Source organism: Flavobacterium sp. KY-23415, from assembly GCF_055384985.1.
Map to the genome: position 1 here is coordinate 1557132 of NZ_AP044001.1, position 57671 is coordinate 1614802.

The window sequence follows — 57671 nt, forward strand, 5'->3', positions numbered from 1 at the left end:
GTAGGACAAATATCGGTTAATATTAAGTTTTTTTCTTTAAGAAACTTTCCAAATAGGACAATTGAACTCGTGTAGCCATTAATATAATTGAACTTTGAACTTTTAAATTTTTTTAATATTCCTTCGAGTATTTTATCAGATAAATCAAAAATAGGAAAACGAAAACGTCTACTAAGATAATCTTTTAGACGTTCTTTTTTATTACCAATAAAATCTAACGGAATTCCATAAAAACGTGCTTGATATGATGAATTAAAATCAATGTCATACCAACCAAATCTATAGATTATCGATGCCCAAGTCAAAGCATGGGCTTTTTTGTCTTTGGCAAAAACAAATGGATCTCCACTAGAACCAGATGTTTTGTTTACAAAAACTGTTTTTTCAGTATATCCTTTAGATAATCTTTCTAATAAAGGTTTTTGTAGATCTTTTTTTGTCAAAACAGGTAAATCATTCCAATCTCTAAAAGAATCAGAGCCAACTAAATTCTGATAAAAAGAGTTGTTTTCTAAGTGAAAAGTAGCAATTTCTTTTTTTTTAATCTCAATATAATCGTGGTATTGTTCTTCTGGAATTTTTAAAATTGTATCCAATTCAACTATAGCTTTTTCAATTGGAAAGCCATTCAGTTTTAAGGTAAAATTAAATAAGTTGAACATGAAATAAATTTAATATTCAAAAATATAAAAAGGAGAAATGATAAACTATTCTGTTGAAACTTTTTTTTCTATTGAAAACAAAGTATTTTTGCGAAATACTAAATAGAATCCAGTTTTGGATATAACAACACACACAATGAAAATTTTATTATTAGGTTCTGGTGGACGCGAACATGCATTAGCATGGAAAATGCTTCAAAGTTCTAAATGTTCTTCTCTATTTGTTGCACCTGGAAATGCAGGAACAGCAGCAATTGCAGAAAATGTAGCTATTAATCCAAATGATTTTAAAGAGATAAAGAATTTTGTTTTAACTGAAAAAATAGAAATGGTTGTTGTTGGACCAGAAGATCCATTAGTAAATGGTATTTATGATTTTTTCAAAAAAGACGCATTAATAAATACTATTCCAGTAATTGGACCTTCTAAACTAGGTGCTCAACTAGAAGGGAGTAAAGAATTTGCAAAGGAGTTTTTGGTTAAACATAATATTCCAACGGCAAAATATGAAAGTTTTACAGCGGAAACGGTTGAAAAAGGTTGTCAATTTTTAGAGACATTAGAAGCACCATACGTATTGAAAGCCGATGGTTTGGCTGCAGGAAAGGGAGTTTTAATACTCCACGATTTAGAAGAAGCGAAAAAAGAATTAAGAAGCATGTTAGTAGATGCAAAATTTGGTCAAGCTTCATCTAAAGTTGTTATTGAAGAGTTTTTAGATGGAATAGAATTAAGTTGTTTTGTATTGACAGATGGAAAGTCATACAAAATTTTACCTACAGCAAAAGATTACAAAAGAATAGGAGAGGGTGATACAGGTTTAAATACAGGTGGAATGGGAGCCGTTTCTCCAGTTCCTTTTGCAGATCAAGTTCTTTTAGACAAAATTGAAAATAGGATAGTGAAACCAACTATAGACGGCTTACAGAAAGATGGAATTGAATATAAAGGTTTTGTATTTATTGGACTTATTAATGTTAAAGGTGAACCAATGGTTATTGAATATAACGTTAGAATGGGTGATCCTGAAACGGAAGTTGTAATGCCAAGATTAAATAGTGATTTGGTTGAAATATTTGAGGCAATTTCTAAGGAAGAATTAGACAAAATAACCCTTGAGATTGACGAACGAGCAGCAACTACTATTATGGTTGTTTCCGGAGGTTATCCTGAAGATTATGAAAAAGGTAAAGAAATTACTGGAATTGAAACTATAAAAGATTCTATTGTTTTTCATGCTGGTACCAAATTAGAAAACGGAAAAGTTGTTACTAATGGCGGTAGAGTTTTGGCTATTACTTCTTATGGAAATAATTTTCAAGAAGCCATAAAAAAATCTTATCAAAGTATAGATAAACTACAATTTGATAAGATGTATTATCGTAAAGATATTGGTTTTGATTTGTAAATAAAGTTCCTCTTAAATGAGGAATTTTATTTTAAGAATGAATGAGCAGTTGTATCTTGCTCATCTTCATTGTTTGCTTTGAATATATTTAATTGTTTAATCCAATATACCATAGCTCCACAACAAATTAAAATAAATACCCAGTTTAATGTGTTTGCTGCCCACCAATTAGTCAATTCCAATTCTCTTAACCAGTCTAATGGTAAGAATAAAAAATCTGAAAAAAGCGAGCCAATTCCTTCAAAAAATGATTTCATTTTAATAATGTATTATATTTACATCACAAAAATATAAAATATCCTGATGATAGCAAGTGTTTTTAATAAAACAAGACCATTTAATTATGTAATAATAGGTACAATACTTCTCATTGCTTTTGTTTCCTATTCATTTTCTCATTCTTTGTTTAAAGGCTGGCAAGGCTTTTTATATGGAAGCTTATACTTTATCAGTATTGTTGCCTCTTGTTTTGTGGTTAATTTTATAGCTTTAAAAAACAATTTAACAAGAAATGATAACTATGCTATTTTATTGTTTTTTATTTTTTTATTGTTTTTCCCAACCATTTTTAAAAATAAAAATATACTAATTTCTAATTTTTTATTATTACTTTCCTTGAGAAGATTACTCTCTTTAAAGTCAATGAAAAACACAAAAGAAAAATTATTTGATGCTTCTTTTTGGATTTTTCTTTCTGCTTTGTTTTATTTTTGGAGTATTCTTTATATTGGTTTGGTCTTTATTTCAATTATGCTGTATGTTTCTAGAGATTATAAAAATTGGTTGATTCCTTTTATAGCTTTGTTCAGTGTGACTATTTTGTTTTTTACATTCAATTTCATGAATGCAGGTGTACCACTTGAAATTTTATTGAACAAAACATATATAAGTTTCAATTTTACTTATTTTGAAAATATTTATCAAAACATTGCACTAGCAATTTTTTCATCGATAGCTTTGTTATTTTTTGTGAGCATGATAATGACTATTAGCGCAACGCCAATAAACATGCAGTCTTCCTATAAGAAAATTGTATTCTCTTTTTTATTAGGTGTTGGTATTTATGTTTTGTCTGCCAATAAAAATAATAGTTGTTTATTATTTTGCTTGGCACCACTTTCTATAATGGGAGCAAATTTAATTGAAAATATAGAAAACAATAAGGTTAAAGAAATATCATTATATTCTTTGGTTTTTATTGGCTTATTTTTCTTTTTAATGCAACTATAATTTTATTCCATAAGCTAAATCTCCAGCATCACCAAGACCAGGAATGATGTAGTTTTTTTCATTTAATTTTTCATCTAGAGCCGCAATCCATAGATGAATATTTTCAGGAAGTTTTTCTTGTAGGTACTGAACGCCTTCTGGAGCAGCTATAGCTACAGCAATATCAATGCGTTTAGGTTTTTCCTCAGCGTTTAGTTTTTCAAGAACAGCCACTATAGATTGACCCGTTGCTAACATAGGGTCAATAAGAATTAATGATTTACCGTCTAAGTCTGGAGCTGCTTGATATTCTACTTTTATTACAAATTCGTCATCATTATTAGGATGATATCTGTAGGCTGAAACAAAACCATTGTCGGCATCATCAAAAATAGCCATAAAACCTGTGTGTAAAGAAAGACCAGCCCTTAAAATTGAACATAAAACAATTTTATCTGAAATCTGAGTCGTTTTTTTTATCCCAAGTGGCGTTTGAATGTTTATCGTTTCATAATCGAGAGTTTTGCTCAATTCATAAGCCATTATTTCACCAATTCTCTCGATGTTTTTTCTGAAGCGCATGCTATCTTTCTGAATGGTAACTTCTCTAATTTGAGCTAAAAAATGATTTAAAACAGTGTTTTCTTCAGAAAGATAATGAATATGCATAGGATTAGTTTTTGTTTTTCAGGTTAAAAGTACAAAAAAACGTTATTTTTGTAGAAATTTTAAACAAATTTATCATGTTTGCAGAATTTGCATTTCCAATATTTGAGCGTTCTATAAAAGAATATCACGTTATTGACGACGTGTACCAACCAACTCAGAATCCATATGAAAAAGGTTCGATTGAACATTTGCTATTTGCAAAAAACTGGGTAGATACTGTGCAGTGGCATTATGAAGATATTATTCGTGATCCACAAATAGATCCTGTAGCAGCATTGGATTTAAAGCGCAAAATTGATGCTTCTAATCAGGTAAGAACAGATATGGTAGAATATATAGACAGTTATTTTCTTCAAAAATATTCAGATGTTCAAGTAAAACCAGAAGCAAAAATCAATACAGAAAGTCCTGCTTGGGCAATCGATAGGTTATCTATTTTGGCTTTAAAGATTTATCACATGAGTGAAGAAGCAAATAGAGCAGAAGCTTCGGTAGAACATAGAGCAAAATGTCAAGAAAAATTAAATGTACTGTTAGACCAAAAAAATGATATGTTTACTTCCATTAGTCAACTAATTGAAGATATTGAGAATGGTGATAAGTATATGAAGGTTTACAAACAAATGAAAATGTATAATGACGAAGAATTAAATCCAGTTTTGTATCAAAATAAGAAATAATTTCTTTGAATCATTTTAACCATTAAATTATTTTAACTTTTGGATATATCTAAATGTTATTAAATAGTTTAATGGTTTTTTCTAAAATTAAAAAGGTTGTCTAAAAACAGAAAACACATACTAATAATAAGACTCTCAGCTATGGGCGATGTCGCTATGACAGTTCCTGTGTTGAGAGCTTTTTCGATGCAATATCCTGAAATTAGGATAACAATAGTTTCAAGACCTTTTTTCAAACCTTTTTTTGATGGAATTCCTAATGTGGAATTTTTTCCCATTGATTTAAAGGAAAAGCATAAAGGTTTTATTGGATTATTAAAACTGTTTTCAGATTTAAAAAAGACACAGGTTGATTATGTTGTCGATTTACACAATGTCCTTCGTTCTAAAATAGTTAGAACATTGTTTTGGTTCACGGGTAAAAAAAATGCTGCAACAAACAAAGGTAGAAAAGCTAAAAAAGAGTTAACTAGACTTGAAAATAAGGTTTTTAAACCAGTAAAATCTATGTTTCAAAATCATGTAGAAACATTTGCTAAGCTCGGTTTTGAAATAGATTTAAGTAATCCAAAGTTTCCAAACAAAGCAATTTTATCCGAAGAATTAATGAATATAATTTCATTTTCTAATGGAAAAAATATAGGAATTGCACCTTTTGCTCAATACAATACTAAAGTATATCCTTTAGATTTAATGCAGAAAGTAATAGATGGTTTAGCAATAAATTTAAAGCAGAAGATTTACCTTTTTGGAGGTGGTGAAAAAGAAATTAAATTACTAAATCAGCTTAAAAACAATCATGAAAATGTAATTGTTTTAGCAGGTAAATTATCGCTAAACGAAGAATTAGAAATTATTTCAAATTTAGACGTAATGCTTTCCATGGACTCTGGCAATGCACATATAGCAGCAATGTTAGGAATAAAAGTAATTACACTTTGGGGAGCAACTCACCCTTATGCTGGTTTTAAGCCATTCAATCAACCAGATGAATTTTGTATTACTTCAAATAGGGAGGAATTTCCATTGTTACCCACATCAGTATATGGTAATAAGCAAATTGAAGGATATGAGAATGTAATGCGTACTATTTTACCAGAGACAGTTATTGCAAAAATTGAGGAGATTATTTCTTAATGTAAGATTCCAACTCGTTTAAAATAACAGTTCTAGTTTTTTGTTTCACTTCCAAACGATTTTCGAGAGTTAATCCTTTAGTTTCAATAAAAGAATGCACTTTTACACGCATTCTTCCTGTTGTTCCACTAAAAAAACGAAAAGGAAAACGTTTTTTATTATCGATAAATGTCATTGGAACAATAGGAATTTGATGTTCTATTGCCAAACGAAATGCACCATCTTTAAATTCGTCTAAAACAATACTTTCATCATCTGGAACACCACCTTCAGGAAAAATACAAATACTCAACCCTTGATGTAACCTTTTCTGTGCTAATTCAAAAACTTTAAAACGACTTTTGCTACTACTTCTATCAACCATAATGCAAACACGTTTGAAAAAGAATCCAAAGATAGGAATTTTTGATAGTTCTTTTTTACCAACAAAAACAAAAGGATTTTTTTTAACCACAAGGAGCATCAACATAATATCTGTCATTGATGTATGATTGGCAACTAACATATAACTTTTCCCTTTCTCTAATTTTTGTTCAAAATCTACTTTATAATAAAATCCCATTCCAAACAAAATAATTTTCGCCCATAACTTAGCAAAGAAAAAGAATTGAGGATACGTTTTTTCGCTTAGAATTGAAAGAAATAAAAAAGGAAATAAGACTATTATTGGAATAATTACTAATAAGTAAAACCAAATTCTCCATATAATCCAAAAAGCATATTTTAGTATTTTCATATTTTAGTAACTAAACGTTAAGCATTTTTAAAATGATGCACCAAAAATAACAATATTATTCAACCTTTTAATAATAACCTTTTCCCATTTCTGTAAAAGTGCTATTTTTGTTCCAAACAACAGTAAAAATGTCAAAAATATTAACAGGCGTTCAAAGTACAGGAACACCACATTTAGGGAATTTATTAGGAGCAATTATGCCAGCAATCGAAATGGCAAACAACCCTTCTAATGAATCATTTCTTTTTATTGCCGATTTACATTCAATTACGCAAATAAAAGACGGAAAAACATTAAGAGCAAATACTTATAGCACAGCTGCAGCTTGGCTTGCTTGTGGCCTAGACGTAAATAAGGTTGTTTTTTACCGTCAGTCAGATGTGCCTCAAACCGCAGAGTTATCTTGGTATTTAAGTTGTTTTTTCCCTTTCCAAAGATTAACATTAGCACATTCGTTCAAAGACAAAGCCGATCGATTAGAAGATGTTAATGCAGGGTTGTTTACCTATCCAATGTTGATGGCGGCAGACATATTATTATATGATGCAGAATTGGTTCCTGTAGGAAAAGATCAGTTACAACATTTAGAAATTACTCGCGATGTAGCCTCTCGTTTTAATCACCAAATGGGAGAAACTTTTGTGTTACCAGATGCTAAAATAGACGATAGCACAATGTTGATTCCTGGAACAGATGGACAAAAAATGAGTAAGTCCAGAAATAATACGATTAATATATTTTTAGAAGATAAAGCATTACGCAAACAAATAATGACTATTCAAACGGATAGTACTCCATTAGAAGACCCAAAAAATCCAGATACTTGTAATTGCTTTGCATTGTATAAATTATTAGCATCACCAGAACAAACAGCAGAAATGCGCGCTAATTATTTAGCTGGAAACTATGGCTATGGTCATGCGAAACAAGCACTCTTTGAATTGATAGTTGAAAAATTCGCAACTGTAAGAGAGAGGTATAATTATTACATTAATAATCTTGAAGAAGTTGACACTTTACTAAAAGAAGGAGCAGCAAAAGCGAGCATTGTTGCTAATGGTGTTTTAGGAAGAGTGAGAGAGAAATTAGGTTATTAAGAAAACGAAAGTTAGAAACTAAAAATAGGAAAAGCCTTGAAATCTGAAGTTAAATTCAGAACGCAAGGCTTTTTTATTTAGATGCTGAAACAAGTTCAGCATGACAAACTTATTGTTATAATACGTTGTCATTCCGAACTCGTTTCGGAATCTCATTATTTTTGTTCTTCAATTATTTTTTTAATGAACCATCTATTTTCAGAGAATTCACAAAATACATGATAGGCTCTGTAGTATTTAAAAACAAAAAAATAAGCTTTTTTATAATCTTGAGATAGCAATACTCTACTTAGAAATAAAAGTGGCATGTCTGAATTTCTAATTCCTCCTTCAAATGTGTTTTTATATGTGATTAAGGTGACTTTTAGATTAGATTTTTCGAATTCGCTACTACTCAAAGGTCTAATGTCTAAGGAATCAAATAAGTATTCAGTTTTATCTATTTCATATTTGTTTACCCAACGTAATGTGTCTAAAACACCAAATTCTATTTTTTTAAATTCTTTTAATTTTAAAATGGATTCATTTATTCCGTTTCTATTTTCTGAGATGAAGTTATCCCAGTCATTTTTAGATTTATGTAAAATACTGTCAGTTTGAAATGAATTAAATTTTAATGTGTCAATTTCGGGAATTGGAGGTGGTGGAAGAATTCTTATCCAAAAAGAATTTTCAAGTTCATATTTAGCGACCTCAGGCAAAACATCGCACAAAACTTCTGCTTCGAGTTGCTCGTAGGTTTTTTGCGTTTCTTTAGTCTTTTGTTGGCAACTAATAAAAAACACGAACAGGAATAAAATAAAAGCACCTTTTCTCATAAAGTAATATTTAAGAAAAGATGCTTCAAAAATTAAGCCGAATTTCGACTGGCATTAATATTACCAAATAGAGAACGCATTACAATTTTTTCATAAACCGCTATTTGTTTTTGATTTTCTATCGGATTTTCTTTTAATGCTTTAATTTTTAATAATGCATATTGTTGTATAGTTAATAAAGGCAATACAATTTTCTCACGCATTGCAACCGAAGCTTTTCCGTCGGGATAGTTCTCCATTAACTCGGTAAAACCAGATATTTTTAATAACAAACGCTTTGTTTCTAAATACTCAGTATGGATAATGGTCCAAAATGGTCCAAATTCCGGATCATTTTTCATGTAGGCAGTTAATGGAAAAAACGATTTGCTCAAAGCCATCATACTGTTTTCTAATAGTGTTTTGAAGAAAAGAGAGTTGTCGTATAGATTTTGAACATCGTCCCATTTTCCATTCTCTTCAAAATATTTTAAAGCGGTTCCAACTCCAAAAAAGCCAGGTACATTTTGCTTCAATTGGCTCCAAGAACCCACAAACGGAATTGCTCTCAAATCATCTAAATTCAATTGTGCAGATTGTTTTCTTTTAGAGGGGCGACTACCAATATTCGTTTTAGCATAATAATTTAAGGTACTCATATTCTCTAAATAAGGCACAAATTTTGGATGTCTTTTAAAATCAATATATTTTTGATAACTAATTTCAGAAAGTTTTTGCATTACTGCTTTTTCATCATCCGTTAAATGATTTTCTTCTTTATGAAAGACTTGGTTGTTTGCTCCAGCACTCAATAGATTTTCTAGGTTATAATGGCAGGAATCCATTGTGCCAAAGTTAGAACTGATAGTTTGTCCTTGTACCGTTAATTGAATTTGTTTGTTTTCAATTTCTGGACCTAAAGAGGCATAGAACTGATGTGTTTTTCCACCACCACGAGCAGGTGGTCCACCACGACCATCGAAAAATACTACTTTAATATTGTATTTTCTAGACATATTAGAAATGGCAGTTTTTGCGTTGTAAATTCCCCAATTGGCCATCAAATAGCCTCCATCTTTAGTACCATCTGAAAAACCTAGCATTATAGTTTGTTCGTTATTTCTGCTCTCTAAATGTTTCTTATAGGTAGGATTGGTATATAACTGTTCCATAATTTCATCTGCTTTTTGAAGTGCTTCTACACTTTCAAAAAGTGGAACTATATCTACAGTTGGCCTTTCCCAATTGCTTAGACGAAATAACGCAAGTGCTTCCATTACATGGATTGCCATTTCATTATTGCTAATAATATAGCGATTACAACCCAATTCTCCGTTGTTTTCTTGAATTGTTTTTATAGCATTTATTGAACTTAGTGTAATCTTGGTTTCATAATTATCGAAATCCTCTTCTTTTAAATCGGCAGAGACATTTGAAACGATTTTTATTTTTTCTTCTTCATTTAATGAATTATAGTTTGCTGTAAATAGTTTAGGATTTTTATCAATTATATCTTGAAACACTTTTTCGTGTATTTTACTATTTTGTCTAATATCTAATGTAGCAAAATGATAACCAAATACAGTAAGTTTATTGAGTAAATTATCAATTTCATTTAAGTAGAGCGATTGATGTTTCTCAATTAACAATGTTTTAATTAGTTTCAAATCGGAAGCAAATTCTTCTTTAGAGATGAACAATGTACCTTCCGAATAAAAAACAGAACGATAGAGTTTGTTTTCAATGCTACTGATTAATTCTTCAACACCAGAGAAAGTTAGTTTTCGTTTTAATTTTCGTATATCTAAATAATAAGATTTTAAAATAGAAGTGCGTAATCTGTTGGCAACTTTTAAAGTAATTTCAGTAGTTACAAACGGATTCCCATCTCTATCTCCACCAGGCCAAAAACCAAGATTAAAGATTGGGTTGTTAAGCTCTGCTTTGTTTTTAAAAATATTTTTTTGAATATATTGCATCATATCTCCAATAGTGTGATAGAATACATTTTCTAGAAACCAAATTAAGCTCACAGCTTCATCAAAAGGAGTAGGTTTTTCTTTTTTTATGAAAGGTGTTTTGCCTAGCTGTGCTAATAACTCTTTGATTGAATGTAAATCATTTATCTTAATAGCTTGTGTTAAATCGGTTATGATTCCTAAAACGGGTCCTGGATAAAATTGTGTTGGATGAGCAGTTAAAACAGGTCTTACTTTAAAATCATTTAAGAAGGCAATTAATTCTTCTTTTTTAAACCGTTGTTCTGCTTTTTCTTTCATGTTTCTTAACGAACCTCTTCCTTCCATATTATTCACTACATTGAAAGCAGCATCTTCAATAGCATCAAACAAAACCACTTGTCGTTCAACATATTGAATAAAACGAAACATTAGATCTATTTTTTCTTCTTCAGTAGGTTTTTCTAAATATTTTGAAGCAAAGACATTGAAAATTTCCTCAGGACTTTGATTGTTTTTATAACCTTGTTCACAAATATCTGAAAACAAAGGCAACAAAACACCAGTGTTATTGATTTCATTGAATGGCAACGTGATAAAAATACTATTATAAATATTGAATTTTGAAGCAACGTTTTGTTCAAAACGTTCTAATTTAGGTAATGAATACATTTTTAAAAAGTTTGTTACTAATTTACAATTTTATTCTCTAAAGCATTGTCTTAATAATGTTATAAATTAATACGATTTGTAAGTATTTATGATTTTTAGTTAAATAATTTCAAATAGTTTTCCAGGTAATGGTCGAATAACCCCTTTTAGTTCCATATTCAATAATATAGAAGAAGTTTTAAAAATAGGTATTTCACATTCTAAAGCAATAGTATCTATAGATTCATTTTCTTTGGTTTCAAGATAATCATATATTTTTTGTTCTTCATCGGTTAATGAAATGAACAATTGCTTTTGAATTACTTTTTCAGTATTTTTAGAAACTAACTCCCAATTTAAGATGTAAACTAAATCTGCTGCAGAAGTTAAAACATGAGCACGTTGTGTTTTAATAAGGTTATTGCAACCATGACTATATTTATCTGTTGTTCTACCAGGAACAGCAAAAACATCTCGATTATAATCATTTGCAATTTGAGCGGTAATTAATGACCCTCCTTTTTCGGCACTTTCAATAACAATTGTGGCTTCGCTCATTCCAGCAACAATACGATTTCGTCGAACAAAGTTTTCTCTATCAGGTTTAGAATGGCTCCAAAATTCGGTAAGAAAGCCACCGTTTTCTTCCATTCTTATGATGTGTTTTTTATGTGCTTTAGGATAAATTTGATTAAGACCATGTGCTAAGACTCCTATAGTTTGCAAGCCTAAATCCATTGCGGTTTGATGTGCTACAATATCTACACCATAAGCAAAACCACTTATTATTATTGGGTTTAAAGGGATTAGTTCTTCAATTAATTTTTTGGTGAATTCTATACCATAAGTAGTAACCTGTCGTGTACCAACAATACTAATTATTTTTTTATTTTCTAGGTTCACATTGCCCGATTGGAATAATAGGACAGGACTATCGAAGCATTGTTTTAGTCGTTCTGGATAGTTACTGTTTTGATAATATAGCAGATTAATGTTTTCTTTTTCAATGAATTGAAGTTCATGATCTGTTTTAATAAAAATAGACTTGTCTTGTAAATTGGATAAAAGAGATTTCCCAATACCGTCAATTTTCGACAGAATAGATTTTTTAGTCTTAAAGACTTCTTCTGCAGAACCACAATGATGGATGAGCTTTTTGGCAATAATATCACCTACTCCTTCTACTTGCAACAATGCAAGTGTGTAGTATAATTCGTTTTGTAACATGGCGTGTAATAAAAATAATTGGCTTATATATTACACAAATGTAGTTTTTATTTTGGAATTAGCAAATAGTATTAATTATATATAGATTAGAAGTTTAGATTTATAAATTATCATTCTTCTTCAATTCTTCAATACGTTTTTCTAAATTTTTTTTAGCTAATTTTTGTAGATCTTCAACAGAATCACTTTCGTCCATTATTTCCAATCCTAATAAGGTTTCTATGACATCTTCTTGAGTTACTAATCCACTAAATGAGCCATATTCATCAAGAACAACTGCCATGTGGTTTCTGTTTTGAATTAATTCTTCAAAAAGTTGAGGTATTGGTTTGTTTCTTTTAGTTAAAACAATATTTCTTTTAATAGATTCTAAAGTTTCATTTCCTTTATTATTTATTAGGGCATCTAGAATATCTGTTTTTAAAACCAAGCCAATAATATTGTCGGATGATTTGGTATAGATAGGAATTCTAGAAAAACGAAGTTTTCTGTTTGCTTGGTAAAATGTTTCAATTGTCATTGCGCTATCTGCTACTTTTACAACGGTTCGAGGAGTCATAATGTCTTTAGCAAAAACAGAATCTAGACTTAAAAGATTTTTCAATACTTTAGATTCAGACTCTTTAAAGACACCTTCTTTTTCGGCAATATCTGCCATCGCAGAAAAATCATCTCTGCTTAAAATTGAAGCATGACCTGTTCCTCCAATTAGTTTTGTTGTTAATTGAAGTAGCCATAATATTCCTGTAATCTTTAAAGGGAAAATTAAAAGTTGCAAAGCACTCGTTGTGAAACTTGCTAATTCTTTCCAATATTTTGCACCTATTGTTTTAGGAATAATTTCAGATAGAATTAATATTAAAAATGTCATTATGGAGGAAACTATGGCTACAGCATTATTTCCGTTTCCGAATGTTTTCTCCGCTTGAACACCAACTAATATAGCACCAACAGTATGTGCAATAGTATTGAGTGTTAATATTGTAATTAGTGGTTTGTCAATGTCTGCTTTTATAGCTTCTAATTTTGAAGCAAAAGCTTTGCCTTCTTTTTTAGAAACGGTTATAAAAGTGTGAGTGACACTTAATAAAACAGCTTCAAGAATAGAACATAGGAAAGAAAAGAAAATTGAAATTACTGCATATATAATTAATAATGTCATTTAATAATTTTTTAAATTTCTAAAATACTTAATTATTATCGAGAAAGCAAGTAAAAAGAATTACCAGCCTACATATTTGGGAGGTTTAATTTCATTTAAGTTGAGGTAAACAATAATTTGTCCACGATGATGTGTAACATGATCTTGAAGTAAATTCAAGATTTGTAATTTAGTTTTTTGTCCTGCAAAAAAGTCAACCTTATCTTTTAAATCTTCAGGTTTTATGGTTTCAATTGTATTTAAAACAGCATTAAAGGAAGCTTCTAAAAGTTTTATTATTTCAGTTTTTGTGAGGGTAGATGCTTCTTTTGACTTTTCTATTTTTTCTGCACCAAAATAGCTAGTACTTAACCAATCCATATTTCCCTTAATATGTAATAATTGCTCAGCAAAAGACATTTCTCTTTCAGTAGGTTTGAATGTGTACTTCTCTTCTGGCATTGCTTCAGCGATTTCTAACAAATACTTTTTTGAGTTTTCCCATTTTTCTAAAAAGGCACTAATTGGGTCTTCTTGTGCCAATGCTGTAGAAAAAGAAATTATGGATAGAATAATCATAAAATATTTCATGGTGCATTAATTGTTTAAAATAGAGAGCCATAAATTTTAAGTCAATTTATGGCTCTCTAGGATCAATTTTATTTTAATAGTTTCACAATATCTTTTGCAAAATAGCTTGCAATAATATCTGCACCCGCTCTTTTAAAAGCAGTAGTTTGTTCAATCATTATAGCGTCATGGTCTAACCAACCTTTTTCTGCAGCAGCTTTTATCATGGCATACTCTCCAGAAACTTGATACACAGCTACAGGAACTTCACTCATATTTTTAATATCTCTAACAATATCTAAGTAAGCAATACCAGGCTTCACCATTACAATGTCAGCACCTTCTTCGATATCCATTCGGGTTTCTCTAATAGCTTCGTCACGATTGTGAAAATCCATTTGATAGGTTTTTTTATCTTTTGGAATATTTATTAAATCAACTGGGGCAGAATCTAAAGCATCTCTAAATGGACCGTAAAGAGCAGAGGCATATTTTGCAGAATAACTCATTATCCCAATATTAATAAAGTTTTCTTCTTCTAATAATTCTCTCATTTCTAAAATTCTTCCATCCATCATGTCACTTGGTGCAACAAAATCTGCACCTGCTTTTGCATGAGACAATGCCATTTCGGCTAAAAAACTAGACGAAGCATCATTAGCGACAAGTCCGTTTTCAATAATTCCATCGTGTCCATAAATAGAATAAGGGTCTAAAGCAACATCTGTCATAACAATCATTTCTGGAACTGCATTTTTGATTGTTTTAATAGCACGTTGCATTAAGCCATTTGGGTTTAGTGCTTCTGTACCTTTGTTATCTTTTAAATTATCTGGGACTTTCACAAAAATTAAAACCGATTTTAATCCCATTACCCAAAGTTCTTTTACTTCCTTTTCAAGTAAATCTAAACTATATCTAAAATAGTTAGGCATTGATGGAATTTCTTCTTTAATATTTTTCCCCTCAACAACAAATAGCGGCACAAGGAAATCATTTGGGGTTAATATCGTTTCACGAACTAAACTTCTAATAGATTCGTTTGTTCTTAATCTTCGATTACGTCTAAGTGGAAACATAATATATATTTTTAAACTTTGATGTGTAAATTTTGATTGACAAAGTTAACTAAATTTAGCCTAAAAAGATGGAGTTTAGTGGGTAAGTATTTAATGGTATAAACATAAAAATCAATAATTAATTCTAAATTTGCAAAATGGAAAAGTATATGGTTTTATGTTTATGTTTTTTCTTAACTAGTTGTTTTGAAATAACCGAGAGAATTAAACATAATAGCGATGAAAGCGGGAATTATAGTCTTGTCGTAGATTTTTCAAAATCTTGGTTAAGAACACGTTCTGCAATCTGGCTAGAAGAAGTTGATGGTGTAAGCATTCCAAGTGAACAAGATATAAAGGATAAATTAGCTAATTTTAGACAGTTAGCATCAAAAATAGAAGGTGTTTCTGGAATTACTACAAAGTATGATTTTAATAATTATATTTTCACTTTAAAATTCGATTACAAGAATATTGCGGCTTTAAATGCGGTGTTGAATAGCATGAACAAACAAGAAGCATTGACACATTTTAGTGGCACGACAGCAACGACGTTTGAAAGATTTGCGGCTTATCCTATTCCGAAAAATTTAATAAAAGATGATAATAAAAAAGAGGATTTGCAAGAGGCAAAGATTACATCTATTTATACTTTTGATAAAGAAGTTGTTAAAACTGGAAACCCGAACAGTAAAATTTCGAAAAACAAACACACAGTTTTTTTAAAGCATAATGTTTATAATGTTTTAAAAAACAACACAATAATGAATAATTCCATTTATTTTTAATTCTCGATTTATGAAAAAACGTTTTAATGTTTTATTACTATTAGCCAGTACTTGTATTTTTGGTCAGGTAGCACCAAAAGAGTTTGATTACTTTGTCCAATTTAATGGGAGTCAGTTTTCTAAGAAAGTGACACTTAATGAAATTATGAATCATAATGCTATTAAAAAAATAGCAAAAAAAGAAAAAGATTTTAATATTGAAGAATATACTGCCCTTATAAAAGAAGATAAGAATATTATTATTCATGGGAATTTTTCAGATAGTATTCCTTTTTATCAAATTACTATTCCTATTAAAAGCAGAGAAGAAGTGAGTGCATTTGTAATGCAAAAAATCAAGAATAATAGTGAAGAAATTTCAGACGAAGTAACTACTCAGATTGAAGATTATGATTCGTATTCGGTTTTTAATGCGACAAACAGCTCTGCTTCAATGGCTTGGAATAATGAATATTTGGTTGTTTTAGAGTTCATTAAACCAACAAATTCTAATTATAATGATCCTTATGAAATAGCAGCCTATGATGAAGAAATTTATGAAGTGGAAGAGGTAGAAGAAGAGTATGAGTTTGAAGAGGAAGAAATTGAAGACCCTGCTGAATATAGTATAGAAGAACTTCCACCGCCGCCACCTCCAGCTGGATATGAGGATTGGAATGAAGAAGAAGAATATGAAGCTGATGAAGCTGTTGTTGAGGCAACAGAAGACTATGATTATGAATACGATTATGAAGAGGAAGACAATGAGTATTTGAAACAATTAGAAGAGGAAAATGCGAAAAGAAAAGAGCTACAAAACGAACACATTAAATACCTTTTTAGTAATGGATTTGTTGCTCCTTTTTCAGAGAAAATAAATTCAAAAGCAGACATTTCTACTTGGGTTAATTACAAATCGGCATTTAGTTCGTTAAAAGGAATAGCAAGTTCTATGAGATATGTTTTTGGAAGAAATGCTTCATTTAGTGATGCAGGTGCAATGGAGAATTATATTAAAGGAATGAATTTTGATTTTTATTTTGATAATGGCACTGCTCGACTTGAAGAAGTGGTTGAGTATTCAAATTCATTAGCCGAAGTAGCAAATAAGATTTCGAATCGAAAAATCAATAAAAATATTTATAAGTATTTCCCGAGTAACGATCCTTTAGCATACATGACATATCATATTAACTCAAAGGAATTAATAACTAATTTTCCAAAATTGACCGAACAAATGTATAGTGGCAATCCATACTTTGGTCATGATGGGATGGATATTGTTGCAGATTTAATATCAACAATGATAGATGAAGAAGCTATTTCTACTCTTTTTGACGGTGATTTAAGTATGTTTTTACATGATTTTAAAAAACATGAATCAAGCTATATCACCTATGAATATGACGAAAATTATGATGAGGTTGAAGTTGAAAAAACAATCGAAAAAACGCTTCCAGTTTTCACAATGTTGTTTACATCTACTCACAAAACAATGGGTGACAAGCTTTTTGATTTAGGAGTTAGAAGAGGAGCGTTGATTAAAAGAAACGGATATTATGAGGTGAAAGGTTCTGGTGAAATGGGCGCTTTAAAATTGATAAAAGATAGAGATGTAATTGTAATTACAAATGGTCTTGAGTACCTTATTAATGGAAAAGGTTCTAATTTTTCTAAGAATATAATTAAAGATTCTAAGCAAAATTATATGTCAGCAAGTCTAAACATAAAAGATTTAATAGTTAAATATGTATCGAATGAAGACTTTGGAAAAGACACCACTAAGATGTTGAAAGTGAGTCAGCAGTTTGAAAAAGTTGCAATGAAATCATCTAAGAAAATGAAGGACAATAAGCAAAGTATAGAAATGATTTTGCATTCATCAAATTCAGATAAAAATATTATTTTACAAACATTAGACTTAATTGACTTTTTAAACAACTAATGATTTAAAATAAGCTTATAAAAAAAGCAGCAATTCCAAATGAATTACTGCTTTTTTTATAGTAAAAAACGGAGATGTATACTTAAAAAATCTTTTTTTCAAAAAGCTCAAAGGCTTTTTTAATTTTTTTATTTTCATTAAATCGATAACCGATAAAGAAATCGAGATATACTTTTGAATTTATGAGTTCCGCAGTTTTAGCGCTGTCATATTGATAGTCTCTATAATTGATTTTTATTCCCGAAAATAAGTTTTTATTATTATATCCTAATGAGAAATTGACATCAAAATTAATATTTAGATTAGTCGATTTTAAAGCAGTTTGTTTCTTTATCTGCTCTTCATAAAAATAGCTTTTAGAATTGTTCAAACCAATTCCTGGATGAAATCCAAGCGTAGTAAACCATTTTTTTCCCAACACAAAATTATACATATATCCATACTGTAAAATTGCGTCGAATGAGTTAACTTGAATTAGAGATTTTTCATTTTCATCAATTCTCCTCGATTTAAGTGTGTTAAAGTAATAACCTATTGATGGGATAAAACTTCCTGCATTTCTTATCTGCCTTTCAGTCATGTTTTCAAAAGCACGGTAAGAAAAATTATTATTCAAAATATAGAAAGTTTTACCTCCAATAGTTTTAATTTCTAAGTTAGGAAAAAGATCAATAGGCGTAAATTCATCTGGATGTTCTAAATAAAAACCTTTAATTACCTTATAGTCCACTTCTTGTCTCAATCTGTCATTATAGAAAAATTTAAAACTAAGATCCAATGTTTTTGTTTTTCCATAAGTAGCTTCATTGTTTGAAAAAAAATCGGGAGAGAACGAAACAAAAAGCCCTAAAAACTTGTAATCAAAAGACAAACGTAGTTTTGTTTTTTGATTAGGGATAAATTTACTCTCAGAATATGAAGTTGTATTTAAATTAGGAATAGTATAGTTGTCGACATCACCATTCAGATCTAATTTAAAAATCATTTTATCGAAATAGTTCACTCTATAGCTAGGGTCGTATTTATGTCTTTTAGCATGAAGTATTTCTCCTTCTTCTTGAGCAAAAGCAATATTTAAAAAAAACATAAAAAACAGTCCTAGGCACTTCATAGGAAAAACAAATAACTTTAAATTTAAATCCAATTGATAGGATTTTTTAATACTTTGATAAGTTTTTCTTCTTCACTATTGTCCTCAGGATGATAATCATACACCCATTGAACATGTGGTGGTAAACTCATTAAAATACTCTCTATCCTTCCATTTGTTTTTAGACCAAAAAGTGTGCCTTTATCATGAACAAGGTTAAACTCTACGTATCTTCCACGACGAATCTCTTGCCATTTGCGCTGTTCATTAGAAAAAATAAGTTCTTTTCTGCGTTCTACAATTGGCAAATAAGCGTCTAAAAAACTATTTCCAACTTCGGTCACAAAGTTATACCAATCGTCCATAGAAGTTGATTCTGTGGCTTTGCAATAATCGAAAAATAAACCACCAATGCCACGTGCTTCATTTCGGTGTGCATTCCAGAAATAATCATCGCATTGTTTTTTGTATTTTGGATAAAATTCAGGATTATGTTTATCGCAAGCAGTTTTACATGTTTGATGAAAATGCTTAGCATCTTCTTCAAACAAATAATAAGGTGTTAAATCTTGACCGCCACCAAACCAACTGTTGATTATGTTTCCATTAGCATCATACATTTCGAAATACCTCCAATTGGCATGAACCGTAGGGACCATTGGGTTTTTAGGATGTAAAACCAAACTTAATCCACAAGCAAAGAAATCAGCTTCACCAACATTAAACAATTTTTGCATAGAATCTGGTAATTTTCCATGAACAGCAGAGATATTAACACCACCTTTTTCAAAAACAGCCCCATTTTCTATAACACGAGTTCTTCCACCTCCACCTTCAGGTCTGTCCCATAAATCTTCACGAAATTTGGTTTTCCCATCAACTTCCTCTAAGCCTTTACAAATTTGGTCTTGTAAGTTTTGTATGTATGCGTAAAATTTATCTTTCATTAAAATAATAGTTTACTGTTATCAGTTAACAATTTTTAAAGTATTGCGGTTATTTTTCTTAATATTAGAAGATCATATTTATTATTCCTAGAAAAGCTAAAACTAAAAAAGGAATTGTAATGTATTCATAATCTGTATGATATTTTTTTTTATAAATTTTATTCAATATCAAGAGAATTATTGAAGTAATTATAGAAAATAGGATCGTAAAAATAGGCAGTCCAATCGTTAGATATCTTGCTCCACAAGGAGTTTCATTAGCAAATGATTTCATTTTGAATAAAAAGAAATATAACACATATAAACACCAAATTAAATAAAGTGTAATTGGTATTATATTTATTCTATTTTAAATTTTAATTCTCATTTAACCGTTAACTAATTCCTGAACACTATTTTCTTTTATACTCTTTAACTGCTTCTACAAATGCTTTTGCATGATCTACAGGAATGTTTGGTAAAATTCCATGACCAAGATTCACAATATAATTATCTGGTCCAAATTCATCAATCATTTCATGAACCATTTTCTTAATGACTGGTATTGGAGATAATAATCTTGAAGGGTCAAAATTTCCTTGCAATGTTTTCTTTCCACCAGTTAAATATCTTGCATTTCTTGGTGAACAAGTCCAATCTACACCAATAGCAGAAGCTTTAGATTTTGCCATATCATCAAGAGCAAACCAACAGCCTTTTCCAAAGACAATTACTTTAGTTTCTTGAGCAAGAGCTTCCACAATTTGGTTAATGTAGTTCCAAGAAAACTCTGTATAATCTGTTGGGGAAAGCATTCCGCCCCATGAATCAAAAATTTGTACAGCATTTACACCATGCTTCACCTTTTCTTTTAAATAAAGAATAGTTGTATCAGTAATTTTTTGTAGTAATATGTGTGCAGCTACTGGATTAGTAAAGCAGAAACCTTTTGCTTTGTCAAAACTTTTAGAACCTTTTCCTTCAACTGCATAACAAAAAATTGTCCACGGGGAGCCTGCAAAACCAATCAAAGGCACTTCGTTATCTAGCTTTTCTTTTGTCATGTCAATAGCATCCATCACATAACCTAATGTTTCATTAATGTCTGGAATAAACACATTGTCAACATCACTTGCTTTACGAATTGGGTTGGGTAAAACAGGTCCGATTCCATCTTCTAATTCTACATGAATTCCCATAGCTTGAGGAATTACTAAAATATCTGAGAATAAAATCGCAGCATCAGGCTTAACAATACGTATTGGCTGTACAGTAATTTCAGAGGCTAATTCTGGAGTTTTACAACGTGTGAAAAAGTCATATTTTTCTTTGATTGCCATAAATTCAGGCAAATACCTACCTGCTTGACGCATCATCCATACCGGAGGTCGTTCAACAGATTCATTATTTAGGGCTTTTAAAAATAGGTCGTTTTTAATCATAATTTTGTTATTTTAAACTAGCAAGAATTTTAAACTCTTATTGCTTTTTTATGTATAATATTTTAGTACTTCTTCAATTACATTTTCAACAGATGGTTGATTTGTAATTTTTATTTTTGTCGTTTTGTTTTCTAATGCTTTTGCAGTAGTTTTTCCAATACAAAAACAAACTTCGTTTTTTAATTCATTTTTTTTTAAATAACTAAAAACTCCAGAGGGACTAAAGAAAAGTATGCCATCAAAATTGAGTTTTAGTTTATGTGGTTTTAATATAGTTTCATAAACCGTAATTTCATTATAAATAATGTCATTATCATCTAGTATTCTTGGTAAATCGTTTCTTCTTAGGTTTCCAGAAAAAAAAGTAAATGTTTTGTCTTTATGTTTTTCAACAATAAAATTTGCCAATTCTTCTGCATTTTCCCTATACCCAATTATAGCAAATCCTTTTTTCTCTAAATATCTCTTTGTTTTGTTTCCTACGCAAATACATTTCTTTTGACGAATTGAACTAGTGTTTTTTAAAATACTTTTTACAGCATTTTTACTTGTGAAAAGCAAAACGTCATTTATTGTATTCGTTTCAAATGGAATAGTTTTTGTTTTGATGAAGTTTTTAGTTACAATTTGTATCTTATTATTTTCAAATATTTTTTTTTGAGGTTTAGTAAGTTTTTTTGTAGCTAAAATAGTCGTCATTTTAGATATTTTTGTTTCTTAAATCCAACTCTTCTTGCCCCATGCAATACATTTCAATATCTTTATTATAACCATATACTACTAAAATATCGTCTTCTTCAACTATTGTTTCAGGAGTTGTTCTTCCAATAGTTTCTCTAGTAATTGTTTTTTTACCAATTAAATTTCTTTTTTCTTTTTTGCGAATAATAGTGATGAGTGTTAAACTATATTTATCGATAGAGTCCAATTCTTCTAGAGTTTTACCAAAAAACTCTTTTTTAGCTTTCACTTCAGAAATGGTATAATTATTATCTAATTGGTAATTTTCTAATGTGGATTTAAAATTAATTTGTTTTGTTAAACGATCAGCAGAGTCTTGTTCAGGATGAATAATGCTGTGAATTCCCATTGCTTCAAGAACGGTATCATGAATAGGGGATAAAGCACGACTTATAATCTTTACATCACTCAGCTTTTTAATAATTGCTGTTGTAATGATAGCAGCACCTTCATTTTCACCAATGGCTACAACAACTTTGTCTGCATCTTTCAATGGAACAGCATCATAGGCAAGTTCATTAGTAGAATCCATACAAATAGCATGAGAAATTTTATCTTTAACAAGATTTATTTTATCCATTTGTTTGTCAATACCTATAACTTCATTTCCTGTTTCGGTTAAACTTAAAGACAAAGACATACCGAAATTTCCAAGTCCAAAAACGATTATTTTCATTTGAAACTTTTTTAGTTAATCAAAATATTTTCTTTTGGATACTCATAAAATTGATGGTTTAATTGACGTAATAAACCAATCATTAAATTGAGCATTCCTATTCTTCCAATAAACATTACGCCAATAATAACATATTTACTGGGCTCAGATAATGTTGGTGTGAAGTTTAAACTTAAACCCACGGTACTATATGCTGAAAAGCACTCAAAAACTACTGTCAGAATTGGTGTTTCTTTTGGCTCAAAAATAAGGATAGCCATTATAGATATTCCAATAACGATTAATGAAATGCATAAAATTGCAAAAGCTCTTGAGGTTGATTCGCTACTAATTCTTCTTCCGAAAATTTGAATTCTACTTTTTCCTCTTGCCACCGAAAATATATTTAATGTAGCAAGTGCAAACGTACTTGTTTTAACCCCTCCACCAGTTGAGGCTGGGGAAGCACCTATCCACATTAGAAAAATTATAAACAATAAAGAAGGTACTGTGCATTGTGTGAAATCGACCGTATTGAACCCTGCTGTTCTAGGAGTAACCGAATTAAATGCAGCATTTGTTATTTTACCAAAAAGAGTTTTATGTTCTAGTAATGTATTGTTGAATTCTGAAACAAAAAGAAAAACCCAGCCAGAAAACAACAAAATTATAGTAGTATAAATAACTATTTTGGTGTTGATTGTTATTACGGGTACTTGTTTGTGAATTAGTCTTTTATCAAATAGTTCTAATAGGTGTGTTTTTAAATACTTAAAGAAGTTAAAAACGATATTATGTCCTAAACCTCCGAAAATAATTAGTATCATTATTATCCATTGGAAGAAATAATGAAAGCGAATAGATTCATCATAGAGCCCATTTGAAAAAATTGAAAAACCTGCATTACAAAATGCAGAAATGGAATGAAAAATTGAAAAGAAAAATTTATTTTCAATAGCATAATTATTTATGATAGAGCTGTAGATAAAACCCGCACCAACTAATTCCACACCGACTGTAAAGATAACAACATTTAAAGCAGCTCTAAAGACATCTCTAAGCCCTTCTGTTGCAATAAAATCTTTAGTATTTAACCCTTCTTTAAATGAAGAACTTCCTCTAAAAAAGAAGGCAAAGAAAGAAGTGAACGTTAAAATTCCAATTCCTCCTAATTGAATAAGGACTAATATGATAGATTGTCCAACAGTTGTGAAATCTTTACCAGTATCTACAACTGCCAAACCAGTCACACATACAGCACTAGTAGCAGTGAAAAGAGCATTTGTGAAACTAATACCGTTTGTAGTTGCACTTGGAAGCATTAATAGAAAAGCACCAGAAAGACCTAAAATTATGAAACTTCCAACAAAAACTATGGCTGGATTAAAGTAAATGTCATAAATGTGACGAACTAGGACTAATAATCTTAAAAGAAAGTAAAATATTAAACCACCTTCTAAGAAAGGTTTTATTTCTTGGAGAATATAATGGTAGCTAAAATCATTATTAAGCAAGGCTATTATCCCAGATGTTATCAACAAAAATGAAATGAGAACCATATTTACAAGAGCTACTTTTTTATTACTCTTGTATTTGTAAACAAAAAATTTAAAAGTATTAAATACAAGTAAAAAGAAAGTAAGTATTAATAGACCAACAACATGTGGCGTATTCAGGTTTTCTCCGAAATCATATCCGAAATCAAATACAATAAAAAGTAATACAATGATGTCAAAAAAGCGATAAATATAATTGAGTAAAGATTCTCTTTCCATTGTTATAGTGATTTATTTCACTTTTAGGGTTGCTCGAAGTTTCTCCATAAGGAGATTGCCTCCTTTAGTTAAAATTTCTGTAGCACAGTTTTTTCCAAAAAAATGATACTCGTCAAAATTACAACTTTTTTTGATTGTATAGTTTTCTTTTCCGTCTAAAGAATGCAATACCCCTTCAAAATCTATTTTGTCTCCATTTGTTTTCGCCAAAGCACCAATTGGAGCCGTACAACCACCTTCTAAAGTTCTTAAAAACTGTCTTTCGATGAATGTGCAAATTTCAGTTTCTTTATGATTTAACTGAGCAAGTGCTTTTTGTGAATAGGTATCGTTTTCCATTGCAACCACCAACATAGCACCTTGAGCTGGAGCAGGAACCATCCAGTCTAGGTTAATATAGGTTTCTGGCTTTAAATTGATGCGTTCTAATCCTGCAGCTGCAAAAATAGCTCCATTCCAATTGTTGTCCTTTAATTTTTGCATTCTGGTATTCACGTTTCCTCTTAAATCTTCAACCTGATGAGAAGGATACTTGTGCAACCATTGTGCTTTTCTTCTTAAACTTCCAGAAGCTATAGTACCTGATGTATTTAAAAAATCTAAATTTCCTTTGTGTACAAGGATATCTAGTGTATTGGCTCTTTCTAAAACGGCTGCTTGAACAATTCCAGTAGGTAATGAGGTAGGAACATCTTTCATAGAATGCACTGCTATATCAACCTCTCCTTTAATCATGGCAACGTCTAAGGTTTTTGTGAAAATACCTGTAATGCCTAATTCATATAAGGGTTTATCCAAGATTAAATCACCAGTAGATTTTACGGCAACTATTTCAGTCGAATACCCTAATTCGATTAATTTCTTTTGGACAGTATGTGCTTGCCAAAGGGCTAATTCGCTATCTCTTGTTCCTATGCGTATTGTTTTTTCTGACATTCTATATAAATGGAATAATTTTAATTGTTTAGGCGAAATACTTTTTCAATCCATTCAATACTTTCATCAACCATAGTGTCTTCATCTTTTAAGTGATTGGCAAAATGTGTAGTGATCTTTTGAATGATTCGATTGCTTATTATTTCAGCTTGCTCTTCATTAAAATTTTCTAGCTTTTTACGTTGGTAATTTAATTCTGATTGTTTTATTAATGCTAATTTTTCTTTCAGCGAGTGTATCGTTGGTGCAAATTTTCTAGCTTTTGTCCAACTTAAAAATTCTTCAATTATTTCTTCTATAATTGATTCTGCAGCAGGGATGTGCAATTTCCTCTTTTCTATTGTTTCATCCGTTACTTGTGAAAGATAATCCAAATGAACTAAAGTGACCCCTTCTTTATTTGAGACATTACTGTTTACATTTTTTGGGATTGACAAATCTAGAATTAAAAGCGGTTTTTTTAATTTTAAAACTTCTGCATCTATTGTTGGGTTTTGTGCCCCTGTAGCAACAATGAGAACATCAGCTTTTTGTATTTCTAATTGTAAATCGGCATATTCTTTAACGCGAAGGTTAAATTTTCCAGCAATTTTTTCGGCTTTTTCTTTTGTTCTATTAATAAGAACAATATGGTCGTTTTTTGTATGTTTTACTAAGTTTTCACAAGTATTCCTGCCTATTTTTCCTGTGCCAAATAATAAGATATTTTTATTGCCAATATCTTCTACATTATTCATGATATATTGCACAGAAGCAAAAGAAACTGAAGTAGCTCCTGAACTAATTTCTGTTTCATTTTTAACTCTTTTGCTCGCTTGAATTACAGCATTTACTAAACGTTCTTTATAGGAATTTGCTAGACCAAGTTTCTTGCTTTCAATAAAGCTAGATTTAATTTGCGAAATAATTTCAAAATCTCCTAGGATTTGACTGTCTAAGCCTGTACCAACTCTAAAAAGATGATTAATGGCTTCTTTGTTTTTATATACATAGGCAACTTTTTGAAAATCTTCTACAGTGCCATTACTGTTTTCGCATAATAATTTGATTAACTGAAATGGGTGTTGAGAAAAACCATATATTTCAGTTCTATTACAAGTTGAAATTAAAATTAAAGATTCTATTCCTTCTTCTTTTGCTTGAAGAAGTAAGCTTTCTTTACTCTTTTCATCTAAACTAAATTTTCCTCTCATTTCTGCATCAGCTTTTTTATAGCTTAGCCCAACGGCATAAAAAGTAGTATGTTTCAGTCCTGTAATAGTATCCATAAATTGTACTTTGCTTAAAGTAGAACAAAATTAACATAGACCTTTTTATAAAAGTAACGCTCAAAGTACTTTTTGTGTCGATTGCAGAATTTTTATGAAAATTATGTTGTGGTTTTATATTTTGACCTATTTTTGTAGTATAATAGCCTGTTGAGAATTTATTTATTTATAACGAATCTAAATAAACAAATATTTAAAGGTTCAAAATCATTCTAAAAAAATAACGCTATGAGTTCTTTTGAAGAAATAAAAATAGAGCAAGATTTTACATTACTTCGTTTTCAAAATGATACAGAAATAATGGAAAGAATTGAAAAACAAGTTAAAACAGGATTGATTCAATTTCATTTTAACTTGAAAGGGAAAGCGAAATTTATTTTTAATCAGAGAAGTTATGCTTTAGATTTAAATGAAGAAAAATCTTTATTACTCTATAACCCTCAAAAAGAATTACCATTACATTTGGAAGTAAACCCTAAAACATGGGTAATTTCTGTTTTAATTTCAATCAAGAAATTCCATGCCTTATTTTCAAATGAAGCCGAAGTTATTCCTTTTTTAAGTCAAGAGAATTTAGATAAAAAATATTATGGAGAAGAAGACATTAGTCCTTCCATGGCAATAGTTCTCAATCAAATATTTCATTACAATCAAAATTCATCTATTAAAAATCTCTATCTTAAAGGGAAAGGATATGAGTTGATGAGTTTGTATTTTAATCAGAATGAAGACCCTAATGCAGAACATTGTCCGTTCTTGATAGATGAAGAAAACGTACTTAAAATAAAAAAAGCCAAGGAAATTGTAATTGAGAACATGGCAGAACCACCTGGCTTGCAAGAATTAGCAGACAAAGTTGGTTTAACATTGAAAAAATTAAAAGTAGGTTTTAAGCAAATCTATGGAGATAGTGTGTATAGTTTTTTGTTCGATTATAAAATGGAGTTTGCCCGAAAGATGTTAGATTCAGGATCCTATAATGTTAATGAAGTAGGCTTGAAAGTTGGGTATAGCACTTCAAGTCACTTTATAGCGGCCTTCAAGAAAAAATTTGGGATAACACCAAAAAAGTATTTGATGAATCTGAATTTGAATGTTTAGTCTAATATCAATTTATTAAATAGAGCAATAGATAAAAAAAAATGAAGTAACCGATTTTTAAAAAAGAGATTAGTTACTTTTATCGAAGATTTAAAAAAAGAAAATAAAAGAAAATAATAATGAAAGGAGTATTATTAGTAAACTTAGGTTCACCAGAAAGTCCAACACCTAAAGACGTTAAACCTTATTTGGATGAGTTTTTAATGGATAAATATGTAATAGATGTTCCATTTTTATTGCGCGCTTTATTGGTTAGAGGAATTATTTTGCAAACAAGACCAAAAAAATCTGCAGCAGCATATAAAAAAATATGGTGGGAAGAAGGCTCTCCTCTTATTGTTCTTTCAAAAAGAATGAAAGAAAAAGTAGAAAAAGATGTTAGTGTTCCTGTTTCATTAGCCATGCGTTATGGAAATCCTAGTATAGAATCTGGTTTACAGGAATTGAATGACAAAGGGGTAACAGAAGTATTGTTGTTTCCATTATATCCGCAACACGCAATGGCTTCAACTGTCACAATTTTGGTTTTAGCAGAGGAAATCCGCAAAAAGAAATTTCCTCACATGAGTTTTACCATTGTTCCTGCATTTTACAATCAAAAAGATTATATTAGAGATTTGTCAAATTCAATTAAAAAGCATTTAGAAGGATTTGATTATGATCATTTATTGTTTTCATATCACGGAATTCCAGAGCGTCATATTAGAAAAACAGATGTTACAAAAAGCCACTGTAAAATAGATGGAAGTTGTTGTAACACTCCATCACCAGCTCATGAATTTTGTTATCGACACCAATGTTTTGAAACAACAAAACAGGTCGTAGCATTTTTAGGCATTGAAGAGGGTAAATATAGCGAAACTTTTCAATCACGTTTAGCTGGTGACAAATGGTTAATGCCCTATACAGATGTGGAAATTAACAAAATGCCAGAAAAGGGGATAAAAAAACTAGCCGTAGTTACACCTGCCTTTGTTGCAGATTGTTTAGAAACATTAGAAGAGATTGCAATGGAAGCAAATCATCAATTTAAAGAACATGGAGGTGAAGAATTTAGAGCAATTCCTTGTTTAAATGATGATGATGATTGGTGCAAAACATTGAGCCGTTGGATTGATCAATGGGCTTTTCAAAATAAAGATCAAAAAGTATAATGGCAGTTTCTTCTAAAGAATTAGGATCATTAGACATAAAAAAATTATTGATTAAACAATCTGTACCTGCTTCAATAGGTATATTGTTTATGTCGATTAACATATTAATAGACACTATCTTCGTTGGACAGTGGATAGGTTCATTGGCAATAGCAGCTGTTTCAGTGGTATTGCCAATTACTTTTTTAATTTCTTCCTTAGGAATGGCACTTGGCATTGGAGGAAGTTCTATTATTTCAAGAGCTCTTGGAGCCGAAAACAAAGACAAAGCACTACAAACATTTGGGAATCAAATAATGATGACTGTTTTTCTTGCGGTGTTATCTGTAGTCGTTGGATTTTTCTATTCAGATGAAGTTTTGTTACTTTTTGGAGCAAATGGTGCAATAAAAGAACCTGCAAAAGCGTTTTTTATGCCTGTACTTTATGGGGTGCCTTTTTTAGCACTTTGCATGATGGGAAATGCGGTAATTAGGGCAGAAGGCAAACCTAAATTTGCAATGATTGCCATGATAATTCCTGCATTTAGTAATATTATTCTAGATATCATCTTCATTAAATTTTTAAAATTAGGAATGTTTGGAGCAGCATTGGCTACCTCGATTTCTTATTTTATGTGTTTTGCATTTATTCTTTGGTTTTTTATCTATAAAAGTGAGTTAAAACCAAAATTCAAACATTTTTTACTGCAACAAAAAATTATTTCAGAAATTACTTCTTTAGGGTTTGTAACTTTTTCAAGACAAGGTGTTGTAGCAGTCTTGTCAATAATTTTAAATCATACTTTGTTCGTTCATGGCGGAGAAGATTCTGTAGCTATCTATGGTATTATTAGTAGAATGTTAATGTTTGCATTATTCCCAATTTTAGGAGTAACACAGGGTTTTTTACCAATCGCAGGATATAATTATGGAGCCAAACAATATGCTAGAGTGAGCGAAACCATTTCAACATCTATAAAATGGGCAGCTTTTTTAGCAACCATAATTTTTGTATTCATACTTGTATTAGCTAGTCCTATCGTAGCAATTTTTACAAAAGACGCAAAAATAATTGCAGAAACGCCAAATGCTTTGCGTATTGTTTTTGCAGCTTCTCCAATTATTGCGATTCAATTAATTGGAGCGGCCTATTTTCAAGCTGCAGGAAAAGCCATTCCAGCACTCTTGCTAACACTTACTAAACAAGGCTTTTTCTTAATTCCATTAGTTCTTGTTTTACCAAATTATTATGGTATTTTTGGAGTATGGATTTCTTTTCCAATTGCAGATGTTCTAGCAACATTAGTTACAGCCTTCTTTTTACGAAGTGAAATGAAGAGGAAATTAGTTTAATAGTGGAGAGATTTCAAAACGAAAAGGGTGTTAATATTACAAAAAGCAATATTAAGTGAAAGACAAAAGGGAATCAATTTTTTAGACTCTTAACAAATAAATTTATATATAAATGAAAAAATATTTTATACTTTTTATTGTTTCTGCTTTTTTGATTTCTTGTACAATGCCAAAATATATTTTTGATAATAAAGGACAATCTACAGGTGTCGATTTTAGAACAGGAAAATGGTTATTAAACGAAATAGATGCTCCTTCAAATGTAGAAGATCAATTAACAGCATTGGCTCTTAAAGATTTTAAAGGCTTTCTCAATGATAGATTAGTACTTGTTAATGAAGCAAAAGGATTATTGCTGCCAAGAAAAATAGATGTTAATCCCGATAAAAAAGCATTAGAAGATTTAAAAAAAGGAACAAATTTTGATTTTTTCATTACTATAAAAGCTTCAAAAATTAAAGAAGATTTTGGCTCGGTAGATTTAACTCCAAGTAGATTTAATAATGGAGGAACGAATCAAAGTGAAGTACTTTTAGAAATTTATGATTTAAATCTTGCTCAAATTATCTACTCACAAAGAGTAATCGGATCAACAGAATTATCTCAGGACAAACAAGATGTACATTTCTCAAAATCTTCCCGTTCACTTTTAATCGGGGCATATAAAAAGCTGATAAAAGATATAGAGAAAAAATCTATAAAATAAATACAATGGAATATAATTATATAAAATCACTTCATCTAATTTTTGTTATAACATGGTTTGCTGGACTTTTTTATATTGTTCGTTTGTTTGTTTATCATGCAGAAGCGAAACTAAAAGCTCAACTAGAACAAGATATTTTAATAAAACAATATCAATTAATGCAATATAGATTGTGGTATATTATTACTTGGCCAAGTGCCGTGTTAGCGAGTCTATTTGCTTTTTATTTATTGTATTTAAACCCAAATTGGCTATCTCAATCATGGATGCATGTTAAATTGGCATTTGTTTTGCTACTCTATATTTATCATTTAAAATGTCATCAAATATTTAAACAATTGCAAAGAGATGAAGTTAAACACAGTTCTAATTTCTTTAGAATCTGGAATGAGGGAGCTACAATTATCTTATTTGCGGTTGTTTTTTTAGTAATTTTAAAAAGTGCAATAAATTGGGTTTTTGGTGTAGTGGGTATCATTACTTTTTCTGTTTTGATAATGCTAGGATTTAAATTTTATAAACGAGTTAGAGAAAAAAATAAAGAATAGTATATATCGTGTTTACGTTAAAAATAAAAAAATTATCACTTCGAGTAAGAATATTTTTATCAATGATATTCTTAACCCTAATTGCATCTATTTTAATTGCATTGGTATCCTATTATCAATTTAAAAAAGAAGCTAGAGAATACCATCAAGACAGATTAGAGCGTAAAGAAAATGCGATTATTGAGAATATTAATTATGTTCTAAACAATACGACCTATCTCTTGACTACCGAAAATATTCAGTATATTTTTAAAGAGAAAATTCACGAATTGGCAGATATTCATAGTTTAGAAATTAATTTTTTCGATTTAGACGGAAATCTATTAATATCGTCCAAACCTGTTTTTAAAATGGATAGTATTAAACCAAAAATTAATTCATCAACTTTAAAAATATTAAGAGGAACAATAGAGAAAAGATATGTTGAATTTACAAAAATTGACGGACTTCCTTATCGATCTTCTTACAGTTATATAAAAGACAATAAGTTTAAACCATTAGCTATTTTAAACCTTCCTTATGAAGAAGACACTGAATTTTATGACAATGAAATTCGAAACTTTTTAATTCGCTTTAGTCAGGTCTATTTCTTAATGTTTCTAATAGCTATTTTTCTATCCTATTTTTTATCAAGCTATATTACAAAGTCACTTAAAATAATATCAGACAAAATACAGGAAACAAACTTTAATCAACAAAATCAAAAAATTGAGTTAGAAGAAGGCAGTAGAGAAATTAATCTTTTAATAGAATCCTATAATAGTATGGTTGATAAATTAGAAGATAGTGCCACAAAGTTAGCACAAAGTGAGAGAGAACAAGCTTGGAGAGAAATGGCAAAACAAGTTGCACACGAAATTAAGAACCCATTAACACCAATGCGTTTAACCGTGCAAAGTTTTCAAAGGCGTTTTGATGAAACCGATCCTAAAATTAAAGAAAAGTTAGATGATTTTTCAAAAACCTTAATACAACAAATCGATACGATGAGTTCCGTTGCAAGTGCATTTTCAAATTTTGCTTCCATGCCAGCACAACAAAATGAAACATTAAATGTTGTTAAAATTGTGCAATTGGCACTGGAAATATTTAATGAAGATTTTATTAAATATTCTTATGTAGAAGAAGAAATAATTGCTAGATTAGATAGAACACAATTAATTAGAGTCATCACTAATTTGGTTAAAAATGCGATACAATCTTTACCAGAAGAACAAGAAAACAAATCGGTCTTGGTTCGCATTTTTAAAGAAGATAATGAAGTTAAAATAGAAGTGAGAGACAATGGAAAGGGTATTTCAGAAGAAAATAAAGCAAGAATTTTCGAGCCAAAATTTACTACAAAATCCAGTGGAATGGGGCTAGGACTTGCCATCATTAAAAAAATAATTGAAAACTATAACGGAAGAATAACCTTTGAAAGCCAAGAAGGAGTAGGAACCACTTTCCTAGTTTGCTTTCCAATAACATCATAAATAGAATAAAAATGGAGAATATTTTAATTGAAAAACAAGAAAACATTGCAATTGTAACCATTAATAGACCAGAAAAGTTAAATGCTTTAAATAAAGCAACAATTTTTGAATTGCATGAAAGCTTTAAAATGCTAAATGAAGATGCAACAATAAAAGCAATCATTATTACTGGTAGTGGTGAAAAAGCATTTGTTGCAGGAGCAGATATATCAGAATTTGCTCATTTTTCGGAAGAAGATGGAGGAAAATTAGCAGCGAAAGGACAAGAATTATTGTTCGATTTTGTAGAAAATTTAAGTACACCAGTTATAGCTGCTGTAAACGGTTTTGCGTTAGGAGGAGGTTTAGAGTTAGCAATGGCTTGTCATTTTAGAGTAGCTTCCGAAAATGCAAAAATGGGATTACCAGAAGTAACATTAGGTGTAATTCCAGGATATGGAGGTACACAGCGTTTATCGCAATTAGTAGGCAAAGGAAGAGCAATGGAAATGATAATGACAGCAGGAATGATAGACGCAGTTGCAGCAAAAGAAAGTGGCCTTGTTAATCATGTTGTTGCACAAGCAGAATTAATAGAATTTACAAAAGGGATAGCCTCTAAGATTGTTAGAAATTCTAGTACAGCTATTTCTAAAGCCATTCAAGCGGTAAATGCAAATTTTAAAGACGGTGTAAACGGTTTTGAAGTTGAAATTGAGAATTTTGGAGCTTGTTTTGGAACCGAGGACTTTAAAGAAGGAACAACTGCTTTTTTAGAAAAAAGGAAAGCTAATTTTAAATAGAAAGAAGACTATATTTTAAAAAAGGCTATTTGAAATTTTCCAAACAGCCTTTTTGTTTTTTTAGATAATGTAGTATAAATAATTATAGTAAAACAATTTACTTACCTTTTTTTATACTAATGAAAGATCATTAATATTTTGAAGCAAATCGATAAGTATATTTTTTTCTGATTGAACACTCATGCTAAATAAATTTATAAAATAAATGTACAAAAAAACAATCTTCTAAAAACTACTCTACCATTTTCTGCAACTGGGCAATTAAAACATCTTTGTCTTTTAAACGGGCTTCATACAATTCAATGATTTTTGCAGTTTGTTCTTTGCTTTCTTGATATAGATTTTGAACTTCTTGATGACCAATTAAAGTGCTATTGTCGTGATTGTTATTTTGGTTATAAATGATATTAGGAGCTACTTCTAGAATATCTTTCACTGGCGTTTCTAATATCTCAGCAATCTTAAACAAACGTTCTACAGAAAGTTTAGTTTCTTGTTTTTCTATTTTAGAATAGGCAACTTGACTAATATCGAGCATGTGTGCCATATATTCATGCGAATAGCCTTTCTCTTTACGAATATCTTTTATTTTTTCTATTACATTTTCCATAACCTACACTTATTAATAACACATCAAAAGTAATGAAAATATTTTTAAAGTTATTGAAACCTGTGTGATTTTTATTCAAATTTGTAAAACAAAATATATCTGCAGATAAACTTTTGTAACTATAAAAAAATGTATAATTTTAAAATCTAAGAAAATGAATTTAGAAAATTTAAATTTAGTAGAGCTAAATGCTCAAGAAGTACAAGAAACTGAGGGTGGTTTTTGGTGGGTTGATTGGTTAATAAATGTAGGTAGCCCTTCGATACCTTCATTTGATTATAGTAATGAGCTATTTTTGCAAGGACCCCATACTGTATAGTTAAAAACTTAAAAAACCTAAAAAAAACTTAGCAAAATATTTTGCTAAGTTTTGCAATTTATAAAAATGGATAAAATAAAAGAAATCAAGAAGGTTTTTACAGATAACTTGCAAAAACAAAGAATGAAAGACAGAAAAATAAGTTTCCTAAGGCTTGTTCTTTTTTTTATAATGATATTCTTTTTTTATAGTTTGGCAAATAACGTAGATAATTATTATTACCAATTTTTTTTAACACTTTCTTTTTTTTCTTTTATTTTTTTACTCTTTTATGCAAGTTCTATTTCAGAAAAAATGAAGTTTTACAAAAATGTAATAATGGTATGTGTAGATATTGAAGAAGGAAAAAAAATAAATGAAATTCAGGAGTTTAGTGACCATCCTTATGATAAGGATCTTGATATACTGGGAACCAATTCTATTTTTTCTTTTCTCAATATTACTCAAACATATTACGGTTATAATGCATTAAAACATTCCTTGCTTTATCCAATTTTAGAACCTGAAACTATTCTTCAAAAGCAAGAAGCAATAAAAGAATTATCAAATGATATTGAATGGAATATTTTATTTCTTGCCAAAGCCAAGGAAGCAAATGAAAGAGAATACATTGATACTTCCTTTAAATTTTATTTAGGAAATACAAGAAAAACATTATTGTCTATAGCTATACCTATAATCAATGTTTTAATTTTATTCATATTCCTATTTTTAAATATCTCTATATTTAGTGTTACTATTTTATTGTTTCCAATACTATCTTATTTATTGGTTAATAGACTTTATGGAAGAAAAATAAAAAAACAATATACAAATGCAAATCTTAAGGCAAATGAAATAAATATTTATTCTTTATTGTTTAAGTCAATCGAAGAAAAAAAGTTTAATGCAAAGAAAAATAATAATTTAAAAGATAAGTTCAATGATGGTTTAATTGCTTCCAAGTCGATAGAAAAACTATTTAAGCTTCTTAATTATTATGAAAACAGGAAGATACCAATTGTTGGAATTCTTTTAAATATTTTTGTTTTATGGGATTTACAATTTGCTTATAGAATTGAAAACCATCTTAAAGAGATAAAGAGTAAGTTTCCTGTTTGGTTAGAAATGATGGGAGAATTTGAATCTTTAATAAGTTTTAGTATTTATGCTCAAAAAAACCCAGAGTTTGTTTATCCTGTTATCTCTCTACAACCAGGGTTTTATGATTTTAAAAATTTTTCACATCCACTTTTAGAAAAAAACACAAGAGTTTTAAATGATTTTAGAGTTGATAAAAATAATAATATTTCAATAATAACAGGAGCTAATATGACTGGTAAAAGTACTTTTTTAAGAAGTATTGGAGTTAATCTTGTATTAGCTATGAATGGAGCCCCAGTTTGCGCAGATAAATTCACTTTCTTCCCTTCAAATATTTTTAGTAGTATGAGGACGAACGACTCATTGACAGATGGGAGTTCTTATTTTAATGCAGAGATAAAAAGATTAAGGCAATTAATTGAAAAATTAAATAGAGAAGAACCTCAATTTATCATTTTAGATGAAATTTTAAAAGGCACTAATTCAATAGATAAACTAAACGGTTCAAAACTTTTTATTGAAAAAATTATCAAAACAAAGGCAAAAATAACAGGTATTATTGCTACACATGATATTGATTTAACAAAAATGGTTGAAATTTATCCTGATAATATTCAAAATTTGTGCTTTGAATTGCACCAAGAAAACGGAGAATTGGTTCCTGATTATAAATTAGTATCTGGTGTAACGCAAACAATGAATGCTATAAGGTTATTGAAAGAGTATAAAATAATTGATTAGTTTTTTTAACAAAAAATATATTGTACAAAATAATTTTTTAGGTTTGATTTACTATATACAAGATTAAAATTTGGTCTATTAATGCACACATGTTTTCTAACTTAATCCCTTTTATAATTTTTATACTTAAAAACGATGGCTAAATCAAGAAAAGTGAAGTATTATTTTTTTGGGTTTCATAAATCATTAATGTTTTTTAATTAACTTCAGGGTTCTATTCTATATTTTAATAGAATTAAATGTTATTGAAATTGTTGGTTATAAATAGGGTAATAGTTATGAATATTTCAGATTTTTATTATTTTCTAAAATCCCCCAGATATTTATCTGCACAAGCTACTACAATAAAAGAAAAGACATTGATTTTTACAATATTGTTTGTAATTGTTTATGTGTTGTCGGTAACAATTACTATTTTTAACCAGCTTGTTTTTAGTATTATAGATGATAATGTTTCGACAAAAACATTTCAACAGCTAAGTGCTAAATTGTTTAATGACTATTCTTTGTTTAATTATTTCTATATTCTTTTTTTAGGACCACTTTTAGAAGAGTTAATATTTAGACTTCCACTTAAATATAAGAAAATAAACTTTATTATTTCTTTTTCCATATTAACACTCTTGTTTTTAGGTGGGGAATTTTATTCAACATTTTACTCATGGAGAACAGCTTTAATAAAGACAGGAACAATTCTGTGTGTTTTTTTGTTTTTTTTCTGGATTAAGCAATCTCTGATTGATAAAGTAGTCACAAAATATTATACTATTTTTTTTTATTTTTTGTCAATTGCTTTTGCTTTTTATCACATTTCCAATTATGATAGTATATTACCAGATAAATATATATGGCTAATACCACTATTAATCTTGCCTCAATTTATTTTGGGTATTTTTACCAGCTACATAAGATTAAAAAACGGTTTTTGGTGGGTTTTTTTTATGCATGTATTCTTTAATTCTCCCTCTGTGATATTATCTTTGTTAATGTTATTTTTAAATAAAAGGTAGTAAAATGGAGAAGATTGAAATAGTTAAATCATCAATAGGCTTAGGAACAGTTTTAGCTGTAACCATTTCTTGGAGTCTAAATAAATCTTTATTTTGGGCAATTTTTCATGGTTTATGTGGCTGGTTATATATCATTTACTATGCTATTGGCAACCCTAATAATGATAATTTAGATGAATGACCATTATTTAAAAAACTAAAAAATTATACTATACCTTGTTTGCAAAAGTACTTTGTGCCATTTTTTCTATGTATACATTTGAAAAAGGCTATAAATATGGAGAACATTTAGCAAAACAAGATAAAGAGATAATTAAATAGTGTGCTAATTACTTTAGCATGAAATATTAATCAAAATAATATCAATTATGAAAGCTAATCAATTTATAAAATTCATTTTTTTTGTACTTATATTCAAACTCATATTAGATTTAATTTTTAATTGGAGCCATACTACAAATGAAATTAAAAATGGGTTTAATGAAGGTTGGAGTGATGCTTCAAAAAAGGAAATTACAAAATAGTTTTTATGGAAAATAGCAAAAAACAAAAAAAAAAATTAACAACAAGAGTTATAATTTTTGTAATTTCTTTAACTATTTTTTCAAATTGGATAGCTATAGAAAAAATGATAAGAAAATTTTATAACATTTTATAAAATTAATAAACATCAGAATCATTAGAGATGAAAAAAAAGCATTGTACATTCTTATTGCGAGTATAGCATTCCTGTTTTTATTAGTATTTGTTTATGATGAAGGTAAAGCCAAGGGGCGTGCTCTTTATACTTTTTTTAGTGTAAAAGTTATGATTCTTTTTTAAAAGTTATTGCAAAACAACTAGTTTTCTATTTTTTTTGTACAAAAAAAATAAACCATGAACTTTAGTTCAGATCCTATAAACACTACCGAATATCTTATTGCTAAAAACAAAATAAAAAGTGTTTCCATTTACTTAATGGTTATTCTTGCTATTATAGTCGTTTTAGCCTTATTACCTGTTATAAAAATAGATATTAGTAGCCAAAGTAGAGGTATTGTTAGAAGTAAAACAGATAATGTACCCATTACTTCCTTGGTTAATGGAAAAATTACCCATCTCTATATAAAAAACAATGTTTTTGTTAGCAAAGGAGATACTTTGTTTACGGTTTCTAAAGAAAACCTTGAAGCAGAAAAGGAATTACAAGATACTATAACTTCTTCTGTAATTGCATTATTAGAAGATGTAACTCATTGCATCAATAATAAATCAGGTTTATTAAAAACTCCAACTTTTAGAGAAGATTTTGATAAATATCAGGCACAGAAAATTGAGTTACAAGGTAAAATTTCACAAGCTCAAGTTAATTTCAATCGCTATAAAGCCTTATATGACAAAAAAGTAGTAGCACAAGTAGAATATGAAAAATATTTATACGAATTGCGCTTTGCAAAAGAAACACTGCAAAGTTTTGTTAACCAACAAAGAGCTGCTTGGCAAAAGCAAAAGCAAGAATTAGAAGAAAGAATTAAAAACTTGCACGGAGGTATAGAAAAAATCAAAATCGAAGAGAAAAATTATGCTGTTTTAGCACCAGTTTCAGGAAGTGTAGAAAATTTCATAGGGCTTCAAGTGGGTTCGTTTATCAATGCCTCTCAAACAATTGCTGTATTGTCTCCAGAAGATAACTTAATTGTAGAAAGCACTGTTTCGCCCAACGATATTGGTTTGTTAAAGCAAAATCAATCGGTTAAATTCCAGATAGACGCTTTTAATTATAACCAGTGGGGTTTATTAGAGGGCAAAATTATCGATATTGATAAAAATGTAACCATACAAGAAAATCAAGCTTTTTTCAGGGTGAGATGTAGTGTAAAAAACAATACCCTACAATTAAAATCGGGTTATAAAACAACTATTACCAAAGGCATGACGCTAACAACTCGGTATATCATTACGCGTAGAAGTTTATATGATTTACTGTTTGATAAAATGGACGATTGGTTAAACCCGAAGATAATTAGTAATTAGCAAACTGCAACGAGTAAATAGCAAACTGCAACGAGTAAATAGTAAACTGCAACGAGTAAATAGTAAGCTGCAACGAGCAAATAGTAAACTGCAACGAGTAAATAGCAAACTGCAACGAGTAAATAGTAAACTGCAACGAGTAAATAGTAAACTGCAACGAGTAAATAGTAAGCTGCAACGAGCAAATAGTAAACTGCAACGAATATGCCTCAAAAGAGTTAAAAAAAGCAGTTGTTAAAGAAAAGAATAAGAATATGTCATTTTAATATTAAATGATAGGAAAAAATAAAAAAAGCTATTTTTCGCCTTCCCATTCTGCATAGAATTGCGATAAAAATTTCTCCATGAAAACATGTCTTTCTTTTGCGATTTTTTTTCCAGTTTCGGTATTCATTTTATCTTTAAGAAGAAGAAGTTTTTCATAGAAATGATTCAGTGTTGGAGCATTACTGTTTTTATATTCTTCTCTACTCATATTTAACTGAGGTTGAATTGATGGATTGTATAATGCTCTATTTTTGAAACCACCATAATTAAAAGTCCTGGCAATTCCTATTGCACCAAGCGCATCTAGTCGGTCTGCATCTTGAACAATGTCTAATTCTTTAGAAGTAAATTTTTTATCGAAATTGCCACCTTTAAATGAGATGTTCTCAATAATCGCTACAACATGATTAATCGTAGCCGCATTTACATTTTGACTTTCTAAAAATGCAGTGGCTACTATTGGACCTACGGTTTCGTCTCCATTATGAAATTTACTATCTGCAATATCATGAAGTAAAGCACCTAATTTTACAATTTCAAGATTACAGTCTTCTTCTTTAGCAATTAAAAGTGCATTTTTATAAACACGTTCAATGTGAAACCAGTCATGACCTCCTTCGGCATGTTGGAGTTTTTCTTTTACAAACAGTATGGTGTTGTCTATTAAAGACATAAATTTGGGAGTGTTAAAAAAAGATGTTGTTATAATTAATAAAACAACATCTTTTGTCTTATTGAAAATCTATTTTATTAATGCAGGTTGCACCCATTTGAATACATGTCCTGTTTCAGGAATGACTAATCTTTCAGAAATTTTTGCCATACGGGCAGGAAGTTTCATTAAGAAATCGCGTGCTTTTTCAGCTTCATCTGTTAAATTTACAATTTTATCAATTTCCCATTTATCAATTAATTTTTGCATAATATCTACATAATCATTTGCAGTGTAGACACCAATTCTTTGTGCAGAATCTGAAAATTGTTCAAAAGCAGTACTAATTTTTTGACCTGATTCTCTTAGGAAATGTGCAGGCATTGTAATTTTATGTTTCATCATGTGCTGAAAAGCCAACATCATTTCACTTGGGTCAACCTCAAAAATTTTACTCACAAACGTACTGTAAGCCTGATGATGACGCATTTCATCTCCAGCAATTAAACGACACATTTTTGATAATTTTTTGTCGCCAAATTTCTTTGCAATTTGTGCCACTCTATTGTGAGAAATATAAGTTGCTAATTCCTGAAAACTAGTATATACAAAATTTTTGTAGGGATCATTACTTGTGCCAATATCGAATCCATCATTAATTAAATGTTGAGTTGTCATTTCAATTTCGCGCATATCTACACGACCAGATAAATATAAATATTTGTTTAAAGTATCACCATGACGATTTTCCTCTCCTGTCCATTGTCTAACCCATTTGCTCCAACCATTCCCACCATTTTCTTGATCGATACCTTCAACCTGCATCAACCAAGATTCATAAGTTGGCAAAGCTTCTTCTGTAATGGTATCTCCTACCATAACTACCCAAAAATCATAGGGTAAATCTTTTGCAATTTCTCTCAATTCTGTAACTTCATCAAAAAACTTCTCATTTTGAGAGTTAGGTAGTAAATCGGTAGGTTGCCAAATTTTCTCAACTGGAATTAAAAATTCTTCAACAAAGGAATCAATTTTTTTTTCCAAAAACTGCATTACTTCTAGGCGTACGTTTTTTATTGACATTTTATTGTTTTTTTATGTGTTGTGTTATTGTGTTTTCTGTCTTTTCAAAAATTTCATCAAAAGAATATTCTGAAATTTTTAAAGGTTCGTGCACTTGAAATTCTAACGTATTACCTAATCCTAGTGGGAATTTTCCAAATCGTGTCATTTTCCAAGAATTGTTAATGGTTATAGGTGCAAAATAGGCATCTGGAGCAAATTTATATAACATCTTTAATCCATTAATAGAAAAAGGTTTTGGTTCACCTGTTTTACTTCTAGTTCCTTCTGGAAAAATGACAACAGAATAATTATTTTTGTTAATAAATTCAGCACATTTTTTTATTTCTGCTAATGATTGTTTTCCATCTTTTCGGTCAATTAAGGCAGAACCTCCATGTCTTAAATTATAGGAAACACTTGGGATTCCTTTACCTAATTCTTTTTTACTTATAAATTTAGGATGCCAATCACGAAGAAACCAAATCATAGGAGGAATATCATATAGACTTTGATGATTTGCAATGATGATTAAAGGAACGTTTTTAGGAAGTTTTTCAATTCCTTTAAAAGAATGTGTTGTTCCAAGAACAAGTGTACTTCTTACCAAGAGTAGATTCATTATGGCTACGCATTTTTTATGTGCTGTATATCCAAACAAATTGAAACAGACCCATTGTATTGGATGAAAGAGACACAACCAAAATAAAAATAAAAAAGTATACAATATAGAAATTGGGTAAGAAATAATCTTTTGCATAGCTGTCTAAAATTTAGACAAAGGTACTATATTAAAAACAAAAAAACCATTAGAGAATATAATGGTTTTTAAAATTAAAAGTAAAATAAATTGGTTAATCCATGATAGTACAAACACCATCTATGCAACCAATATTTGTGGGTGCAGTTACAACTTCACAATCTGAAACAGCACCAGTTTGAATATTATACGCATCATCTAAACTATTGTAATCATCTACCATTTGCTGTAAAGTGGGTAAATCTACTTCATTAGAAAAAACCAAATATTCTCTAGGACCACCACAAGGTTTTGCTCCAAAAGCAATGCTGTTGCAACCAGAAGAATTATCACATGAAAAACTATTGATATAGTTTGTGATTTCAGTTTTTTTAGCATCGAGTTGTTCAGGTGTTATGGTTGTTGGTAAAACATCGTCTTCACATTGAAAACTCTGCAAAAGCAATGCAAGCATTAAAACTCGTAAAATAATTTTCATAGCAATTTTTCATATAAGATGCACGTTTCTCTTTTTGGTTGCGTAAAAAAGAAGACCCTTTCAAAATAAATTTTGAAAGGGTCTTCTTTTTATTCTTTTTAAAGCTTAGCAATACTCGCTATAGGCATCTTTTAAATTTTCAGCAATTAATTCTGCTGGTCTTCCTTCAATATGATGACGCTCTAACATGTGAACTAATTCACCGTTTTTGAACAATGCCATACAAGGTGAAGAAGGAGGAAAAGGAAACATGTGTTCTCTTGCTTTATCAACAGCTTCTTTATCTACACCTGCGAAAACAGTAACAATATGATCTGGTTTTTTAGCATTCTCTAAACTCATTTTTGCTCCTGGTCTTGCGTTTCTAGCAGCGCATCCACAAACTGAATTTATAACCACTAAAGTTGTTCCTTCTTTTGCTAATACTGTATCAACTTCTTTTGCATTATGTAGTTCTTGAAAACCAGCTTCTGTTAGCTCGGCTCTCATTGGTTTTACCATTTCTTCTGGGTACATATTTTTTATTTTAAATTTCTTATTAGAGATTTAGATTTCATAAAATCTGCTACAAAGATAATGAGAATTATAATTTTAAGAATTAAAGAAATCATAAAGATTTATTATAATGGTATAAACAGATTTAAAATCTGATAACCGCGCTAATCAATGCTTTTATAAAAGGTATTTTTGGACATTTTAGGATAACTTTTAGATCTTCCCAATAACTAGTTTCTTCATCTAAAAATTTAAAAATAAGGTTTGGATTTCCTTTTTTAAAAAGAGAAGAAAAAATTCGCGATCCTAAATGATTTTCTTTAAAGAGAACTTCTATAAACAATTGGTCATACAACCAAAATTTATCTTTTTTATGAAATTTTCTAAAATCAATCTCTTGGGTTAAAAATTGGGTTAGTGCTCTGGATTTTTTTGTTACATTTTTGAATGTAAAACCTGTACTTGCTTTTGTCCAACCACCAGCAGAACCTATATTTATAATATTTTTTGTGTTGTGTTTCCAAAATTTATAGCATGTCATTGGGATATTCCCTTGTTCTTTCTCAATGACATGATAGTCTTTTATCCCTAGATTTTTAATATAATTGACAATTTCATCTTCATATTCTTTTTTCGGAAGTAAATTTTTTGAAAATAAAGTATACTCAATTAGAGCTTCAGTTGGAGAGGTTGGTAAAACATACATGAAACGTGTGTTTCCTTTCTGTGAAACAGAAAAATCCATAAATGTAGCGCAACCTGAATCAAAAACTGGTTCTTTAGATTGGATAAACCAACCGACAAAATGTTGTTGTAGTAAAGGATATTTTGTTTGCGATTTAACAACTTCAAGATCTAGGATAGAATTGAAAATTTTGGAGCATTCAAAATGATTTTTTTCTGTACGTACGATGCAATGATTATGCAAATCTTCGAAATGAATTACTTTTTCATTGATGAAAGTTATGTTTTTTTGTTTTAAAATTGTTTTAAAAACATAATTGTAATAATCAATTGCCTTAATCATTTTGTATTGATAAGGAGCAAAATTTAATTGTGTCTTTGTTGTTGTGTTTGAGAAAAGAGCTTTGTCCCAAGTTTTAGAAATTATTGTTTCATAAAGAGCTGAATTATCCCAAAAACACCAAGTTCTATCATTATTTGTCTTTTGGTTTTGATCGATTAGCAGGATAGATTTATCCTGAAATTTTCCAGAAAGGATCATTTCATAGACGGTCATTAAAGTAGAAAGACCTGAACCAGTGAAGATATAATCATAGTGTTGCATTTTTCAAAGATATTGAAGTAAGACAAAAAACAAAAGCCAATCTTTTATTAAGATTGACTTTCTAATTAATTATAACGTGCAAATTTTTTAAAGTGTTTTTAGAAATTCAATTACTTTTGTTCTATCTGCTTGTGATAAATTTTTAAATCTATTTTTAGCTTGTAAAGCTTCTCCACCATGCCATAAAATAGCTTCTTCAATACTTCTTGCTCTTCCATCATGAAGAAGAAAAGTATGATTATTAACCGTTGGAATGAGACCAATTCCCCATAAAGGAGGTGTTCTCCATTCCTTTCCTGTGGCTAAATAGTCAGGGGCATTGTCTGCTAATCCATCACCCATATCGTGTAATAATAAATCGGTGTAAGGTCGAATTACTTGATTTCTAAATGCTGCGATAGCATAGTTATTACTTGTTGTATGTTTAGGAATATGACATTTTACACATTGTAATTCTTCAAATATTTTTTTACCAGCTAGAATATTTTGATTGTCATAATTTCTTCTTGCAGGCACAGAAAGCGAACTGGAATATAAGACTACTTTATTTAAAGTTTCATCGGATATTTCTGGATTTCCTCCATTTGGAACAGGTGTTCCACTGAAATTACTAGGATAGTTTTCGTTAGGAAAAATTGAAGATGTTATACCAATATCTCCAGCAAAGGCTCCAGCAACTTGTTGTTTAATGCTTGGTTGGTTTGCTTTCCAACCGAAACGTCCCATTTTTGTTGATTGACTTTCAACATCGAAAACATAATTAGCTTTCCCAGAAATTCCATCGCCATCAGTATCGTTTATGTCTTGTAAACTTAATAAGGTTGCTTCTGGAATGGCTTCTAACAATCCCATACCTATCATTTGATTTGCAATTCTTGGGGAAACTTGTGTTGAAGCAGATAAAGGTCCATATCCTAATTGTCCAATAGTATATATTGGTTTGCGAAGCTCAACACTTGTTCCGTCTGCATAGATTTCATTAAAATACTGATAGGTTATTGTGTAACTCCCTTGTGTCGTTAGACCTGCAATTGCAATATCTTGTAATTGTCCACCATAAACAGGATCTGGCAAATAACCACCATGTGCATCTGTTTGTGGAATATTTAAACGTAATAATAACCCTCTTGCTAAATCACCATCAAAAGCAGGAGGTCTTCCTCTTCCATCTTTAAAATGACAACCTGCACAAGAAATGGCATTATAAAAAGGGCCTAGACCATCTCTAGCAGTGGTAGTGGCAGGGGCAGCAACCCAACTTTGTCTAAAGAAAGAATTTCCAATTCCAAAATCGGTTTGCTGTTCAGAAGTTAAGCTGAAACTAAAGAACCCAAAAGCTTCAGCCGAAGTATTAAAAATGGTTCCATTTAGACCTCCAGAATATTGTTCTTCCACTTCTGGAATTAATTGATAATCGGAGTCATCATTAGAACTACAACCCAAGAGAATAATACTTATGAATAAAGAGTAATATTGTTTGCAGTTTAACTTCATGTTTATTATTGAATTATGATACCTAATTTTTCGGCACCTGCTTTAAGGTTAGAACTTAAAAGTTGTATTGCATCTAAAGAAGCTTTCACTTTTGCACCTTCTACAGAAGTTGCCCCTTCTGATATAGCTAGATCGAAAGGAGTTAATATGGCATTTGTTTTTGCTACTGCATCTGTAATAGCATTTGATGTATCGTTTGCAACACTTGTGTTTACAGAATTAACTAAATCTTCTAAAGATTCACCACTAACCGTTCCATAGGTTCCTTTATACACATTAATTACACCTTGAAGGTTTAAAATAATATCTCTGTGTGTATTGTCGCTAAAACAAGAATGTTCATCTTCTTGATCTTGGGCATATAAAGCTGTTCTCATTCTTTCAACAGGCAATTCTGCATTAGCTAGCACGATAGCTCCTGTAAAAATTTTCTCTATAGCTACTTTATTATTTAAACCAACAAAATGATTTCTATAGGTTCCGTTAGGTTTCCATTGTTCAACTAAATAGTTTAAATGATCTGTTAATAAATCGGCACAAATGCTTAAATATTGTCTTCTTCTATTTTGATTTGTAGCAGTTCCACCATCAAGATAATCAGTATAAGGTCTTTGGCCGGCAAGATTTGCACTAGGTATTGTTAAATCTTGACCCCAAAGTAAGAATTCGATAGCATGATAACCGATGCTAATATTTTTTTCCCCTCCATTTTCATTTAAACTTTCTAAAAGTGCTTTACTTAATGTTGGATAGGTTACCAAGTTATTTATAATTCCAGAATTTGGATTACCCTCTACATAGTCCACAAAGTTTTCATCTAATGGCCAAGCGTTTAATAATGCTTCTGGTCCGTTCGCATCGTCAATTGGTCCATCTATGAAACGAAAAGCTTCAGTAGTACCATAACTTTCGCGAGCTGTTTTCCATGCGTTTTTAGCATTATCAAAAAGTGTTTGACTTGGATTAGCAATAAAGTCGTTAATTGCTCTTTCTAAGTTTACAGCATCATTATAAGATTGCAGATAGTTTTCATGTACTAAATTGACATAATTATTAATGACTTTATCTTCTAGAATTTCTCTACTATTATCTATAGTTTCGTCATCTTTTTGACAAGAATTGAATGTTAAACCTGTTATCAAAACTAAGGTTGATAATTTTAATATGGATAATTTTTTCATGTTTTGTATTTTATTTTGCAAACCTATAAATTTATTTAGACTTAATACAAATAAATCTTGAAAAAAAATCCAAGATTTATTTATAAGGTTAAAAAAGATTTTTTTTAATTAAGTATAGATTTGTTGAATAGTAATGATTTCCAATCTTTATAATGTGCAGATAGTAAATATATATTTGCAACTAAAAGTGCAGTAACGAGTACTAATTCTCCAATTTCATGAGGTTCGAGATAAAGATGAAATAAAAAAATATTAATGGTTAATGGAAAAGTTACTAAGGATCCAATTTTTGCAAAAACTTGACTTACCAAAAGGAATCCTGCGAGTAGTTCCATAATCCCTAAGAATGGCCAGAAATATCCAGTTTGTTTCATTCCAAAAATATAATTTTTTATAACTAGAACGGTTTCATTTGGAGCAATCTCTTCTCCATTTTTCACTTGTTCAATAATTTTATCTGGACGTGGTGTTTCTCCTCTAAATTTTCCAATTCCGCCATAAATCATAAATCCGCCAACAAACAGATTTATCACTATTATTATGATTTTTAACAATTTCATATTAGTTTAATTTAATATATTCAAAAGTAGTTGTTCCTCTTTCACTAGCTGAACTGAGCATAGATGTGAACTTTAATTTATAGATATTTCCTGCAGTATCTTTGATTACATAGAAACGATCTGTTTTTACAGAAGGCGAAGGAAAAGTAGATCTCCAATTCGAACCAATTACTCTTTTGTCTTTTGCGTTGGTTGTGTTAAAATTTGAATCTATAACATTGTTTAATATAAATGCATCGAATTCAAAATCTGTTGTTACAACACTATATGCAGTCGTGCCAGATAATGCATTTGTGATTACAACATCACTAAAAAAGTAAGTCACATTTTGACCTCCATATTGCGTATAATTCATAAAAGGAGTAAGGTTCAAATCCCATTTACCTTTTTCTGGTTCTACATTAACCAGTTTATTTGTTGTTAAACTAAAAAATACGTGATTGAAATTGTCATTTTTAGAAATGATTATTTCATTGTGAGTAGTTGCGTCTATAGCTGCATATTGTAATTTATAGTTATTTCCATCTCTTAGGATTCTAATTTTTTTCCAGCCTCTGTCGTTTCCAGTTAAAGCCGTTCCTGTCCCTGATGCATTTGTAGTAGCAACATCTTGACCTAAATTGACTAAATAAACTTTGTTTTCACTTGCAGTTGCAGAGATTTCAGCAATTGCAGTTCCAAATAAATTACCAGAAGGATCATCTATAAAGGCTGCACCTGCTGGGTCATAGTTTCCTGTGGTAACATTTAGATCTGCTGTTTGAATTTCATCAATATTAGTTGTTGAAAGTTGTTTTACAGCAAATTTATTAATAGCTGGATTCAATACTACTCTAAATTCAGCACCAGAATGAAAACCTAATTCCCAAGAGGTTCTTGAAATAGATGTTTTTTTGCCAGAACTTAAATCAATATAGACTTGATTTGGAAGTGTATTTCCCCCGTTTTCTACTACAGATGTATTTGATGTTATAGGCGTTTCATTGAAATTTAGTTGTGTGCTTTTTGTTGCGGTCGGAATCTCAATGTTGGAAAGAGAACTAGAAAGGATTGTGAATGTAACATTCTTTGTTTCTCCTTCTATTGCATCAATTAATTTGGTAAATATAAACGTTGTATTGCTAGCATTTGCTGCAAAAGGTACTGAAATTGTTGTTCCAGAAATATCTGGGTTAGTACTAAAATCGGTTCCATGAGTTACATTGGTTGGAGTTACATTTAGTATCATTGTTCCAGCAGAATTTGTAGGACTAGAAAAAGCAATAGTTACAGTAGTTTCTGTAGAGGATAAGTTAATGCTTTGATTCATAAAGGCTGCTTGAATAGTTGCTAATGTTTCTGAATCATCGTCTTTACTACAACTAAAAATGGTTATAGTGATTATAGATAAAAATAATAGGACACTTTTTTTCATGGTAAAATATATTTAGTTAATAATTTAAATTGTATGCGATTTTAATAAAGTAGGAACGACCATATCCGAGAAGAATGGTTGACGAATTTCCATGTGCTCCTGTAATCGTTCCTTGATTTACATTGGTTACGTTTAATAAATTTCGTGCTCCAAGTGTAACTTCTAGTTGTTTTTTATATAATAACTTTCTAACGGAAGCATCTAGGAAAGAGTAATTGTCAATTTCAGAAAGTTTATAAACAGTTTGATTGTTTTCTACGCTACTGATAAATTGTTGTTGTTTACCATTGAATTTATAATAAGCAGAAAATTGAATGTTGTTTTTCTGAATTTCATAGGAAAGACTTCCGTTTAATTGTAGATTATATAAGAATCGATCATCAGACTTTGCTTCTCCATTATCTATAAGCTGAGAAATTCCAACATATATTAATCCAGTAGAGAAATTCCAATTTTTATAGTGCAATTGATGTGTGGTTGCAATATTCCACATTTTATAGGAATTAATATTAATGTATTGATATATTGGATCTGTTGTTCCAGTTTCGAAACCAACAAAAGCCATATCAATGCGATCATCAACATTCAAAAACGCAGCTGATATTTGGTTCAACATTTTTAAATTTGAAGAAATTAATGCTGTTTTTTTTATGTTAAAATCGTATGACGTACTTTGTTCTGGAACTAAATTTTCATTACCATAGAATTGATGACCAGAAAATTTTATTTTAGAATATAATTCTTCAAAAGTAGGTACTCTGAAAGATTTTCCCATAGATGAGCGTACTTCAAATTCATTGTCAAATAAATAACGTAAACCTATTGAGCTAGCTGTTTGATTCTCGAATTTTGATTGAATTGAAGCTCTAATCCCTGTTCTAACTAATAATTTTTTAGTGGCTTTAATTTCTGATGCGATAAAGAAATCATAATTTTCAAATCGTTTTCTTACTAATACTAAGGATTGATTTTCTCCATCTACTAAAGCATATCCAAGATTATTTACAAGTTCGTATCCAATTTGTAAATCGGCTTTCTTATTTTTAAAAAAGTTACTAATGGTTCCTGTAGAATATACAACTTCAGCAGATTGGTTAGTTGTGGTATTGTTGCCTTCCTCATTATTGTTTTGGAAATTATATACAAAATCTTCTGTTGCTCTGCTTTGTTTTTGATGTGAGACGGAAACATTGTATTTTAAAGCAAATAATGTTCCAACACCATTCAAATGATGATAAAAGCGAGATGTTTTATACCTTCTATCTTTTGCGAATGTATTGGTTCCAAAAGGCGGATTGGCAATAGTTAATAGGTTTGGATTGTAATAATCTATATTTTCATTTAAATAATCGAACTTATAAAAAGCTCTAAATGCGTTTTTTTTATAAGAAAGTACTCCGTTAGTGAAATATTGCAATTTTGGAAGCCAAGTATAACCTCTTCTTCCATCAGATTCTGTATGATTTTCTCCTTTTTTAGCATCTAAATAGCCTTTAAAATCATTTCTATTTATTCCTATTGAGGCAAACCAATTCTCATTTATTTTATTGGAAACTTTAACGGTTTGAATATGTTTTCCTTTATTAAAAATGGCATATTCTTTTCCAACAGTTTCTTCTTGAATGCTTGCTGAAATTTCCCATTTGTTTTGTGAATTTTTCTTTGTTATTATGTTTAACATGCCTGTAACAGCTCCAGCACCATGAGTTACACCCATGGAACCTTCAATGATTTCAATTTGCTCAATATCATCTAAGTTAATCTGGGTTAAATCGATACTATTTCCTAAGCTATTATCGCTAACTATAGGAACATTATCTACAAGAATTTTAAAATAACTACTATCTAAACCAAACATAGAAACAGTTGAACGACCTGTTCCTGAGCTTGGAACAATGGTAATATTCAGGTACTGGTTTAAAACATCGGATAAATTATTTGCAGCTAATTTTTTTAGATCATTTTTTGTAATCACACGAACATTATGAACAGATTTTTTTAGTGATTGTGGTTCAAATTGCGCTGTAACAACAACTTCATTTAGTGGTTTAGTAATTATACTGTCTTTTAATAAATCTTGTGTAAACCCATTAAAACAAAGGAAAATTAGAAATATGTTAAGTAGTTTGTTTTTCATTATTTAGAAAGGTTCTTAATAAATTTTCGTCAAAAGTATATCTTATTTTTATTTATTCCAAATAAATATAATATATTTGCTTCGAAGAAAATTTTAAAAAACACACCATGAAAATTACATTGAAAATAATTATTGTAGCAACCTTATTTAGTAATTTAATTCTAGTTGCTCAAAAAGGAAACAAACAAGAAGATATAAAAGCCATAAAAGCAATGTGTGGCTGTTATGAAGTGAAATTCAACTTTGCAGAAACTTTTCAAAATGAGAAAGATTCAACCTATAAAGCATCACCAGTAAAGAAAGACTATGGTCTTGAATGGGTAGAATTAGTTGAAGATTCGGCCAATAAATTGGTTTTACAGCATCTATTAATTGTAGGAGACGAAACTATTGTGAAACATTGGAGACAAGATTGGATATATGAAAACACAAACTTTTATCAATTTTTTAAGAACAAAACATGGAAATTTGAACAATTAGAACCAAAGCAAGTAAAAGGACAGTGGACACAAAAAGTATATCAAGTAGATGATAGTCCTAGATATGAAGGAACTGCTTCTTGGGTGCATGTTGATGGAAAACATTATTGGATGAACACAACAGATGCTCCTTTACCAAGAAGAGAACATACCATTAGAAATGATTATAATGTTTTGGAGAGAAGAAACATTCATGAAATTACTAATTATGGTTGGTTGCATGAACAAGATAATAGAAAAATTGCAAGAGACGATAATGGTAAAGATATTGAGGTTGCACAAGAGAAAGGATTAGATCTCTATGTTAAGGTAGAAGATTCTAAATGTGTTGCAGCACAAAATTATTGGAAAGAGCATAAAAACATGTGGAAAAACGTTAGAGATAAATGGGAAACTTTTTTTCAAAAAAATCAGACTATCCATCTTGAAAAAAGTGTTGATAACAAACCTCTTTTCATGCATTTGTTCGATTTAAAAGGAGATACTCCAAAGGCAGAGACAGACAAAATCATAGAATCATTTGTAAAAAAATAATATGTGTAGATTAAAAATAATAAAAAGAACGACAAATGGACTTTTGTTATTTTGTCCAAATGCAAACATGTTTCAATTGTCTTTTAATAATATATTATTGAATTTAACAGAATTTGAATTAGAAACCTTTAAAGATTATATTGAAAAAATAGACGAACAGTATTGGGAAAAAGAATATGAAAATTCAATCTATGAAAAGAAAGTTCCCATACCTACAACTCAAAAAAATTTAATGATAATGATAGATGTCTTTGAAATTAAAGAATTGAGAAGTTTAATGGGATTGAAGAATAAAAAAGGATTTTTATCTCTTGGTGATATAGATTATAAATTAATTTTAAATTAAGTTGTGCTTTGTGTAGGGTTGGTCACAGAGAGTCTCAAAAACAAATTGAGGCTCTTTGTTGTTTTTAGGCAGGTTGAACAAAAGTTAAAAGCACAAGTATCTTATTATTTGTTTTTGTAAATGAGTATTTTTGTTTTGGTATAAATAGAATATATTATGTTTGAAGAATATGACAAAGCATGGTCAAAATATAGAGAAAGTTCAGAAATAGTGTCTTTGCCATTAATTAGTTGGGAATTCTATAATTTACCAAGAGCAGAGCAAAAGGAGTTTAATGCGATTCAATTTTTGTGGAATGAAAAAGTGGATTACAATAAGGTTATAACTAAAGAGAAAAAAACAATAGTAATAACAGACGCTGATTTTAAAATTATTTTTGCTTCAAGCTCAATTTCAGAAATGACAGGATATAATTATCAGGAAATAAAAGGAAAATCTCCAAAGATGTTTCAAGGTAGAAAAACGTCAGAAGAAACAAAAGAAAAAATACGTCTCGCTATAAAAAATAAGAAACCATTTAAAGAAGTGATCTTAAATTACAAAAAAAATGGAGAAATCTATTTTTGCCAAATTGAAGCTCATCCTAAATTTGATAAAAGCGGAAATTTTCTTAATTATATAGCTTTTGAACAAGCAGCATAAAAAAATCCCAATCCTGGGATTTTTTTATATGGTTTTAATCTGTAATTATTTTTACTGCTTTTTTATTTTCATCTAGGGCAACAAAAGTGAATTCTCCTGTTACAGCTTTTTCCCGAGTATCATTATACATCTCCTCTATAAAAATTTCCACTCTAACTTTTATACTTGTGTTTCCAAGATAGGTCACTTTTCCAATTAATTCCACTATGGTTCCATGTGGAATAGGCTTTTTAAAGTCAATTTTATCACTACTCACAGTTACCATTTTTTGTCTGCTAAAACGAGTTGCTGTAATAAAAGCAACTTCATCCATTAACTGCATTGCAGTTCCTCCAAAAAGTGTGTCGTAATGATTGGTTGTGTTAGGAAAAACAGCTTTAAATACTCTTGTAATTGAATTTTCTATTCTTGTTTCTAAGCTCATAAAATGTAAATTATCTCATTTATTTTGTACTAAAATTCCTGAGAGATTTAAAACTCAAAAATAAGACATATCTAGGTGAAAACAATATTATTTTAGATTTAATTTAAATTATATCGAAGCCCTAAAAACGCTCGAATACCTTGGTTTGGTCCATATACATAACTAGGGTCAAAAGTTAAAGCATAAGGGTTAGTAGGTGTGGCAGTTGCATTTCCACTAGCATCAAAATCCACATCGCTGTCAAATGGATCATTAGCTCTTGCAATTAAAAAAGGGTTACTTTTGTTGGGTGTCCAATTCAATAAGTTTTTAACGCCACCATATAACTCTAAACGTCTCATTTTTTTATAGGTAAATTGAATGTTTTGAATACTCCAAACTGGAGAATACTCACTTCTAGGGTCTAATGAACCTAATAAAGGCAAACGCATTGGTCCATATAAATTACCCGAATAATCGATTGATAAATACCATTTAGGAATATCATAAGAAATTCCCCAAGTTGCACTAAATTTTTCAGTTAAAATTGGAGTAGATGTTATTCCATTTCTTTTGTTTTTAGATTCCAAAAGGGTAAAACCAAATAGTGTTTTTAAACCAAAAGGGAAAATTAATTCTAAGTTTCCTGTAACACCATAGGTTTTAGAATAGCCATTCAAATTAGAATATATAATTTGATTTGGATTTGTGTCATAATCGGGTAGAATTTGATTTTCAAAATGAGTGTACCAACTAGAAAATTCAATTACAGAATGAACTCCATTCTCAAATTGAAATTTCTTTAAGTAATTTAAATTAACATTATAAGAAGTTTCTGGATTTAAGTTTTCTGTAATGATAACGTCTCTAGATCCAGTTAAAGCAGCATGCTCTTCGGTGAATAAATTAACAACTCTAAAACCAGTTCCTGCATTAATTCTGAAAACATCATTTTCAGAAGGTTTCCATTTGTATGCTATTCTGGGAGTAAAAATGGATCCATGAACAGAATTATAATCATAACGAGCTCCTAAAAGAACACTGTGTTTCTTTGCTAATTTTATTTCGTCTTGAATGAAAAAACTATTAATTTTACTTTTTTCCGATTGAATTGTGGCTGTTGTATTATCATTATAATATTGATAGCGATACGCAATACCAAGGAGTAAGTCATGATTCTTGATTTCTTTATCCCATGTTAATTGCCCATAGGCTATTTCTTGTTCCGCTAAGAAGGAGATGTCTCCATATACAGAATTTTGGTTGTGATTAGTATAGGAAAAAGCAGCATATATATTCTCTGTAAAAGGTAATTGATACTTTCCTAATAGTTCGTAACGTTTAGTATAGATGCTTTCACCATATATTTGATTACCACCTCTAAAACTTTTATTCCATTGCATTTCACCACCCCAACGATCTTCATAGAAAAACCTACCAGCAACGCTTAGTTCTTTCTCACTTTTTCTATTAAATGTAAATTTATTAAAAATAGAAACTCTATCCTGTAGAGTAACATCTGTAAAATTATCGTTGTTATTGTCGATTGGATTGTTGTAATTGAAATAATTTATTCCCATGAGCGAATTTACCTTTTTCCCGATTTTATATTTTGCTCCCAAATCAATATTGTTTTCTAACCAAGAAGTAGTAAAGACATCAGCATAAATTAATGGAGCTGTTTCTGGGTTCTTTGTAATAATATTTATTAAACCACCAACGGCTTCACTACCATATAAAGACGAAGCTGGGCCTTTAACAATTTCAATTCTGTCTATTAATGAATTAGGAATTCCAGATAAACCATAAACGGTTGATAAGCCACTAACAATTGGCATTCCGTCTATCGTAACCATAGTATAAGGCCCTTCTAGACCATTAATATGAATATCCCCAGTATTACAAATGTTACAGTTTAATTGAGGACGAACACCGTTCACATTTTGTAAGGCTTCAAAAATGTTCGGAGTTGGGTTTTTCTTTAAGAAAGTAGCAGTATAGACTTCTACAGGAACAGGTGTTTCTAATCTAGAAACGGCTTTCAAAGTTCCAGTAACCACCACTTCATCGAGAGTATGATTTTCTTTAAGATCAATATTAATAGTGAGCTGTTGTTCATTCGTAACCTTAATTTTCTTTTTCAGAGTTTGAAAACCAATGAATGAAAAATTGATTGTATGCTCTCCATTTGGAATATCTTTTAAAATATAATAACCATTTTCATCTGCATTAATTCCTAAATTAAGTTTTGGTATAAATACAGAGGCGAAAGCTAATGGTTCATCTTTAGAAACAATTTTTCCTTTAATTGTTGTTTGTGCAAAAGTGAACGAAGAAAGCAATATGGTTGATATAAATATTTTTTTCATTAATATATAAATATAATTTTAGACAAAACTAAAAATATTATTTCGTTCAACAAAAATAATTTATTTATATTTGTTAAAAAATAACCTATGACGGTTTCAGAAGAGAATTATCTTAAAGTAATTTATCATCTTTCATTTGTTTCTCCAAAGGGAGTTAACACGAATGCTATTGCTGGAATGTTAGACACCAAGGCATCATCTGTAACAGATATGATTAAGAAATTAGCCGAAAAAGATTTGGTAAGTTATATTAAATATCAAGGAGTTTCATTAACAGAGAAAGGATTGTATTCTGCCAAAATGATTGTTAGAAAACATCGCTTATGGGAAGTTTTTCTTGTAGAAAAGTTACATTTTTCTTGGGATGAGGTTCATGAAATTGCAGAAGAATTAGAGCATATTAAATCGGAAAAGCTAATTAATAAGTTAGACGAATTCTTAGAGTTTCCTGATTTTGACCCACACGGAGACCCAATTCCAAATGCTGATGGAGAAATAAAAAAAGTGCAAAAGAAATTACTTTCAGAAGTAGCTTTACAAGTAAAATTTCAATGTGTAGGAGTTAAAGATACTTCTGTTGAGTTTTTACAATTTCTAGACAAGAAAAATATTGCCCTTGGAACTTTTATTACTATTCTAGAAAAGGAAGCTTTTGATGAAACATTAAAAATTGAAGTGAATAGCAAAACGATTACGATATCAAATAAAATAGCAAATAACTTATACGTTCAATAATTATGTATGAAGATTTAATTCATTATTTAGAAAGCATAGACCCGATTATGGCTGCTTTTTATGCTACCATGTTTACTTGGTTTGTTACAGCATTGGGAGCTTCTTTTGTGTTTTTCTTTAAAACGATGAACCGCACCATTTTAGATGGAATGCTTGGTTTTACAGGGGGAGTGATGGTTGCAGCGAGTTATTGGAGTCTGCTTTCTCCAGCAATTGAAATGAGTGAAGGGGAAGGGTTTGTTAAAGTAATGCCAGCAGCTATTGGTTTTTTAATGGGAGCATTGTTTTTGTTTGCATTAGATAAAACACTGCCTCATTTACATATTAACTTTAAAGAAAGCGAAGGTATTAAATCACCTTGGCAGCGAACAACGTTGTTAGTTTTAGCGATTACGCTTCATAATATTCCAGAAGGATTGGCTGTTGGTGTACTATTTGGAGGAGTTGCAGCAGGAATTCCAGAAGCTTCAATAGCTGGAGCAGTGACTTTAGCTATTGGTATTGGTATTCAAAATTTTCCTGAAGGGATTGCAGTTTCAATGCCATTGAGAAGAATGGGAATGAGCAGAAGAAAAAGTTTTATGTATGGTCAGGCTTCAGCAATTGTAGAGCCAATTGCAGGAGTAATTGGAGCAGTAGCAGTCACTTTTTTTACACCAGTTTTGCCATATGCGTTGGCTTTTGCAGCTGGGGCAATGATATTTGTAGTGGTTGAAGAAGTAATTCCAGAAACACAACAGGATAAAAACACAGATATTGCAACACTCGGATTTATAGGAGGATTTATAGTTATGATGAGTTTAGATGTTGCTTTGGGATAAAATGGTTACATTAGTATAAAATTTTATACTATGAAAACAGTTTTTATTTTTCTAACCATTTTTTTATCACAATGTGCATCTAAGCATACAGATGAAGTGATGGCCGATAACAAAGAAAAGCTTTCAAGCACGA

The 57671-nt window shown here is 30.0% G+C and carries 58 protein-coding genes (2 of these 58 cut by a window edge); 25 read left to right on the forward strand and 33 right to left on the reverse strand.

The features are described from left to right. Positions 1-662, reverse strand: the 5' portion of a protein-coding gene (locus tag ACZ49Z_RS06915) for a phenylacetate--CoA ligase family protein (RefSeq protein ID WP_464307451.1). The gene continues 649 nt to the left of window position 1, outside the view; the window shows 662 of its 1311 coding nt (coding positions 1-662); the start codon lies at positions 660-662; its stop codon lies off the left edge, out of view. Positions 663-798: 136 nt separating this feature from the next. Between ACZ49Z_RS06915 and purD the strand changes: the two genes are divergently transcribed. Then, positions 799-2070 (forward strand): phosphoribosylamine--glycine ligase, encoded by a 1272-nt coding sequence (gene purD, locus ACZ49Z_RS06920; RefSeq protein WP_464307452.1) that lies wholly within the window; start codon positions 799-801, stop codon positions 2068-2070. Between the two features lie 26 nt (positions 2071-2096). Here the strand turns inward: purD and ACZ49Z_RS06925 are convergent, their stop codons facing one another. After that, positions 2097-2327, reverse strand: coding sequence for a DUF6341 family protein (locus tag ACZ49Z_RS06925; RefSeq protein WP_464307453.1), 231 nt, complete (start codon positions 2325-2327; stop codon positions 2097-2099). A gap of 46 nt (positions 2328-2373) precedes the next feature. On the opposite strand from ACZ49Z_RS06925, the gene ACZ49Z_RS06930 reads away from it, so the two are divergent. Next, on the forward strand, positions 2374-3300 hold the full coding sequence (locus ACZ49Z_RS06930) for a DUF6427 family protein (protein WP_464307454.1): 927 nt from the start codon (positions 2374-2376) through the stop codon (positions 3298-3300). Here the strand turns inward: ACZ49Z_RS06930 and upp are convergent. Continuing rightward, on the reverse strand, positions 3295-3948 hold the full coding sequence (gene upp, locus ACZ49Z_RS06935; protein ID WP_464307455.1) for a uracil phosphoribosyltransferase: 654 nt from the start codon (positions 3946-3948) through the stop codon (positions 3295-3297). The two genes, ACZ49Z_RS06930 and upp, sit on opposite strands and share 6 nt — an antisense overlap. Positions 3949-4022: 74 nt before the next feature. Here upp and ACZ49Z_RS06940 point away from each other — a divergent pair, with 74 nt between their 5' ends. Together ACZ49Z_RS06940 and ACZ49Z_RS06945 are read left to right on the forward strand one after the other, a co-directional pair. After that, a complete protein-coding gene (locus ACZ49Z_RS06940) occupies positions 4023-4628 on the forward strand; it encodes a DUF4254 domain-containing protein (protein ID WP_464307456.1) in 606 nt (201 codons plus the stop codon). A 141-nt stretch (positions 4629-4769) separates the two neighbouring features. Beyond that, the gene (locus ACZ49Z_RS06945) at positions 4770-5765 is read left to right on the forward strand and encodes a glycosyltransferase family 9 protein (RefSeq protein ID WP_464308050.1); all 996 of its coding nucleotides are present in this window, start codon (positions 4770-4772) and stop codon (positions 5763-5765) included. Here the strand turns inward: ACZ49Z_RS06945 and ACZ49Z_RS06950 are convergent. Further along, on the reverse strand, positions 5755-6501 hold the full coding sequence (locus ACZ49Z_RS06950) for a lysophospholipid acyltransferase family protein (RefSeq protein ID WP_464307457.1): 747 nt from the start codon (positions 6499-6501) through the stop codon (positions 5755-5757). The genes ACZ49Z_RS06945 and ACZ49Z_RS06950 overlap by 11 nt on opposite strands. Positions 6502-6629: 128 nt before the next feature. Between ACZ49Z_RS06950 and trpS the strand changes: the two genes are divergently transcribed. Next, on the forward strand, positions 6630-7598 hold the full coding sequence (gene trpS, locus ACZ49Z_RS06955; RefSeq protein WP_464307458.1) for a tryptophan--tRNA ligase: 969 nt from the start codon (positions 6630-6632) through the stop codon (positions 7596-7598). Between the two features lie 155 nt (positions 7599-7753). Here trpS and ACZ49Z_RS06960 read toward each other — a convergent pair whose 3' ends face one another. The 6 genes from ACZ49Z_RS06960 to hemB all read right to left on the reverse strand — a co-directional run bounded on the left by ACZ49Z_RS06960 (position 7754) and on the right by hemB (position 15021). After that, positions 7754-8416, reverse strand: a complete 663-nt coding sequence (locus tag ACZ49Z_RS06960) for a hypothetical protein (protein WP_464307459.1) — start codon at positions 8414-8416, stop codon at positions 7754-7756. Positions 8417-8448: 32 nt separating this feature from the next. Continuing rightward, positions 8449-11025: a phosphoenolpyruvate carboxylase gene (locus tag ACZ49Z_RS06965; protein ID WP_464307460.1), complete on the reverse strand. Its 2577-nt coding sequence runs from the start codon at positions 11023-11025 to the stop codon at positions 8449-8451. Positions 11026-11124: 99 nt separating this feature from the next. Then, a complete protein-coding gene (gene dprA / locus ACZ49Z_RS06970; protein ID WP_464307461.1) occupies positions 11125-12231 on the reverse strand; it encodes a DNA-processing protein DprA in 1107 nt (368 codons plus the stop codon). Between the two features lie 100 nt (positions 12232-12331). After that, a complete protein-coding gene (locus tag ACZ49Z_RS06975; protein ID WP_464307462.1) occupies positions 12332-13393 on the reverse strand; it encodes a CNNM domain-containing protein in 1062 nt (353 codons plus the stop codon). Positions 13394-13453: 60 nt separating this feature from the next. Then, positions 13454-13963 (reverse strand): DinB family protein, encoded by a 510-nt coding sequence (locus ACZ49Z_RS06980; protein WP_464307463.1) that lies wholly within the window; start codon positions 13961-13963, stop codon positions 13454-13456. 68 nt (positions 13964-14031) lie between these two features. Further along, positions 14032-15021 carry a porphobilinogen synthase gene (gene hemB, locus ACZ49Z_RS06985; RefSeq protein WP_464307464.1) on the reverse strand — a complete coding sequence of 330 codons (990 nt, stop codon included), beginning with the start codon at positions 15019-15021 and terminating at the stop codon, positions 14032-14034. A gap of 137 nt (positions 15022-15158) precedes the next feature. Between hemB and ACZ49Z_RS06990 the strand changes: the two genes are divergently transcribed. Both ACZ49Z_RS06990 and ACZ49Z_RS06995 read left to right on the forward strand, forming a co-directional pair. Then, a complete protein-coding gene (locus ACZ49Z_RS06990) occupies positions 15159-15788 on the forward strand; it encodes a hypothetical protein (protein ID WP_464307465.1) in 630 nt (209 codons plus the stop codon). 10 nt (positions 15789-15798) lie between these two features. After that, positions 15799-17712: a hypothetical protein gene (locus ACZ49Z_RS06995; protein ID WP_464307466.1), complete on the forward strand. Its 1914-nt coding sequence runs from the start codon at positions 15799-15801 to the stop codon at positions 17710-17712. An 82-nt stretch (positions 17713-17794) separates the two neighbouring features. On the opposite strand, the gene ACZ49Z_RS07000 is transcribed toward ACZ49Z_RS06995, so the two are convergent. The 9 genes from ACZ49Z_RS07000 to hemA all read right to left on the reverse strand — a co-directional run bounded on the left by ACZ49Z_RS07000 (position 17795) and on the right by hemA (position 26545). Further along, a complete protein-coding gene (locus ACZ49Z_RS07000) occupies positions 17795-18799 on the reverse strand; it encodes a DUF4421 family protein (protein ID WP_464307467.1) in 1005 nt (334 codons plus the stop codon). A gap of 47 nt (positions 18800-18846) precedes the next feature. Continuing rightward, complete coding sequence (gene hemF / locus ACZ49Z_RS07005) at positions 18847-19749, reverse strand: oxygen-dependent coproporphyrinogen oxidase (RefSeq protein WP_464307468.1); 903 nt, start codon at positions 19747-19749, stop codon at positions 18847-18849. Positions 19750-19813: 64 nt separating this feature from the next. After that, positions 19814-20023, reverse strand: coding sequence for a hypothetical protein (locus ACZ49Z_RS07010; protein WP_464307469.1), 210 nt, complete (start codon positions 20021-20023; stop codon positions 19814-19816). Positions 20024-20141: 118 nt separating this feature from the next. After that, positions 20142-21170, reverse strand: a complete 1029-nt coding sequence (hemE, locus tag ACZ49Z_RS07015; protein WP_464307470.1) for a uroporphyrinogen decarboxylase — start codon at positions 21168-21170, stop codon at positions 20142-20144. Positions 21171-21218: 48 nt separating this feature from the next. Then, positions 21219-21869, reverse strand: a complete 651-nt coding sequence (locus tag ACZ49Z_RS07020) for a uroporphyrinogen-III synthase (RefSeq protein WP_464307471.1) — start codon at positions 21867-21869, stop codon at positions 21219-21221. A 1-nt stretch (position 21870) separates the two neighbouring features. Continuing rightward, positions 21871-22587, reverse strand: coding sequence for a potassium channel family protein (locus tag ACZ49Z_RS07025; protein ID WP_464307472.1), 717 nt, complete (start codon positions 22585-22587; stop codon positions 21871-21873). A gap of 11 nt (positions 22588-22598) precedes the next feature. Next, positions 22599-24341, reverse strand: a complete 1743-nt coding sequence (locus tag ACZ49Z_RS07030; RefSeq protein ID WP_464307473.1) for a TrkH family potassium uptake protein — start codon at positions 24339-24341, stop codon at positions 22599-22601. A gap of 12 nt (positions 24342-24353) precedes the next feature. Further along, positions 24354-25277 (reverse strand): hydroxymethylbilane synthase, encoded by a 924-nt coding sequence (hemC, locus tag ACZ49Z_RS07035; protein WP_464307474.1) that lies wholly within the window; start codon positions 25275-25277, stop codon positions 24354-24356. Between the two features lie 20 nt (positions 25278-25297). Next, positions 25298-26545, reverse strand: a complete 1248-nt coding sequence (hemA, locus tag ACZ49Z_RS07040) for a glutamyl-tRNA reductase (protein ID WP_464307475.1) — start codon at positions 26543-26545, stop codon at positions 25298-25300. Between the two features lie 228 nt (positions 26546-26773). Between hemA and ACZ49Z_RS07045 the strand changes: the two genes are divergently transcribed. The 7 genes from ACZ49Z_RS07045 to ACZ49Z_RS07075 all read left to right on the forward strand — a co-directional run bounded on the left by ACZ49Z_RS07045 (position 26774) and on the right by ACZ49Z_RS07075 (position 33645). Further along, positions 26774-27646, forward strand: a complete 873-nt coding sequence (locus ACZ49Z_RS07045; protein WP_464307476.1) for a helix-turn-helix transcriptional regulator — start codon at positions 26774-26776, stop codon at positions 27644-27646. 119 nt (positions 27647-27765) lie between these two features. Beyond that, positions 27766-28800 carry a ferrochelatase gene (hemH, locus tag ACZ49Z_RS07050; protein ID WP_464307477.1) on the forward strand — a complete coding sequence of 345 codons (1035 nt, stop codon included), beginning with the start codon at positions 27766-27768 and terminating at the stop codon, positions 28798-28800. Further along, the gene (locus tag ACZ49Z_RS07055; RefSeq protein ID WP_464307478.1) at positions 28800-30134 is read left to right on the forward strand and encodes an MATE family efflux transporter; all 1335 of its coding nucleotides are present in this window, start codon (positions 28800-28802) and stop codon (positions 30132-30134) included. The genes hemH and ACZ49Z_RS07055 overlap by 1 nt, the downstream gene beginning before the upstream one ends. 112 nt (positions 30135-30246) lie before the next feature. Further along, complete coding sequence (locus tag ACZ49Z_RS07060; protein ID WP_464307479.1) at positions 30247-30840, forward strand: hypothetical protein; 594 nt, start codon at positions 30247-30249, stop codon at positions 30838-30840. Between the two features lie 5 nt (positions 30841-30845). Beyond that, positions 30846-31388 (forward strand): CopD family protein, encoded by a 543-nt coding sequence (locus ACZ49Z_RS07065; RefSeq protein ID WP_464307480.1) that lies wholly within the window; start codon positions 30846-30848, stop codon positions 31386-31388. A gap of 62 nt (positions 31389-31450) precedes the next feature. Next, complete coding sequence (locus ACZ49Z_RS07070) at positions 31451-32863, forward strand: sensor histidine kinase (protein ID WP_464307481.1); 1413 nt, start codon at positions 31451-31453, stop codon at positions 32861-32863. A 5-nt stretch (positions 32864-32868) separates the two neighbouring features. Beyond that, positions 32869-33645 (forward strand): enoyl-CoA hydratase/isomerase family protein, encoded by a 777-nt coding sequence (locus ACZ49Z_RS07075; protein WP_464308051.1) that lies wholly within the window; start codon positions 32869-32871, stop codon positions 33643-33645. A 232-nt stretch (positions 33646-33877) separates the two neighbouring features. Here the strand turns inward: ACZ49Z_RS07075 and ACZ49Z_RS07080 are convergent, their stop codons facing one another. After that, positions 33878-34255 (reverse strand): helix-turn-helix domain-containing protein, encoded by a 378-nt coding sequence (locus ACZ49Z_RS07080; RefSeq protein WP_464307482.1) that lies wholly within the window; start codon positions 34253-34255, stop codon positions 33878-33880. A 154-nt stretch (positions 34256-34409) separates the two neighbouring features. On the opposite strand from ACZ49Z_RS07080, the gene ACZ49Z_RS07085 reads away from it, so the two are divergent. The 5 genes from ACZ49Z_RS07085 (at position 34410) to ACZ49Z_RS07105 (ending at position 39421) form a co-directional block, all read left to right on the forward strand. Beyond that, the gene (locus tag ACZ49Z_RS07085; RefSeq protein WP_464307483.1) at positions 34410-34574 is read left to right on the forward strand and encodes a hypothetical protein; all 165 of its coding nucleotides are present in this window, start codon (positions 34410-34412) and stop codon (positions 34572-34574) included. 66 nt (positions 34575-34640) lie between these two features. Then, entirely contained in the window at positions 34641-36398 is a 1758-nt protein-coding gene (locus tag ACZ49Z_RS07090; protein WP_464307484.1) for a MutS-related protein, read from the forward strand. 1014 nt (positions 36399-37412) lie between these two features. After that, entirely contained in the window at positions 37413-37589 is a 177-nt protein-coding gene (locus tag ACZ49Z_RS07095; RefSeq protein ID WP_464307485.1) for a hypothetical protein, read from the forward strand. Between the two features lie 187 nt (positions 37590-37776). After that, positions 37777-37932 carry a hypothetical protein gene (locus ACZ49Z_RS07100; protein WP_464307486.1) on the forward strand — a complete coding sequence of 52 codons (156 nt, stop codon included), beginning with the start codon at positions 37777-37779 and terminating at the stop codon, positions 37930-37932. 352 nt (positions 37933-38284) lie between these two features. Then, positions 38285-39421 carry an HlyD family secretion protein gene (locus tag ACZ49Z_RS07105; protein WP_464307487.1) on the forward strand — a complete coding sequence of 379 codons (1137 nt, stop codon included), beginning with the start codon at positions 38285-38287 and terminating at the stop codon, positions 39419-39421. 295 nt (positions 39422-39716) lie between these two features. Here ACZ49Z_RS07105 and ACZ49Z_RS07110 read toward each other — a convergent pair whose 3' ends face one another. From ACZ49Z_RS07110 to ACZ49Z_RS07160, 11 genes are all read right to left on the reverse strand, one after another. Beyond that, positions 39717-40361 carry an HD domain-containing protein gene (locus ACZ49Z_RS07110; RefSeq protein ID WP_464307488.1) on the reverse strand — a complete coding sequence of 215 codons (645 nt, stop codon included), beginning with the start codon at positions 40359-40361 and terminating at the stop codon, positions 39717-39719. A gap of 69 nt (positions 40362-40430) precedes the next feature. Further along, positions 40431-41423 carry an acyl-ACP desaturase gene (locus ACZ49Z_RS07115; protein WP_464307489.1) on the reverse strand — a complete coding sequence of 331 codons (993 nt, stop codon included), beginning with the start codon at positions 41421-41423 and terminating at the stop codon, positions 40431-40433. A gap of 1 nt (position 41424) precedes the next feature. After that, positions 41425-42162 (reverse strand): lysophospholipid acyltransferase family protein, encoded by a 738-nt coding sequence (locus tag ACZ49Z_RS07120; RefSeq protein ID WP_464307490.1) that lies wholly within the window; start codon positions 42160-42162, stop codon positions 41425-41427. Positions 42163-42256: 94 nt separating this feature from the next. Continuing rightward, positions 42257-42640 carry a hypothetical protein gene (locus ACZ49Z_RS07125; protein ID WP_464307491.1) on the reverse strand — a complete coding sequence of 128 codons (384 nt, stop codon included), beginning with the start codon at positions 42638-42640 and terminating at the stop codon, positions 42257-42259. Between the two features lie 105 nt (positions 42641-42745). Further along, on the reverse strand, positions 42746-43156 hold the full coding sequence (locus ACZ49Z_RS07130) for a BrxA/BrxB family bacilliredoxin (RefSeq protein WP_464307492.1): 411 nt from the start codon (positions 43154-43156) through the stop codon (positions 42746-42748). A gap of 124 nt (positions 43157-43280) precedes the next feature. Further along, positions 43281-44423 (reverse strand): lycopene cyclase family protein, encoded by a 1143-nt coding sequence (locus ACZ49Z_RS07135; protein WP_464307493.1) that lies wholly within the window; start codon positions 44421-44423, stop codon positions 43281-43283. Positions 44424-44510: 87 nt separating this feature from the next. Next, positions 44511-45917, reverse strand: a complete 1407-nt coding sequence (locus ACZ49Z_RS07140) for a di-heme oxidoreductase family protein (RefSeq protein ID WP_464307494.1) — start codon at positions 45915-45917, stop codon at positions 44511-44513. Between the two features lie 5 nt (positions 45918-45922). Beyond that, positions 45923-47098, reverse strand: coding sequence for an imelysin family protein (locus ACZ49Z_RS07145; protein ID WP_464307495.1), 1176 nt, complete (start codon positions 47096-47098; stop codon positions 45923-45925). Positions 47099-47202: 104 nt separating this feature from the next. After that, entirely contained in the window at positions 47203-47658 is a 456-nt protein-coding gene (locus tag ACZ49Z_RS07150) for a DoxX family membrane protein (RefSeq protein ID WP_464307496.1), read from the reverse strand. A 1-nt stretch (position 47659) separates the two neighbouring features. Then, positions 47660-49072 carry an HmuY family protein gene (locus ACZ49Z_RS07155; RefSeq protein WP_464307497.1) on the reverse strand — a complete coding sequence of 471 codons (1413 nt, stop codon included), beginning with the start codon at positions 49070-49072 and terminating at the stop codon, positions 47660-47662. Between the two features lie 16 nt (positions 49073-49088). Then, the gene (locus ACZ49Z_RS07160) at positions 49089-51209 is read right to left on the reverse strand and encodes a TonB-dependent receptor plug domain-containing protein (RefSeq protein ID WP_464307498.1); all 2121 of its coding nucleotides are present in this window, start codon (positions 51207-51209) and stop codon (positions 49089-49091) included. Between the two features lie 107 nt (positions 51210-51316). Between ACZ49Z_RS07160 and ACZ49Z_RS07165 the strand changes: the two genes are divergently transcribed. From ACZ49Z_RS07165 to ACZ49Z_RS07175, 3 genes are all read left to right on the forward strand, one after another. Further along, positions 51317-52222, forward strand: coding sequence for a DUF6607 family protein (locus tag ACZ49Z_RS07165; protein ID WP_464307499.1), 906 nt, complete (start codon positions 51317-51319; stop codon positions 52220-52222). 1 nt (position 52223) lies between these two features. Next, the gene (locus ACZ49Z_RS07170; RefSeq protein ID WP_464307500.1) at positions 52224-52568 is read left to right on the forward strand and encodes a DUF6686 family protein; all 345 of its coding nucleotides are present in this window, start codon (positions 52224-52226) and stop codon (positions 52566-52568) included. Between the two features lie 156 nt (positions 52569-52724). After that, a complete protein-coding gene (locus ACZ49Z_RS07175) occupies positions 52725-53210 on the forward strand; it encodes a PAS domain-containing protein (protein ID WP_464307501.1) in 486 nt (161 codons plus the stop codon). Positions 53211-53244: 34 nt separating this feature from the next. Here the strand turns inward: ACZ49Z_RS07175 and ACZ49Z_RS07180 are convergent, their stop codons facing one another. Both ACZ49Z_RS07180 and ACZ49Z_RS07185 read right to left on the reverse strand, forming a co-directional pair. After that, positions 53245-53634: an acyl-CoA thioesterase gene (locus tag ACZ49Z_RS07180; RefSeq protein ID WP_464307502.1), complete on the reverse strand. Its 390-nt coding sequence runs from the start codon at positions 53632-53634 to the stop codon at positions 53245-53247. Positions 53635-53732: 98 nt separating this feature from the next. Further along, positions 53733-55982, reverse strand: coding sequence for a TonB-dependent receptor (locus ACZ49Z_RS07185; RefSeq protein WP_464307503.1), 2250 nt, complete (start codon positions 55980-55982; stop codon positions 53733-53735). An 87-nt stretch (positions 55983-56069) separates the two neighbouring features. Between ACZ49Z_RS07185 and ACZ49Z_RS07190 the strand changes: the two genes are divergently transcribed. The 3 genes in view from ACZ49Z_RS07190 to ACZ49Z_RS07200 are tightly spaced (at most 30 nt apart) and all read left to right on the forward strand, a layout consistent with a single transcriptional unit that may run on beyond the window. Then, positions 56070-56717, forward strand: coding sequence for a metal-dependent transcriptional regulator (locus tag ACZ49Z_RS07190; RefSeq protein ID WP_464307504.1), 648 nt, complete (start codon positions 56070-56072; stop codon positions 56715-56717). Between the two features lie 2 nt (positions 56718-56719). Beyond that, complete coding sequence (locus ACZ49Z_RS07195) at positions 56720-57538, forward strand: ZIP family metal transporter (RefSeq protein WP_464307505.1); 819 nt, start codon at positions 56720-56722, stop codon at positions 57536-57538. Between the two features lie 30 nt (positions 57539-57568). Next, positions 57569-57671 carry the beginning of a hypothetical protein gene (locus tag ACZ49Z_RS07200; RefSeq protein WP_464307506.1) on the forward strand. 332 nt of this gene lie beyond the right edge of the window, so 103 of the gene's 435 nt are visible here — the first part of the coding sequence; its start codon is at positions 57569-57571; the stop codon falls past the right edge of the window.

Bases quoted from the DNA above. Each gene is read 5' to 3' on its own strand.
- ACZ49Z_RS07150 (WP_464307496.1), bottom strand. From the start codon at position 47,658: ATGAAATTGTTAAAAATCATAATAATAGTGATAAATCTGTTTGTTGGC.
- ACZ49Z_RS07120 (WP_464307490.1), bottom strand. From the start codon at position 42,162: ATGCAAAAGATTATTTCTTACCCAATTTCTATATTGTATACTTTTTTA.
- ACZ49Z_RS07025 (WP_464307472.1), bottom strand. From the start codon at position 22,587: ATGAAAATAATCGTTTTTGGACTTGGAAATTTCGGTATGTCTTTGTCT.
- ACZ49Z_RS07020 (WP_464307471.1), bottom strand. From the start codon at position 21,869: ATGACGACTATTTTAGCTACAAAAAAACTTACTAAACCTCAAAAAAAA.
- ACZ49Z_RS07105 (WP_464307487.1), top strand. From the start codon at position 38,285: ATGAACTTTAGTTCAGATCCTATAAACACTACCGAATATCTTATTGCT.
- ACZ49Z_RS07070 (WP_464307481.1), top strand. From the start codon at position 31,451: ATGATATTCTTAACCCTAATTGCATCTATTTTAATTGCATTGGTATCC.
- ACZ49Z_RS06960 (WP_464307459.1), bottom strand. From the start codon at position 8,416: ATGAGAAAAGGTGCTTTTATTTTATTCCTGTTCGTGTTTTTTATTAGT.
- ACZ49Z_RS07110 (WP_464307488.1), bottom strand. From the start codon at position 40,361: ATGTCTTTAATAGACAACACCATACTGTTTGTAAAAGAAAAACTCCAA.
- ACZ49Z_RS07185 (WP_464307503.1), bottom strand. From the start codon at position 55,982: ATGAAAAAAATATTTATATCAACCATATTGCTTTCTTCGTTCACTTTT.
- ACZ49Z_RS07125 (WP_464307491.1), bottom strand. From the start codon at position 42,640: ATGAAAATTATTTTACGAGTTTTAATGCTTGCATTGCTTTTGCAGAGT.
- ACZ49Z_RS06990 (WP_464307465.1), top strand. From the start codon at position 15,159: ATGGAAAAGTATATGGTTTTATGTTTATGTTTTTTCTTAACTAGTTGT.
- hemC (WP_464307474.1), bottom strand. From the start codon at position 25,277: ATGTCAGAAAAAACAATACGCATAGGAACAAGAGATAGCGAATTAGCC.
- ACZ49Z_RS07095 (WP_464307485.1), top strand. From the start codon at position 37,413: ATGGAGAAGATTGAAATAGTTAAATCATCAATAGGCTTAGGAACAGTT.
- ACZ49Z_RS07170 (WP_464307500.1), top strand. From the start codon at position 52,224: ATGTGTAGATTAAAAATAATAAAAAGAACGACAAATGGACTTTTGTTA.
- ACZ49Z_RS07000 (WP_464307467.1), bottom strand. From the start codon at position 18,799: ATGTTTTTTTTAAATATTGCTTTTGCTCAAGAAGAAGGAGAAATACTT.
- hemE (WP_464307470.1), bottom strand. From the start codon at position 21,170: ATGATTAAAAACGACCTATTTTTAAAAGCCCTAAATAATGAATCTGTT.
- ACZ49Z_RS06945 (WP_464308050.1), top strand. From the start codon at position 4,770: ATGGGCGATGTCGCTATGACAGTTCCTGTGTTGAGAGCTTTTTCGATG.
- ACZ49Z_RS07130 (WP_464307492.1), bottom strand. From the start codon at position 43,156: ATGTACCCAGAAGAAATGGTAAAACCAATGAGAGCCGAGCTAACAGAA.
- ACZ49Z_RS07115 (WP_464307489.1), bottom strand. From the start codon at position 41,423: ATGTCAATAAAAAACGTACGCCTAGAAGTAATGCAGTTTTTGGAAAAA.
- ACZ49Z_RS07080 (WP_464307482.1), bottom strand. From the start codon at position 34,255: ATGGAAAATGTAATAGAAAAAATAAAAGATATTCGTAAAGAGAAAGGC.
- ACZ49Z_RS06930 (WP_464307454.1), top strand. From the start codon at position 2,374: ATGATAGCAAGTGTTTTTAATAAAACAAGACCATTTAATTATGTAATA.
- ACZ49Z_RS07045 (WP_464307476.1), top strand. From the start codon at position 26,774: ATGAGTTCTTTTGAAGAAATAAAAATAGAGCAAGATTTTACATTACTT.
- ACZ49Z_RS07145 (WP_464307495.1), bottom strand. From the start codon at position 47,098: ATGAAAAAATTATCCATATTAAAATTATCAACCTTAGTTTTGATAACA.
- ACZ49Z_RS07165 (WP_464307499.1), top strand. From the start codon at position 51,317: ATGAAAATTACATTGAAAATAATTATTGTAGCAACCTTATTTAGTAAT.
- ACZ49Z_RS07090 (WP_464307484.1), top strand. From the start codon at position 34,641: ATGGATAAAATAAAAGAAATCAAGAAGGTTTTTACAGATAACTTGCAA.
- ACZ49Z_RS07155 (WP_464307497.1), bottom strand. From the start codon at position 49,072: ATGAAAAAAAGTGTCCTATTATTTTTATCTATAATCACTATAACCATT.
- ACZ49Z_RS06995 (WP_464307466.1), top strand. From the start codon at position 15,799: ATGAAAAAACGTTTTAATGTTTTATTACTATTAGCCAGTACTTGTATT.
- ACZ49Z_RS07010 (WP_464307469.1), bottom strand. From the start codon at position 20,023: ATGAAATCATTTGCTAATGAAACTCCTTGTGGAGCAAGATATCTAACG.
- ACZ49Z_RS06975 (WP_464307462.1), bottom strand. From the start codon at position 13,393: ATGACATTATTAATTATATATGCAGTAATTTCAATTTTCTTTTCTTTC.
- ACZ49Z_RS07195 (WP_464307505.1), top strand. From the start codon at position 56,720: ATGTATGAAGATTTAATTCATTATTTAGAAAGCATAGACCCGATTATG.
- ACZ49Z_RS07190 (WP_464307504.1), top strand. From the start codon at position 56,070: ATGACGGTTTCAGAAGAGAATTATCTTAAAGTAATTTATCATCTTTCA.
- ACZ49Z_RS07160 (WP_464307498.1), bottom strand. From the start codon at position 51,209: ATGAAAAACAAACTACTTAACATATTTCTAATTTTCCTTTGTTTTAAT.
- upp (WP_464307455.1), bottom strand. From the start codon at position 3,948: ATGCATATTCATTATCTTTCTGAAGAAAACACTGTTTTAAATCATTTT.
- ACZ49Z_RS07065 (WP_464307480.1), top strand. From the start codon at position 30,846: ATGGAATATAATTATATAAAATCACTTCATCTAATTTTTGTTATAACA.
- ACZ49Z_RS06980 (WP_464307463.1), bottom strand. From the start codon at position 13,963: ATGAAATATTTTATGATTATTCTATCCATAATTTCTTTTTCTACAGCA.
- ACZ49Z_RS07175 (WP_464307501.1), top strand. From the start codon at position 52,725: ATGTTTGAAGAATATGACAAAGCATGGTCAAAATATAGAGAAAGTTCA.
- ACZ49Z_RS06940 (WP_464307456.1), top strand. From the start codon at position 4,023: ATGTTTGCAGAATTTGCATTTCCAATATTTGAGCGTTCTATAAAAGAA.
- ACZ49Z_RS07135 (WP_464307493.1), bottom strand. From the start codon at position 44,423: ATGCAACACTATGATTATATCTTCACTGGTTCAGGTCTTTCTACTTTA.
- ACZ49Z_RS07140 (WP_464307494.1), bottom strand. From the start codon at position 45,917: ATGAAGTTAAACTGCAAACAATATTACTCTTTATTCATAAGTATTATT.
- dprA (WP_464307461.1), bottom strand. From the start codon at position 12,231: ATGTTACAAAACGAATTATACTACACACTTGCATTGTTGCAAGTAGAA.
- ACZ49Z_RS07085 (WP_464307483.1), top strand. From the start codon at position 34,410: ATGAATTTAGAAAATTTAAATTTAGTAGAGCTAAATGCTCAAGAAGTA.
- hemH (WP_464307477.1), top strand. From the start codon at position 27,766: ATGAAAGGAGTATTATTAGTAAACTTAGGTTCACCAGAAAGTCCAACA.
- ACZ49Z_RS07100 (WP_464307486.1), top strand. From the start codon at position 37,777: ATGAAAGCTAATCAATTTATAAAATTCATTTTTTTTGTACTTATATTC.
- hemF (WP_464307468.1), bottom strand. From the start codon at position 19,749: ATGAAAGATAAATTTTACGCATACATACAAAACTTACAAGACCAAATT.
- trpS (WP_464307458.1), top strand. From the start codon at position 6,630: ATGTCAAAAATATTAACAGGCGTTCAAAGTACAGGAACACCACATTTA.
- ACZ49Z_RS07030 (WP_464307473.1), bottom strand. From the start codon at position 24,341: ATGGAAAGAGAATCTTTACTCAATTATATTTATCGCTTTTTTGACATC.
- ACZ49Z_RS06965 (WP_464307460.1), bottom strand. From the start codon at position 11,025: ATGTATTCATTACCTAAATTAGAACGTTTTGAACAAAACGTTGCTTCA.
- ACZ49Z_RS06950 (WP_464307457.1), bottom strand. From the start codon at position 6,501: ATGAAAATACTAAAATATGCTTTTTGGATTATATGGAGAATTTGGTTT.
- hemA (WP_464307475.1), bottom strand. From the start codon at position 26,545: ATGGATACTATTACAGGACTGAAACATACTACTTTTTATGCCGTTGGG.
- hemB (WP_464307464.1), bottom strand. From the start codon at position 15,021: ATGTTTCCACTTAGACGTAATCGAAGATTAAGAACAAACGAATCTATT.
- ACZ49Z_RS07060 (WP_464307479.1), top strand. From the start codon at position 30,247: ATGAAAAAATATTTTATACTTTTTATTGTTTCTGCTTTTTTGATTTCT.
- ACZ49Z_RS07055 (WP_464307478.1), top strand. From the start codon at position 28,800: ATGGCAGTTTCTTCTAAAGAATTAGGATCATTAGACATAAAAAAATTA.
- ACZ49Z_RS06925 (WP_464307453.1), bottom strand. From the start codon at position 2,327: ATGAAATCATTTTTTGAAGGAATTGGCTCGCTTTTTTCAGATTTTTTA.
- ACZ49Z_RS07180 (WP_464307502.1), bottom strand. From the start codon at position 53,634: ATGAGCTTAGAAACAAGAATAGAAAATTCAATTACAAGAGTATTTAAA.
- purD (WP_464307452.1), top strand. From the start codon at position 799: ATGAAAATTTTATTATTAGGTTCTGGTGGACGCGAACATGCATTAGCA.